Source organism: Myxococcus llanfairpwllgwyngyllgogerychwyrndrobwllllantysiliogogogochensis (assembly GCF_006636215.1).
Taxonomy (GTDB): Bacteria; Myxococcota; Myxococcia; order Myxococcales; family Myxococcaceae; genus Myxococcus; species Myxococcus llanfairpwllgwyngyllgogerychwyrndrobwllllantysiliogogogochensis.
The window spans coordinates 1-57,671 of sequence record NZ_VIFM01000036.1 but is presented as its reverse complement, the minus strand read 5'-3'; the positions used below and the strand labels follow the sequence as shown (position 1 = coordinate 57,671).

Annotated in this window: 25 protein-coding genes and 1 pseudogene (1 of these 26 running past the window's edge); 12 read left to right on the top strand and 14 right to left on the bottom strand. The window is 69.6% G+C overall.

Features of this window, described 5'->3' with window-relative positions; all coding sequences use genetic code 11:
* The 3 genes from FJV41_RS11895 to FJV41_RS11885 form a co-directional block, all read left to right on the top strand.
* A protein-coding gene (locus FJV41_RS11895) for a DUF4136 domain-containing protein (RefSeq protein ID WP_141642572.1) crosses the window boundary here: on the top strand, positions 1 to 412 show its 3' portion. It extends 179 nt beyond the left edge of the window; the window shows 412 of its 591 coding nt (coding positions 180-591); its start codon lies off the left edge, out of view; it ends in the stop codon at positions 410 to 412.
* A gap of 11 nt (positions 413 to 423) precedes the next feature.
* Positions 424 to 1,671, top strand: a complete 1,248-nt coding sequence (locus tag FJV41_RS11890) for a chemotaxis protein (RefSeq protein WP_246137160.1) — start codon at positions 424 to 426, stop codon at positions 1,669 to 1,671.
* A 218-nt stretch (positions 1,672 to 1,889) separates the two neighbouring features.
* Complete coding sequence (locus FJV41_RS11885; protein WP_246137159.1) at positions 1,890 to 2,996, top strand: ADP-ribosylglycohydrolase family protein; 1,107 nt, start codon at positions 1,890 to 1,892, stop codon at positions 2,994 to 2,996.
* A 66-nt stretch (positions 2,997 to 3,062) separates the two neighbouring features.
* Here FJV41_RS11885 and FJV41_RS11880 read toward each other — a convergent pair whose 3' ends face one another.
* The 3 genes from FJV41_RS11880 to uvrA all read right to left on the bottom strand — a co-directional run bounded on the left by FJV41_RS11880 (position 3,063) and on the right by uvrA (position 10,246).
* On the bottom strand, positions 3,063 to 4,073 hold the full coding sequence (locus FJV41_RS11880) for a DUF5996 family protein (protein WP_141642570.1): 1,011 nt from the start codon (positions 4,071 to 4,073) through the stop codon (positions 3,063 to 3,065).
* 199 nt (positions 4,074 to 4,272) lie between these two features.
* Positions 4,273 to 4,869 (bottom strand): glutathione peroxidase, encoded by a 597-nt coding sequence (locus tag FJV41_RS11875; RefSeq protein ID WP_141642569.1) that lies wholly within the window; start codon positions 4,867 to 4,869, stop codon positions 4,273 to 4,275.
* Between the two features lie 70 nt (positions 4,870 to 4,939).
* Positions 4,940 to 10,246 carry an excinuclease ABC subunit UvrA gene (gene uvrA / locus FJV41_RS11870; RefSeq protein WP_141642568.1) on the bottom strand — a complete coding sequence of 1,769 codons (5,307 nt, stop codon included), beginning with the start codon at positions 10,244 to 10,246 and terminating at the stop codon, positions 4,940 to 4,942.
* A gap of 182 nt (positions 10,247 to 10,428) precedes the next feature.
* On the opposite strand from uvrA, the gene FJV41_RS11865 reads away from it, so the two are divergent.
* On the top strand, positions 10,429 to 11,439 hold the full coding sequence (locus FJV41_RS11865; RefSeq protein WP_141642567.1) for a S1 family peptidase: 1,011 nt from the start codon (positions 10,429 to 10,431) through the stop codon (positions 11,437 to 11,439).
* 9 nt (positions 11,440 to 11,448) lie between these two features.
* On the opposite strand, the gene FJV41_RS11860 is transcribed toward FJV41_RS11865, so the two are convergent.
* Positions 11,449 to 12,042: a DUF2378 family protein gene (locus FJV41_RS11860; protein WP_141642566.1), complete on the bottom strand. Its 594-nt coding sequence runs from the start codon at positions 12,040 to 12,042 to the stop codon at positions 11,449 to 11,451.
* Positions 12,043 to 12,202: 160 nt separating this feature from the next.
* Between FJV41_RS11860 and FJV41_RS11855 the strand changes: the two genes are divergently transcribed.
* The 4 genes from FJV41_RS11855 (at position 12,203) to mdoH (ending at position 18,957) form a co-directional block, all read left to right on the top strand.
* Positions 12,203 to 14,494 (top strand): PAS domain S-box protein, encoded by a 2,292-nt coding sequence (locus tag FJV41_RS11855; RefSeq protein WP_141642565.1) that lies wholly within the window; start codon positions 12,203 to 12,205, stop codon positions 14,492 to 14,494.
* Positions 14,495 to 14,824: 330 nt separating this feature from the next.
* Positions 14,825 to 16,417, top strand: coding sequence for an OpgD/OpgG family glucan biosynthesis protein (locus tag FJV41_RS11850; RefSeq protein WP_141642564.1), 1,593 nt, complete (start codon positions 14,825 to 14,827; stop codon positions 16,415 to 16,417).
* Positions 16,414 to 16,908 (top strand): hypothetical protein, encoded by a 495-nt coding sequence (locus tag FJV41_RS11845; RefSeq protein ID WP_246137158.1) that lies wholly within the window; start codon positions 16,414 to 16,416, stop codon positions 16,906 to 16,908. The genes FJV41_RS11850 and FJV41_RS11845 overlap by 4 nt, the downstream gene beginning before the upstream one ends.
* Before the next feature lie 24 nt (positions 16,909 to 16,932).
* The gene (gene mdoH, locus FJV41_RS11840) at positions 16,933 to 18,957 is read left to right on the top strand and encodes a glucans biosynthesis glucosyltransferase MdoH (protein ID WP_141642562.1); all 2,025 of its coding nucleotides are present in this window, start codon (positions 16,933 to 16,935) and stop codon (positions 18,955 to 18,957) included.
* Between the two features lie 13 nt (positions 18,958 to 18,970).
* On the opposite strand, the gene FJV41_RS11835 is transcribed toward mdoH, so the two are convergent.
* The 3 genes from FJV41_RS11835 to FJV41_RS11825 are packed head-to-tail and all read right to left on the bottom strand — an operon-like array spanning position 18,971 to position 22,151.
* Positions 18,971 to 19,945, bottom strand: coding sequence for a spermidine synthase (locus tag FJV41_RS11835; RefSeq protein ID WP_141642561.1), 975 nt, complete (start codon positions 19,943 to 19,945; stop codon positions 18,971 to 18,973).
* A 46-nt stretch (positions 19,946 to 19,991) separates the two neighbouring features.
* A complete protein-coding gene (locus FJV41_RS11830) occupies positions 19,992 to 21,302 on the bottom strand; it encodes a M18 family aminopeptidase (protein ID WP_141642560.1) in 1,311 nt (436 codons plus the stop codon).
* A 45-nt stretch (positions 21,303 to 21,347) separates the two neighbouring features.
* Positions 21,348 to 22,151 carry a hypothetical protein gene (locus FJV41_RS11825; protein ID WP_141642559.1) on the bottom strand — a complete coding sequence of 268 codons (804 nt, stop codon included), beginning with the start codon at positions 22,149 to 22,151 and terminating at the stop codon, positions 21,348 to 21,350.
* Between the two features lie 517 nt (positions 22,152 to 22,668).
* Here FJV41_RS11825 and FJV41_RS11820 point away from each other — a divergent pair.
* Complete coding sequence (locus FJV41_RS11820; RefSeq protein ID WP_141642558.1) at positions 22,669 to 23,394, top strand: hypothetical protein; 726 nt, start codon at positions 22,669 to 22,671, stop codon at positions 23,392 to 23,394.
* A 205-nt stretch (positions 23,395 to 23,599) separates the two neighbouring features.
* Here the strand turns inward: FJV41_RS11820 and FJV41_RS11815 are convergent, their stop codons facing one another.
* Positions 23,600 to 24,541 (bottom strand): acyl-CoA dehydrogenase family protein, encoded by a 942-nt coding sequence (locus tag FJV41_RS11815; protein WP_141642557.1) that lies wholly within the window; start codon positions 24,539 to 24,541, stop codon positions 23,600 to 23,602.
* Positions 24,542 to 25,050: 509 nt separating this feature from the next.
* Positions 25,051 to 25,662, bottom strand: coding sequence for an SET domain-containing protein (locus FJV41_RS11810; RefSeq protein WP_141642556.1), 612 nt, complete (start codon positions 25,660 to 25,662; stop codon positions 25,051 to 25,053).
* Between the two features lie 94 nt (positions 25,663 to 25,756).
* On the opposite strand from FJV41_RS11810, the gene FJV41_RS11805 reads away from it, so the two are divergent.
* The 3 genes from FJV41_RS11805 to FJV41_RS54940 all read left to right on the top strand — a co-directional run bounded on the left by FJV41_RS11805 (position 25,757) and on the right by FJV41_RS54940 (position 27,320).
* Positions 25,757 to 26,131 carry a DUF423 domain-containing protein gene (locus tag FJV41_RS11805; protein ID WP_141642555.1) on the top strand — a complete coding sequence of 125 codons (375 nt, stop codon included), beginning with the start codon at positions 25,757 to 25,759 and terminating at the stop codon, positions 26,129 to 26,131.
* 739 nt (positions 26,132 to 26,870) lie between these two features.
* Positions 26,871 to 27,086, top strand: coding sequence for a helix-turn-helix domain-containing protein (locus FJV41_RS11800; RefSeq protein ID WP_141642554.1), 216 nt, complete (start codon positions 26,871 to 26,873; stop codon positions 27,084 to 27,086).
* A gap of 18 nt (positions 27,087 to 27,104) precedes the next feature.
* Positions 27,105 to 27,320 carry a winged helix-turn-helix domain-containing protein gene (locus FJV41_RS54940; protein WP_141642553.1) on the top strand — a complete coding sequence of 72 codons (216 nt, stop codon included), beginning with the start codon at positions 27,105 to 27,107 and terminating at the stop codon, positions 27,318 to 27,320.
* Here the strand turns inward: FJV41_RS54940 and FJV41_RS11790 are convergent.
* The 5 genes and pseudogenes from FJV41_RS11790 to FJV41_RS11770 form a co-directional block, all read right to left on the bottom strand.
* A pseudogene (locus FJV41_RS11790) lies at positions 27,298 to 27,651 on the bottom strand (ISNCY family transposase); the annotation flags it as partial. The gene FJV41_RS54940 and the pseudogene FJV41_RS11790 sit on opposite strands and share 23 nt — an antisense overlap.
* 136 nt (positions 27,652 to 27,787) lie before the next feature.
* Positions 27,788 to 28,135 carry a hypothetical protein gene (locus FJV41_RS11785; protein WP_141642552.1) on the bottom strand — a complete coding sequence of 116 codons (348 nt, stop codon included), beginning with the start codon at positions 28,133 to 28,135 and terminating at the stop codon, positions 27,788 to 27,790.
* A gap of 8 nt (positions 28,136 to 28,143) precedes the next feature.
* Positions 28,144 to 42,888: a nucleic acid/nucleotide deaminase domain-containing protein gene (locus FJV41_RS11780; protein ID WP_141642551.1), complete on the bottom strand. Its 14,745-nt coding sequence runs from the start codon at positions 42,886 to 42,888 to the stop codon at positions 28,144 to 28,146.
* A 101-nt stretch (positions 42,889 to 42,989) separates the two neighbouring features.
* Positions 42,990 to 43,862 carry a peptidylprolyl isomerase gene (locus tag FJV41_RS11775; protein WP_181790575.1) on the bottom strand — a complete coding sequence of 291 codons (873 nt, stop codon included), beginning with the start codon at positions 43,860 to 43,862 and terminating at the stop codon, positions 42,990 to 42,992.
* A 38-nt stretch (positions 43,863 to 43,900) separates the two neighbouring features.
* Positions 43,901 to 57,655: an IPT/TIG domain-containing protein gene (locus FJV41_RS11770; RefSeq protein ID WP_181790573.1), complete on the bottom strand. Its 13,755-nt coding sequence runs from the start codon at positions 57,653 to 57,655 to the stop codon at positions 43,901 to 43,903.
* Between the last annotated feature and the right edge of the window lie 16 nt (positions 57,656 to 57,671).

The following is a 57,671-nucleotide window of genomic DNA, read 5'->3' as shown; positions in this document are numbered from 1 at the left end:
CGGTGGCCAGGTGCAGCACGCGGCCGACGCGTATCTGCAGTCGCACGGCTACCAGAAGGTGGATGCGGGGGCGAACCCCAACTTCCTCATCGGCTGGCATGGGGCCATCGACAACAAGATTGAAGCGGACACCGTCAACTCCTACTACGGCTATCCGTACAACTCGATGTGGGACCCGTTCTACGGCGGTGGGACCGTCGCCATGTCCGCGCCCGAGACGTATGTGCGCGAGTACGAGCAGGGCACCCTCCTGCTGGACATCGTGGACGCCGAGTCCAAGAAGCTCGTCTGGCGCGGGCAGGCGCAGGCGGAGATTGACGACAACGCCAAGGCGGAGAAGCGGCAGTCGAACATCGACAAGTCCGTGAAGGAAATCCTGGAGCGCTTCCCGCCCAAGCCCGGGAAGAAGTGACGTGCGGGCCCGTGTCCGACGCCGTTGACGTATGGGAGCGTCAGGCGTCGGACACGGGCGTGTCCTCGGGAACACTCGTCGGCGCGGGCGGACATGCCCAGGTTGCCTGCGCTCCAATGTCTCGCGTCCGCCGACTCGCTGGCTGCGTCTTGCTACTCGCCTGCCTTGGCGGTTGCACCGTCTCGGCGCCGCGCTCGGAGTTGGTGCGCCGCGTGGGCCGCTCGGACCTGTCCGTCGGGGCATTGCGTACGCGGGTGCGGGACATGGCGCGCCGCTTCTCCGGGTTGCTGGAGGTCTCTTCGGATGAAATCGCCGCGCGCTCGGGCTCGGCCTCCGTGCGCGAGGCGATGACCACTTTCAAGATCAACTCCGTGCCGGCGATGCAGGCCGCGTTGCTCCAGCCCGACCCCGTGGCGGCCCTGGTGGATGCGTGGGCCCTGCTCGCGCAGCTCGAGCTCGCGCTTCCGCAGTGGGCCGTCTCCGCGGGGGCGTCACCCGAGGTGACAGCCAAGGCCGAGCGCATGTTGCGCGAGCAGGAGGCCGAAGTGGAGGCACTGTGGAAGGACGTGTCCGGCCATGCGGACGTGTCGCCGGCGCACCGCCTCGTCCATGAGTGGGCCGCGAAGAACCCCCTGGTGGGCTCGCTCGTCGCGCGGGTGTCCACCGTGGGATTGCTGGCGGACGTGACGTCTCTGTCCGGGATGGGGGCGAGGGGGACGGCGGGGGCACTCGTCGAAGACGTGCGCGACATCACCGCGCGCGTGGACCTCTACGCCGCGTCCCTCCCCCGACAGGCCCGCTGGCAGGTGGAGTCGATGGCGCAGGAGGTCCTGAGGACGCTGCCCGCGAAGGAGGCGATGCGGGACCTGGACCGCGTGGTGGACACGCTGGACCAGTTGGGCGCGCTGGCGGCGGGGACTCCCGCGATGGTGGCCCGCGAGAGGACCGCGGTGCTGAGCGCGCTCGACGCGGGCAGGGAGGCCCTCCAGGGGTTCATCGAGTCGGAGCGACAGGCGCTCATGGGGGACGTGCGAGGCGAGCGGCAGGCGATTCTCGCGGCGCTTCACACCGAACGCGTGGAGACACTCCAGCAGGGCGAGCAGATCGGCTACGGGTTGGTGGACCACACCTTCCAGCGCGCCGCCATGCTGGTGGACCGCATCTTCCTGTGGCTGCTCGGGCTGACGCTTCTGGGCGTGGTGGGTGTGGTCGCCGTCGCACTCCTGCTCACGCGTGCGTGGCGTCGACGGATGGGCTGAGCACGGCGCGGCATCGACCCCCGTGCGGCCCCGCCCTCCTGACACCACTTCTCGACGCGCCTCGCCACATGGCGACGGCGCATGGACTGAGCGTCGCGCGGCGGCAGCGACTCATGCGCGGCCCCGACATCCTGACGCCACCTCCCGACGAGCTTTGCCAATCTGTCAGGCGCCCTTCAAGCCGAGACTGTGAACACTCTCGGCGCGGGGCGGGCTCCGTGATTGCATTCGTCCCGGACATGGACTCGCGCTCACGTCAGGACCTCATCACCGGTGCACTGCTCGGAACCCTCGTGGGAGACGCCCTCGGTCTGCCCCGGGAAGGGCTCGGCCCTCGACGGGCGCACCGCATGTTCGGAGGCGCGCCGCTGCGACACCGGCTGGTGCTGGGCCGGGGCTTCGCCAGCGATGACACGGAGCACGCGTGCATGACGGGACAGGCCCTGCTCGCGCAACCCGAGGACGCGCCGCGCTTTGCTCGCAACCTCGGGTGGAGACTGCGGGGGTGGTTCCTGGCCCTGCCCGCGGGCATCGGCTGGGCGACCGTGCGCGCCATCATGAAGTTGTGGTGCGGCTTCCCGCCCGAGCACAGCGGCGTCGTCTCCGCGGGCAACGGCCCGGCGATGCGGGCACCCCTGTTGGGAGCCTGTCTCGCCGCGCAGCCAGAGCGGCTCGATGCCTTCGTGCGGGCCTCCACACGGCTGACCCATCGAGATCCCCGGGCCGAGGACGGAGCGCGCCTCGTCGCACGAGCCGCCGCGTACGGCGCCCTCCATGGGCCCGAGGGCGTGAAGGATTCGCAGGCCGCGCTGCGCATGCTGCGCGAAGCCACCACCACCGCTGACTTTCACGCGGTGCTCGACACGCTGAGCGCCCAACTGGCGCGTGGTGCCTCCCTGACGGAGCTCGCCGAGGTCCTCGGGTTGGGACGTGGAATCACGGGCTACGTCATGCACACCGTGCCCGTGGCCCTCTATGCGTGGCTGCGCCACCCGGACGACCTCCCCCGCGCGGTGGAGGAAGTCATCCTGCTCGGCGGAGACACGGACACGGTGGGCGCCATCGTGGGAGGCATGCTCGGAGCCACCGTCGGCGCGGGCGGCATTCCCCAGGCATGGCTGGACGGCGTCGCCGAGTGGCCTCGCTCAACTCAGTGGATGCGGACGCTCGCTGAACGCCTGGCGCGGCAGTTCCCCTCAGGCGAATCCCCTGCCGAGAGAACGGGCCCGCTCGCCCTCTTCTGGCCCGGACTGCTCCCGCGCAACCTGGGAGTCCTCGCCATCGTGCTCGCACACGGCTTCCGTCGCTTGCTGCCACCGTACTGAACGCCACGGCGCATCTCCGCCGTGGCGCTCACGGGTGCATCACGCAACGGCCACGGAGCCACGCCCTCACGAGTGACTGTCGGCGGTGGGCTGCTCGGCCTCCGTGGCACTGACGGAGCCGCGAGCCGCCTTCAAGCTGTCGGGAATGATGAGCGGCCGCTCCAGCCGGTCCCGGTCCCACTTCCCCAGGTTCGCGCAGGCGTCGTAGCTCGTCTGGAAGAAGTCGAGCAGGAACGCCTTGGGGTCCTTCGCGTGGCGCACCGACTCGTAGGGCAGCAGGAACTCCTTGAGGCCCGGGTCGTATCCCGCCTCCGCCGGCTCCACGCGCGCGGCGGCGAAGCCCGTCGGCTCCGGTGCCGCGTAGCAATAGAACGCCGCGCCTCCCAGGGCCTCGCTGCCGGGCCAGAAGCCCGCGCTGCAGACCTCCTCGCAGTAGGCCTCGGCCGTCACCGCGTCAGCGCCTTCACGCACCGGCGCGGGCCGGCCGCCGAAGCGCGTCACCGCCAGGTCGAAGCTCCCCCAGAAGAACTGCACCGGGCTGCACTTGCCGGTGAAGCGGGCCCGGAACTCCTTCAGGATGAGGTCCGCCTGGAGCAGCGCCCGCCACCAGTGCTGCGCGTGCTCGGCCACATAGGTTTCGTGGTGCCGGTCCTGACTGAACGGCGTGGTGTCGTCCGGTATCTCCACCGGCTGCTCCCAGATGCGGGTCTCGATGCCCAGCGAGCGCAGCGTGGCCATGACATCCCGGTAGAACTCCGCCACCGGTCGGGACGTCAGCTCCATGACGCGCACGTCCCCCTGACTCGTCAGGAAGCGCAGCTCGCTGGCGAGGAAGTCGAAGTCCACCTCGAAGCCGCCATTCCCATAGGGGATGAGCCCTGTCGTCAGACCCCGCGCCGTCACGCGGAACGACACATTCCACCAGTGGTTCTCCGGTGGCGTCAGCGTCAGCCGCACCTTGCCGAGCACCTGGGTGTACCGGTGCAGCGTGGCATAGGTGTCCTTCCACTCCGCGAATGGAAGCGCCGGCCACGCCTCCTCCTTCGTTCCCAGTCCGGGTATCGACGCGATGGCCATGCGGCTCCCTCCTCAAGGGCCACGTCCACCACCACGGTGAGCCCCTCATGGCCCACATGCCACGGTGGCCTCACGGGCCGCATGCAGGGAGGACGGAGGACGGAGCGTCAGTCCTCGCGAGCCCTCGGGCTCCCGACGGACGACCCGCCACCGGCCCGGGCGGATGCTCGCTCCGGGCCGGCGAGAGTTCAGGCGTCCGCTACGGCTGGGCGAGCGCGGCGTCGACGGCCTTGCGCAGCTCGTCGCTCTCCGGCGTCACCTTGCTGGGGAAGCCCGCCTTCACCTGGCCGTCCTTGCCCACGACGTACTTGTGGAAGTTCCACTTCGGCGCGTCGTGGTTCTTCGCGAGGAAGGCGTAGACCGGGGACTGGCCGTCGCCCTTCGTCTTCACCTTCTCGAACATGGGGAAGCTGACCTTGAAGCGCAGCTCGCAGAACTTCTTGATGTCCTCCGAGCTGCCCGGCTCCTGCCCGCCGAAGTCATTGGACGGGAAGCCCAGCACGACGACGCCCTTGTCCTTGTAGTCCTGGAAGAGCTTCTCCAGGCCCGCGTACTGCGGCGTGTAGCCACACTCCGACGCGGTGTTCACCACGACCAGGACCTTGCCCTGGAAATCGGAGAGCTTCTCGGCCTTGCCATCGAGACGGTTCGCGGACAGGTCATGCAGGGACATGGGCTTCTTCTCGCTCGGGGGCTGGGACTTCGCGGGAGTGGTGGGCTTCGTCGCCGAATCCCCGGCGAATGCCGGGGTGACGATGAGCGCCGTGGCGACGGTCAGTACATGGAGGGTTCTCATGGGGCCGCCAAGAATGCCGAAGCCCCGCTCCCGTTTCACGACCTTCTGTCCTGTCTTCGACATCCCACCCTCACCGGCTCCCCGTCGCGCCGCGACGCGATGCGTGACGGTCCTCGCCCGAGAAGAGGGACTTGAGCACCCGCCCGGTGGCCGTCTTCACCTTCGCCACCTCGCGAGGCGTGCCCTCCGCGACGATGAGGCCGCCGTCATCGCCGCCCTCCGGCCCCAGCTCCACGACGTGGTCCGCCGCGCCGATGACGGACGGGTGGTGCTCGATGACCACCAGCGTGTCGCCCCGGTCCACCAGTCGCCCCAGGAAGGTGATGAGCTTCTCCACGTCGCCCAGGTGCAGGCCCGTCGTCGGCTCGTCGAGCACGTACAGCGTGGGCTCGTGCCGTGAGGAGGCCGTCAGCTCGGACGCCAGCTTGAGCCGCTGCGCCTCGCCGCCGGACAGGGTGTTGGAGCCTTGTCCGAGCTGGAGGTAGCCCACGCCCAAATCCGACAGGCATTGCAGCGGCGCGGCCACCTTGGGGATGGAGCGGAAGACGTCCTTCGCCTCGTCGGCGGACAGCCGCAGCACGTCGCCGATGGACAGGCCGTGGTAGCGAATCTCCAGCGTGGCCGCGTCGAAGCGCGCGCCGCCGCAGGCCTCGCACGGCGTCACCACGTCCGGGAGGAAGGACATCTCATGGGAGATGGAGCCCTGCCCCTCGCACGCGGTGCACCGTCCACCGGCGGCGGTGTTGAAGGAGAAGCGCGCGGCGGAGAAGCCCCGAATCTTCGCCTCGGGCGTGGCGGCGAAGGCCCGGCGCAGCTCGTCCCAGATGCCCAGGAACGTCGCCGGCACCGAGCGCGGCGTGCGGCCGATGGGCGACTGGTCCACCGACATCACCCGCTTCACCGGGTCCACGCCCTTCAGCGAATCGAAGGGGCCCGGCTTCGAGGAGACCAGCTCCAGCGCCTCGCGCAGCGCCGGGTAGAGCACCTGGCGAATCAGCGTGCTCTTGCCGGAGCCGGACACGCCGCTGACGACGTTGAGCCGGCCCACGGGCAGCCGCAGGTCCACGCGCTTCAGGTTGTTGGCGCGCGCGCCCTTCAGCTCCAGCCAGTGCTTCGGCTCTCCGCGTCCTGAAGGAGGCCGCACCTGCGCCTCGCGCAGCGCGACGGCCGTGGGAGAGTCGCTCTGCAGCACCACGTCCGGCGGGCCTTCCGCGAGGATGCGTCCGCCGCCACGGCCACCGGTGGGTCCCAGGTCGAGCAGATGGTCCGCCGCGCGGATGGTGTCCGAGTCGTGCTCCACCACCAGCACCGTGGAGCCCGTGTTCACCAGCGCGCGCAGGTTGTCGAGCAAGCGGTGGGTGTCACGCGGATGCAGGCCGATGGTGGGCTCATCCAGCACGTACATCGCCCCGGTGAGGCCCGCGCCGAGCTGCGCGGACAAGCGCAGTCGCTGCATCTCTCCGCCCGACAGCGTGGCCGCGTTGCGGTCCAGGGACAGGTAGCCCAGGCCCACTCGCTCCAGGAACTCCATGCGCCGCAGGAGCTCCTGTCGGGACGGCTCGCCCAGGAGCGCGCGGTCCCCCTTGAACTTCCAGCCCTTCACGCGCTCCAGCGCCGAGGCCACGGACTGCTTCACCACCTCGTGGTAGCGCGCCCCTTCCAGCCGCACGCCGCGAGGGATGGGGTCCAACCGGCTGCCACCGCACGCGCGGCACGGCGCCGTCTCGCCCTCGGCCTGCGCCGCAGGTCCGCCCTGCACACCCGTGCCCTCGCACGAGTCGCAGCGCCCCTGCTTCGTGTTGAAGGAGAACCAGCGCGGGTCCAGCTCCGGCACGGCGGTGCCGCACTGGGGACAGGTGCGCTCGGTGGACAGCAGCGTCTCACCCTTCGAGGTGCGCAGCTTCAGCGCGCCCTGTCCCCAGCCCAGCGCCTTGTCGAACACGTCGCGCGGCAGCTTGGAGACCTTGCCCTCGTACATGACGAGGTCGATGTCGTGCTCGCGCGTCTTCGCCAGTCGCGGCGGGTCATCCGTGGAGGCGAGCTGCCCGTCGACGATGGCGGTGGTGATGCCCCCGCGCGCCGCCGCCGTGAAGACATCCAGGTACGTGCCCTTGCGCGAGCGCACCGCGGGCGCCAGCACCGTCGCCTCGCCCTTCATCGCGGAGAGCTGCGCGAACAGGAGCTCCGGAGAGATGGAGGTGATGGCCGTGTCGTCGCGAGGGCAGTGCGGCTCCCCCAGCTTGGCGAACAGCAGGCGCAGGTAGTGGGCCACCTCGGTGACGGTGGCCACGGTGCTCGTGCCACCCGCGCGAGAGGTGCGTTGCTCCAGCGCCACGGTGGGCGGAATGGAGCTGACGCGCTCCACGTCCGGCCGGGGCATGGTGGGCAGGAACTGCCGCGCGTAGGGGCTGAGCGTCTCCAGGAAGCGCCGCTGTCCCTCCGCGAACACCACGTCGAAGGCCAGCGAACTCTTGCCCGAGCCGCTCGGCCCGGTGACGACGGTCATCTTCCCGAGCGGAATCTTGCACGACACGTCCTGCAGGTTGTGCTCGCGCGCGTGCTCCACCTCGATGGCCGGCGCGACGTCCTTGCCCGGCTTGCGCGGCTTCACCGAACGGCCCAACGGCTTGCGCTCACCTCGCAGCGCCTCCGCCGTCGCGCCCTCGCCGCGCGCCACGTCCGCGGGCGTGCCTTCAGCCACCAGCCGGCCGCCGTCCTTGCCGCCCACCGGCCCCAGGTCGATGACCCAGTCCGACGCCTTCATCACCGACACGTCATGGTCCACGACGATGACGCTGGCGCCACGGTCCACCAGCGCATGAAGCGCGTCGATGACGTGGCGCACGTCCTCCGCGTGCAGGCCCGCGCTCGGCTCGTCGATGAGGAACAGCGAGCCCTTCGACTCGGTGGCCAGCGCACGCGCCAGCTTCAGCCGCTGCGCCTCTCCGCCCGACAGCGTGGACAGGGGCTGCCCCAGGGGCAGGTAGCCCAGGCCCAGCCGCGCCACCGGCCCCAGCGTGCGCTGGAGGGCCGCGTCGCTCCCGAAGTGCTGGAGCACCTCGGACACCGTCATCTCCAACACCTGCGCCACGCTGAAGCCCTGGTGGCGGACGGCGAGCACCTCTTCCTTGAAGCGCCGGCCCCGGCACACCGCGCACAGCAGGGCCACGTCCGCGAGGAACTGCATCTCCACCGTCTCGTAGCCCTCGCCCGAGCACGCCTCGCAGCGCCCCTTGTCCACGTTGAAGGAGAAGTGGGCCGGCGTCAGTCCGCGCACCTGCGCGTCGGGCTCCGCCGCGAAGCGCTCGCGCAGCCTGTCCCACGCCTTGGTGTACGTGGCGGCATTGCCGCGCGACGTGCGCCCCAGCGGAGACTGGTCCACGAAGGTGATGGCCTTCACCGCCTCGGCCCCCTCCAGCGCGTCCACCACGCCCGGGGCCTCCACGTCCTTCACGCCCAGCCGCCGGGCCAGGTGCCGGTAGAGCACCTCGTCCACCAGCGTGCTCTTGCCGGAGCCGCTCGGCCCCGTCACCGCGCACAGCACGCCCAGCGGCACGCTCACCGACAGCGCCTTCAGGTTGTGCTCCCGCGCGCCCCGCACCTCGATGGAGCCCGTCTTCACGCGAGGCGTCCTCCGCGCCTCATCGCTCCCCGCGAGGAGCCGACCGGTGGGCAGGTCCTTGCGCTTCGCCAGCGCCTCCGGCGGACCATCGAAGCACAGCCGTCCACCTTCGCGGCCCGCGCCCGGGCCCAGCTCCAGCACGCGATGCGCGGAGCGGATGACCAGCGGGTCATGCTCAATCACGAGCGCGATGTTGCCCCGCTCCGCCAGCTCCGCGATGGCCTCCGTCAACGGTGGCACATCCCCGGGATGCAGGCCCACGGTGGGCTCGTCCAGGACGAACAGCGAGCCGGTGAGTGACGTCCCCAGCGCCGCCGTCAGCGACACGCGCTGCGCCTCGCCTCCGGACAGCGTGCGCGCCTGGCGGTCCAACGTCAGGTAGCCCAACCCCACGCGCCGCAGGTAGCTCAGGCGCCCGGACAGCTCACGCCGCGCCAGCTCACCCTGCCCCGTCGTCGTGCCCAGCGCCTCCAGCCGAGCCAGCGCCTCCGTCAGCTCCAGCCCGTGCCAGCCCGGCAGGTCCAACCCGCCCACGCGGTACGCGCGCGCCTGCTCATTGAGCCGCGCGCCGCCACAGCTCTGGCACAGCGAATACGCGCGGTAGCGCGCCAGCAGCACGCGCACGTGCATCTTGTACGTGCGCCCCTCCATCCACCGGAACCACGCGCGCACGCCCGGATAGGCGCGCCCTTCGTCGTAGTCACCCGCCCCCTCCAGCACCGACTCCCGCTGCGCCGGCGTCAGCGACGCCCAGGGCGCGTCCATGGGAATCCCCTTCGCGCGGCACCAGCGCTGGAGCATGCCCCGCTCCCACTCCGTCGACGCACCGGACCAGGGACGGATGGCCCCCTCCGAGAGACTCAGCGCCGGGTTGGGAATCACCTTGTCCCAGTCGATGCCGATGGTGCGCCCGAAGCCCCGACACGGCGCGCACGCGCCCACCGGCGACTGGTAGCTGAACAGGCCCGGCCTCGCGGCATCGAACTCACGCGCGCACTTCGGACACACCAGCCCCCTGCGCACCCGCTTCGGCTCGGCGCCGACCCCCAGCACCACCGCCTCGCCCTCCGAGCGAGCCCACGCGTCCTCCATCGCCTGCGTCACGCGCGACAGCTGCGAGGCAGACAGCTTCACCCGGTCCACCAGCACCCGCGCCACGCCCGCGGAGTCCGTCGCCTCCGAGGGCTTGAGCGACTCCAGCTCCCGCACCTCGCCCTGCACCACCAGTCGGTGGTAGCCGTCCTTCAGCAACCGGGCGCGTACGTCCAGGAACGAGGCCGTGTCCGCGATGCGCAGCGGGAAGGCGATGAGGGCCTGGGCATCCGGCGACTCGCGCAGCAGGGCCGACGCCGCGACGCGCGCATCCGTGCGCACCGCCTCCACGCCGCAGTCCGGGCACACCGGCATCGCCTCGCGCGTGAAGAGCGCGGACAGGTACGGCTCCACGTCCGCCAGTGTCGCCACCGTCGAGCGCGAGCTCTTCACCGGCGCGCGCCGGTCCACCGCCACACCCGCGGCCACCGGCTCCAGCGCCTCCATGGGCGGCCGCTCCAGCCGCTCCAGGAACTGCCGGGCGTAAGGGCTGAAGCTCTCCACGAAGCGCCGCTGACCCTCGGCATACAGCGTGTCGAGCGCCAGACTCGACTTGCCCGCCCCCGAGACTCCGGTGATGCAGACCAGCTCCCCTTCCGCGAGGTCCACGGAGAGGTCCTTCAGGTTGTGCGTTCGGGCGCCTACGAGGTGGGTCTTGTGCATTTCGGGTCGGAGGTTTAACGACCTGACACTTCAACGCCACAGACAAGTGAACCAACGCGTCAACGAATGCCCCCCCTGGTTGGGTGAAGGGCGAGCGGCTTGCTACAACTGGGGTACAATGAGCGCGCGGGGGCGGCGCCCGGCCCAGGTGCCCAGATGCCCCGCGATGCAGGAGGCTCTCCATGGCCGAGGGAAGCAACAGTTCTCCCCCCCGTGACGCGCTGGTCCAAGCCTCGCCCTCCCTGGTGTTGCTGGAAGTCGATGGCCACACGGCCTCTGCCTTCGTCGCCACCGGCCAGGGACACCTCGTCACCAGCCTGCATGCCGTGGCGGGAGCACGCCTCATCCACGCGGTGATGGCGGATGGGACGCGCGCGGAGGTGGACCAGGTGGCGGCGATGGATGACCGCCGTGATTTGGCCATCCTCCGTCTACCGGTGACGGACCTGGCGCCGCCTCTCGGTCTGGCGCCCGCACCCCTGCCCGCTGAGGGAGACACCGTCTACGTCCTGCGAGCCGGCGCCGGCCCCGCACCGGAGGTTCGCTCCCAGCAAGTGCGGGCGGTCCAGGTGCTCGGCGACTGGCTCACCTTGCTGGAGCTGACGCGCACGCTTCCGGAGGAGTCCTCCGGCGGGCCGGTGCTGGACATGCGCGGCGCGGTGGTCGGCGTGGCCACCGCGGCGCTGGCCAACGGCCGCTCCCTGGGCCTCGTCATCCCCACGCGCTACATCGCGCCGCTCCTGCGGGGCTCGGCCGCCTCGCCCCTGTCCGCGCTGGAGGCGCCTCGCCGCAGGGCCGGACGCGTGAGAAAGGTGCCGCAACATCCGTTGAGCGTGCTGGAAGGCGCGACGACGGATGCGCTGGAGTCCATCGCCACCACGCTGGGCCACGCCATCAACGCGGGCGCCCCCGCGTACAACCGGGGCGACGTAGACGGCTGCTACCGCCTCTATGCCCGCACCGCCGAGCGACTCATCGACTCGTGCAAGGCCTTCCCCGGCGCCCAGCGCGCGCTGCGCGACGGACTCACGCGCTGCGATGATTTGCCGGACTCCGACGACCGGGCCTGGGCCCTCCGCGACACCTTCGACGGACTGCTGGATGTCATCGGCCGCTGGCTCCAGAAAATCCGTCCAGAAGCCGCCCGCATCGCCAGGCACTCGGCGCCGCCGCCCAAGGACTACCTCAACTGACGCGCCGCCTCACGCATCCTCCCAGCGCACGCGCAGCGCGTAGCCGGCCGGCTGCCGGTCCAGCACGTCCACGCGCGGCCGCACCCGGGTGCGCCGCAGCACGCCTTCCACCACGCCCGCCACGAAGTCCGGCAGCGGGTCCCCGTCCACCACCCGCACGCACCACTCCCGCTCCTGCACCGGCTCCAGGACCATCTTCATGTCCTCGCGCCCCGCCTTCAGGTACGTGGGCAGCCGCGTCAGACAACGCTCGGTACCCAACAGTGGCGCCGCGGTGGCGAAGATGCGCCCCACCAACGTCTGCGCGAAGCCCTCCACGTAGTGGTGCCCCAGCGCCCGGTTTGCCTCCTCAGGAGGTTGTCCCGCGCACGCGAAGCGCCGCGCCACGCCCAGCGCCGCGCGCCACACGGTGAGGGGGTAGTACTCCTGTGACGCGTCCGTGTCCGTGTCGTAGCCGATGTCTCGCAGAGACTGGGCGAACGCGCCGGAGGGCTTCAGCGCATGGACGAACAGCCCCTCGAAGTTGCGCCGTGGCACCTGCACTGGCACGTAGGGTGCCTTCCGCGCCCCCACCGCCGCGTCCTTCGAGCCCCGCCGCTCCATGGCGTTCCCCCCTCCGAATCCGCCGGTCCACACCGGCCCGGAACCACTCTAACAGCCCGCTGTCCGCGCGGCTTTCGTTGCCCTGGAAAACTAGCGCCTCAGCACACTTTTACAACACGAGGGCTCGTGCAACGATGGTCGTTTGCATGCAAGGAGTCCCATGCGGGTCCTGATAGTCGCTCAGGGAGGGGCGGACCTGTCGCCACTGGAAACCCTGCTGGAAGCCAGGGGGAACACGGTGGTCCACGTCGCTCGTGACGTGGAAGTACCGGCGGCCTGGCGCGCCGAGCCCTGTCCCCTGGTGGTGCTGGATGCGCGCGAGCCGGGCTCGCGAATGCCCCTCGTGCGGGCCCTGCGCAGCCTGCCGGGTGGCGCCGCGGCGGTGGTGATGTTGGTGGGGCGACGCGGCGCGCTCCACCTGTTGGAGCCCGCGCTGGAGGACGGCGCGGATGAAGTGCTGGCCTGGCCCATGGACGCGGAGGAGTTGCGGCTGCGGCTGGACATGGCCGAGCGCCGCTCCGCCCGCCGCGAGTCGCGCGTCGGGGTGCCGTTCGGCGACGAACTGCGCGACACCATGCTCTCCGTCAGCCCCGTGCCCACCTCCATCACCACGCTGGGCGAAGGCCGCGTCGTGGCGGCCAATGACGCCTACTTCCGGGCCTTCGGCTACTCGCGCGAGGACATGCTGGGCAAGACGACGGTGGAGCTGCGCCTGTGGGAGCGCCCGTTCGACCGCGCCCACGTCATGGAGCGGCTGCGACAGCACGGCTCGGTGCGGGGCGTGGACGCGCAGTACCACACCAGCACCGGCGAAGTGCGCCACACGCTGTTGTTCATGGGGCTGGTGCCCTATGCGGGCGAGCCGCACGTCATCTCCTTCTTCCCGGACATCACCCCGCTGAAGCAGGCGGAGGAGGAGGTGCGCCGCTCGGAGGTGAGCTTCCGCACCCTCATCCAGAGCCTGCCGGACCTGGTGGCCGTGTTCGACCGTGACGCGCGCGTGCGCTACGCCAACCTGAAGGTCGCCCGCGCGCTGGGCTATTCGGACGTGCGCGAGCTCATCGGCAAGCACATCTCCGACATGATTCCCCCCGAGGACCTGGCCTCGGCGGACGCGCGCATGCACGAGGCCCTGCGCACCGGGCGCAACGCCCTTTCAGAAAGGCGCATGGTGCGGCGCGACGGCGGCATCCTCCACGTGGAGTCCACCACCTTCCCGCTGCACTTCGACGGCGAGGACTCCATTGTCTCCGTGGCGCATGACCTGACGGAGCGCCACCAGATGCAGGCGCGGCTGATGCTCGCCGAGCGCATGGCTTCCGTGGGCACGCTCGCCGCGGGCGTGGCGCACGAAATCAACAACCCGCTGGCCTACCTCACCGCCAACCTCGCCTTCGCGCGCGAGGAGCTGTCCAACCTGCCCGGCCCCGGCGCGCCCGGCATGGACGCCACGGTGACCGAGTCCCTGGCGGATGCGCAATCCGCGCTCGCCGAGGCCCAGCAGGGCGCCGAGCGCGTGCGCACCATCGTCCGCGACCTGAAGACCTTCAGTCGGGTGGATTCGCTCGAGGACTCCGTCGTCGACGTGCGCCAGGTGCTCGACTCCACGCTGAACCTGGCGACCACGGAGATCCGCCACCGCGCCCGGCTGGTGAAGCTCTTCGAGGACGTCACGCCCGTGCGCGCCAACGAGTCGCGGCTGGGCCAGGTGTTCCTGAATCTCCTGGTCAACGCCGCGCAGGCCATTCCCGAGGGCTCGCCAGACCGCCACGAGATTCGCGTCGCCGCGCGCATGGGCGACGGAGGTCGCGTGCTGGTGGAGGTGTCGGACACGGGCGTGGGCATCGCCGCGGAGCACCTGCCGCGCCTGTTCGACCCCTTCTTCACCACCAAGGCTCCCGGCGTGGGCACCGGCCTGGGCCTGTCCATCTGCCACAACCTGGTGACGGCGCTGGGCGGCGAGATTCGCGTGCGCAGCTCCCCCAACCGAGGCTCCACCTTCCAGGTGCTGCTGCCTCCGTCCGAGCGCCCGCGCGCGCTGCCACCACCGCCGCCACTGGAGGCGCCCTCCTCCGCGGAGAAGCGCGGACGGCTGCTCGTGGTGGATGACGAACCCCTGGTCTGCACGGCGCTCGGCCGCACGCTGCGCCCCCACCACGACGTCACGCTCGCCACGCGCGCGCAGGACGCGCTGGAGCGAATCGAAGCCGGCGAGCACTACGACGTCGTCTTCTGCGACTTGATGATGCCCGGCATGAGCGGCATGGACTTCTACTCCACGCTGATGAAGCGCTATCCGGACCAGGCCCGCCGCGTCGTCTTCCTCACCGGCGGTGCGGTGACACCCCAGGCCCGCGCCTTCCTTGAAACCGTCACCAGCCCGCATCTCGAGAAGCCCTTCGCGGGCCGCGAGCTGCTGTCCTTGGTGCAGGAACGATTGGCCCGCGCCTGATCCGGGTCACAGTCCACCTGTGGAAGAATCGGACAGACTCACGCGCCGGCTGTCCTTCAATTCCCCAGCGCTTCCACGGCCCTGCCCAGGCTGCGTCACACGACGCCCCCGCAAGCCCGCAGCTTCATTGACCTCAAACTAAATCCTCCGAGTAAGCGTGCGCGATTCCTGAAGATATTCCAGGGATGAACGACCGCGTCATGGGCTGGTACGGGGGTTGCTCTGGGCTGACGCGCCGCACCGTGGAGGCCATGCGGGCGGCGGAGTCGAGCGAGGTCCGGGAGTCACCAGGAGCCGCTCGCCCCCTCGGTTTTCCCGGAGGCATCAGGCGTGACGGCGGACAGGAACAAGCACGGTGGGACGCGCGCGGCGTGCGTGCGGTGGCTGGGCGTGGCGCTGGTGGCCACGGCCGGAACCGCGTGCGCGGCGGCCCCCGCCCCGTCCACGTCGCAGTCTCGGGGCGGCTCGAGCTTCACGTCGGAGACGGTGGTGGAGCGGGCGAGGGCGAAGGCGGCGCAGGCGTACGTGGAGCCCGTGTCGACGCTGCCGGAGTCCTACAAGACGCTGGACTACGACGCGTACCGGGACATCCGCTTCCGTCCGGAGAAGGCGCAGTGGCGTGACGCGGGGCTGCCCTTCCAGGCGCAGTTCTTCCACCCCGGCTTCTTCTTCCAGTTCCCGGTGGCGATGTACGAGGTGACCGGCGGCAAGTCGGCGCCGCTGCGCTTCTCGCCGGAGCTGTTCACCTACGGCCCGCTGGTGAAGCCCGGCCCGCTGAAGAAGGCGGATGGCTACGCGGGCATGCGGCTGTCGCATCCGCTGAACCGCTCGGACATCTTCGACGAGTTGGTGGTGTTCCTGGGCGCCAGCTACTTCCGGGCGTTGGGCCAGGGCAACCTGTATGGCCTGTCCGCGCGCGGGCTCGCGCTCGACACGGCGACGTCGCGCCCCGAGGAGTTCCCCGCCTTCCGTGAGCTGTGGCTGGAGAAGCCCGCTCCCGGCGCGGACCGCGTCGTCGTGCACGCGCTGATGGACAGCCCCAGCGTCACCGGCGCGTATCGCTTCACCGTCATCCCCGGGGCGAACACGGTGATGGAGGTGGAGGCCACGATTTTCGCTCGCAAGCCGGTGGAGCAGCTCGGCGTGGCGCCGCTGACGAGCATGTACCTCTTCGGGGAGAACGACCGGGGCGACTACGACGACTTCCGGCCGGAGGTTCACGACTCCGACGGCCTCTTCGTCTGGACGCGCACGGGCGAGCAGCTCTGGCGGCCCCTGCAGAACCCCGAGCGCATCAACGTCTCCAGCTTCCAGGTGGACAGCCCGCGCGCCTTCGGCGTCCTGCAGCGCGACACGGCGTTCGCCCACTACGAGGACCTGGAGGCGCACTACGAGCGCCGGCCCAGCGCGTGGGTGGAGCCGGTGGGCGAGTGGGGCCCGGGCGTGGTGCGGCTGGTGGAGCTGCCGACGCCGGACGAGACGAACGACAACATCGTCGCCTTCTGGGTGCCCCAGAAGCCGCTGGCCGCCGGCGATTCGCTGCGCGTCGCGTACAAGTTGCACTGGGGCTCGCGCTCGCCGTGGCCCGTGACGGGCGCCACCGTCGTCAGCACGCGCCTGGACGCGGGCGACTCCTGGAAGGGCGCCAGGCTGAAGGACGCGCGCCCCATGCGCCGCTTCGTCATCGACTTCTCCCCCGTGCCGGACCTGAAGGAGAGCACCACGCCCGTGGAGCTCGTCGTCAGCGCCGGCTCGGGCAAGGTCCTGCGCCCCATCGCCAACCGCCACACGCCCTCGGGCGGCTGGCGCGCCACCTTCGAGCTGCACCCCGCCTCCCCTGCCGTCCCCACCGAGCTGCGCGCGTACCTCAAGCGCGGCCCGGAGACTCTCACCGAGACCTGGAGCTACCTGTGGATTCCGTGACGACGCTGACTGCCTGCCCCTCCGTCCCGTCCACCGTGTGGGCCGTCCCGCGTTCTCGCGCGGCGCTCGACACCTTCTTCCGCGGCTTCGGCTTCACCACCGAGGCGGACCTGTCCGCGCTGGCGGCGTGGGTGCTGGACGGCTACGGCGCCCAGGGTGCCCAGCCCCCCGCGGCGGTGGCGCTGGCGCGCGCGCGCATGGAGACGTGGTTCGCGAGCGTCCTGGGGATGGAGCACGCGGGCCCGGGCCTGCTGGCGCGAGGCCGCGCGGCCTTCGTCCTGTGCGACGGCGCGAACCGTGGCGCGCGGCTGCTCACCCGGGCTTCGGCGCCGGAGGACTTCGTGAAGGCGGCGCGCGCGGCGGTGCCGGTGCCGGCGCCCGCGCAGGTCAGCGCGGTGATGCCCGAGCAGCAGCTCGTGCTGTGGCCGTTCGGTGAGCTGCTGCGCCGCTGGTGGCGCGGGGTGTCGCCGGACGTCTCCATCTCCCGCTGAGCGGGGGTGCACTGGAGCCTCGCGATGGAAGCCCACTCGTTTTCGCCCGAGAGCGCCGCTTTCCGGCGCGTCGGAGTCCTGGGCCTGGCGGCCGTCACCACCCTCGTGGGGACGCTGGAGATGCACCGCCTGTTGAGCGCCCACGGCACCTCGGTGCCCGAAGTGGTGCTGGTGGGGCTCTTCGCGCTGTGCTTCGGCTGGATTGCGCTGTCCTTCTGGACCGCCATCGCGGGCTTCCTCCAACTGGCCCTGGGCCCCCGGCTTCCCGGGCTGCGCTACCCGACGCCGGACGAGGAGGGACAGCCCCTGGCGTCGCGCACGTCGGTGGTGATGCCCATCCACAACGAGGACCCGGCCTCCGTCTTCGCCAACGTGCAGGCGACGTACGAGTCCGTGGCCGCCACCGGGCATCTGGACGCCTTCGACTTCTACGTACTGAGCGACTCCACGCGCGCGGAGGCGTGGGTGGCGGAGGAGCTGGCGTGGTCGGAGTTGTGCCGCCGGGTGGGCGGCCAGGGACGCATCTTCTACCGGCGGCGCACGGACAACACGGGCAAGAAGGCGGGCAACCTCGGCGACTTCTGCGAGCGGTGGGGCCGCCGCTACGACTTCACGGTGGTGCTGGACGCCGACAGCCTCATGGACGGCCGCACGCTGGTGAAGATGGCGCGGCTGATGGAGCTCAACCCGCGCGCGGGCATCCTCCAGGCGCCGCCGTTGAACGTGGGCCGCACGACGCTCTTCGCGCGCCTCCAGCAGTTCGCGGGCCGGGTGTACGGGCCCGTCGTGGCCGCGGGCGCGGCGGCATGGCAACTGGGCGAGTCCAACTACTGGGGCCACAACGCCATCATCCGCACGGAGGCGTTCATCAACCACTGCGGGTTGCCGGTGCTCCCGGGCAAGCAGCCCTTCGGCGGACACATCCTCAGCCACGACTTCGTCGAGGCGGCGCTGATGCGGCGCGCGGGCTACACGGTGTGGCTGGTGCCGGAGCTGGGCGGAAGCTACGAGCAGCCGCCGCCGAACCTGCTCGCGTATGCGCAGCGCGACAGGCGCTGGTGCCAGGGCAACCTGCAGCACCTGAGCCTCGTCATGGCGGGAGGCCTGCATCCGTTCAGCCGGGGCCACTTCCTGATGGGCGTCATGTCCTATGTCGCCTCGCCGCTGTGGCTCCTGTTCCTGGTGTCGGGGCTCGTCGCCGCGCTGCATGACCGCTTCTTCCTGGACGCGCACGCGCTGGAGTCGCCCGTGCTCGCGTTCGACGCGCCCGGCGCGCTGCGCCTGTTCGCTGTGTCCATGGGCATGCTGTTCGCGCCCAAGGTCCTGGGGCTGATGCTCGCGCTCTTCAAGCGGGGCGAGGCGGCGAGGATGGGGGGGCGCGTGAAGCTGGTGCTCAGCGTGCTCGTGGAGAGCGTGCTGGCCTCGCTCCTGGCGCCGGTGATGATGCTGTTCCAGTCACACTTCGTCTTCGGCACGCTCCTGGGGTACCGGGTGAACTGGTCCAGCCAGCAGCGCGAGGACGCGGACCTGCCGTGGTCCGAAGCGGCGCGGCGTCACGCCGTGCACATGGCGGTGGGCGTGGGGATGCTGGCCGTGGCCGCGCTGGTGTCCCCGGCGCTGGTGGCGTGGCTGCTGCCGGTGGCGGTGGGGCTGCTGCTCGCCGTCCCCCTCACGGTGCTGACGGCGCGCTCCTCGCTGGGGATGTGGGCCGCGCGACGGGGGCTGTTCCTCCTGCCGGAGGAGACGGAGCCTCCCGAGGTGGTGGAGCGGGCCCAGGCCATCACCGAGGAGCACGCGGTGGAGCCGGTGCCGGACGCCATCGAGCGGGTGCTCGGCGACGCCAAGATGCACGCGCTGCACCTGGCGCTGCTGGAGTCGCAGCCGGGGCTCGCCGAGCACACCTCGCCCGCGGCCCTGGAGTCCGCGCGACGCAAGCTGCTGGGCGGCGGCGCCGAGCCCCTCTCCGCGCAGGAGAAGGTCGCGGCCCTGCTGGACGTGGGCACGCTGAGCGAGGCGCGCGAGCAGCGCCTCACGCGCGCGCTGTCCTGACGCGGCGGAGCGGTCAGTCCTCGTCGTGCAGCACGAGGTCCAGCGAGTCGAGCGCTCGGCCCTCCGAGGAGGCGCGGCGGACCTCGCGGTCCTCGAATCGACGCGACATCAGCGCTCGCAGGTTGAAGCGCGCGGCGCGGGCCAGCCGACCCGCACGGGCCTTCAGCGCGCCACGAGAGACCTTCTGCGTGGACGTCAGCCCCACGAAGACGCGGTTGGCCGTGGTCTGCGAGTCGAAGGCGTGCAACTGCGCGAAGCTCGCCTGCCACGTCTGGAGCATCGCCGGGTACAGCGGATTGGGCGAGCGATGCACGTTGCTCACCACCGCGCCGTCGGGCGTGAGCCGGGCCTTGGCGGCCTGGAGGAACTCCCACGTCGCCAGCGCCTTGGGCATGCCTCGGGGGCCATAGGCATCCAGGAGGATGACGTCGTAGGCGGGCCCCGGCGTCTCGATGAAGCGGCGCCCATCCGCCACGTGCGCGTGCAGCAGCGCATCCTCGCGGAAGCCGAAGTAGCGCCGGGCGACCTCGAGCACCTCCCCGTCACTGTCCACCGCGTCGATGCGCGTCTGGGGCAGCGCGGCGCGCAGGAACATGGGCAGCGAGCCGCCCCCCACGCCCACCATCAAGATGCGCTGGGGATTGGCCACGAAGGCCACGCCGCCAATCATGCCCTGCGTGTATTCGAGCTCCAGCCGCAGCGGGAAGCCCTGCCCCACCACGCTCTGGTAGGCGCTGTCCCAGCCAAACTGGAGGTAGCGCCGGCCCTCGTCGTCCTGGCTGACGATGCAGCGATGCGAGCCGGCGAGCCCCACGTGCAGCACGGTGCGCGGCTGGGAGAGCCAGCGGAACACGCGCGCGAGGTAGCGCCGGGAGCGCTCGACCTTGCCTCCGGGAAGTGCGAGGCCGAGCGGTGCGCCCTGGCGGGGGAGAACCCGCTTCCAGGGCGCCTCGCACCACCAGGGACCTCCCGCGCGCGGCCAAGTCACGCACAAAGGTCTATCACCTCCCCGGCCCGCTTTTGACAGCCCCGCGTCACGCGAAGAGGCGACGGAGCACGGCCACCATCGCCGCCACGTCGGACGCGCACGCCATCTCCCGGATGGAGTGCATGGACAGCATGGGGTTGCCCACGTCGACGGTGCGGATGCCCAGCTGTCCCGCCGTAATCGGGCCAATGGTGCTGCCACACCCCAGGTCCGTGCGCGTGACGAAGTGCTGCGGCGTCACCCCTGCTTCGCGACACAGCGCGGCGAAGTACGCCCAGGACTCGCCATCGGTGGCGTAGGACTGATTCACGTTCGACTTGATGACGGGCCCGGCACCCATCTGCGGCTGGTGCTTGGGCTCGTGCAGCGACGCGTAGTTGGGGTGGACCGCGTGCGCCATGTCCGCGCTGACCAGGAAGGACTGGGCCATGGCGCGGTGGAACGCGTCGGGCTTTCCGTCCGAGAGCACCAGCGTGAGGCGCTCCAGGAGCGTGCGCAGGAAGGGGGACGCGGCGCCCTGCGCGCTGCGGCTGCCCACCTCCTCGTGGTCGAACAGGATGACTCCGCTGGTGGCCTCGCGGGAGGCCGGGCCGGTGAGCAGCGCCGTCAGGCTCGAATGGCAGCTCGCGAGGTTGTCCAGGCGCGGCGCATGGAGGAACTCCTCGTGCGCCCCCGAGCGCGTGGACGGCTGCAAGTCATAGAGGCACAGGTCGTAGCCCAGGATGTCGGCCGCCTCCGCCTTCACGCCACCCTTCGACAGCTCCTTCACCAGCATGGCGCGCAGGTCCACCGCGCCCGCGCTCTCCAGGCCCAGCACGGGCACCATCTGCTCCTGGGGGTTGAGCTTGAGGCCCTCGGTGTTCACCCCTCGGTTGAGGTGGATGGCCAGGTTGGGCACTCGCAACAGCGGCTTGCGGAAGTCCACCAGGTGGCCCCGGGGCTTTCCGCCCTCGAGCAGCACGACGCGGCCGGCGAGCGACAGGTCTCGGTCGGTCCAGGTGTGCAGCAGCACCCCGCCGTAGATTTCGACGCCGAGCTGCTGGTAGCCGTTCTTGGCGACCTGGGCGTTGGGCTTGAGTCGCAGATTGGGCGAGTCGGTGTGGGAGCCGACCAGCCGGAAGCCCGCCCGGTCCACTGGCGCGGTGCCCAGGTGGAAGGCGGCGATGCTGGTGTCGCCCCGGGTGACGTAGACGCGCTCACCGGGCTTCAGCGTCCAGGACTCGCGCTCGTCCAGGGCGCGGTAGCCCGCTTGCTCCAGGCGGCGGGCCGTCTCCCGCACCGCGTGGTACGGCGTGGGCGAGGCATCGATGTACGCGAGCAGGTCATCGGCCAGGGCATCGGTGTCGGTGGGGCTCATGTCGGCCCGAAGCTAACCGCTACCGGGCGTCTCGCCACGTCCGAATCACGTCCCCCGAGCGGGCGGACGGGCCCCTGTCCCCGGCGGCGGTACGGTGGAGGACGGCCGGGCCTGGGGGGCGGCGTCGAGGAAGGTCCCCAGCAGCACCCACCGGCGGGACTGGTCCTCCTTGCCGCGTTTGGCGAGCAGCGGCGTCGTGTAGTGCCAGAAGGGCAGCCGATACACGGTGATGCCGCCCACGGTGCTCACCCGCGTCATCTCGGACAGGTGCCCGTCCTTCTCATAGACGAGGTACTGGTGGTCCACGCCCGGCATGGTGAGGCTCACGTGCATGTCCACGTAGCCGGCGCGGGCCTCGGCCTCCTCGGGGTGGTGGTCATTGTGGGGGCCGGAGTAGTCGCCGGGCCCGTAGCAGAGCACCTGGATGCCCCAGTTGCGCCGCAGCACGCGGCCACTGACGGAGGCGGCGAAGGCGGCGAAGGTGTCCGAGCGAAGCATGGTGGTGAGCCCCACCGCTTCCGCCGCGCGCCAGGAGCGGGAGCGCCGGTTCTCCAGCAGCGCGGTGCGCACGCGGACCGTCTTGGGCAGCAGCTCCATGTAGTTCATCGTCATCCCGGAGATGGAGTCCACGGGGATGGGGTCCTCCATGCGCACCAGGGTGTCGTTGAGCGCCGCGTCGAGCGCGTTGCGACAGGCGGCGGCGCGAGTCGCGTCCACCACGCCCTGGAGGGAGACAAAGCGGCGCGCGGGGTCCAGCAACGCGCCCGAAACTGACGTGTCCCGGCCCTCCAGGATGCGGCGGCCCTTGGGAGTGAGGAGGTCGGCGAACTCGGAGGGGAAACGCTTCATGCCGCCCCGAATACGGCTTCACCGGCCGGTTGTCGTGCGGAATGCGCGCCGCATCCGTGTTCGCTCGGTGCCACGGGCCGTGCTTCATGTCCCGGAAAGCACGGCCCGCGAGGGGCCTGTCACGTCCGATGTGTGGGCCGCTGATGCCGAGGAGGCTCGAAGCGGTCCCTGTCCCGGTTGGGGTCGGGCTTCTTGCTCGGAGGCCGTGACTCGGTCTTCGAGGGCGCCTTGGGGGGCGGCCTTGGTGTGGGCCTGGGACGATGGGGGTTGATATGAATGGGCATGTTCGTCTCCTGTGAGTTGTCGCACCTCGTGCGCACATGAGGGACAGGTCGGAGAGGAAATACCGGCTACAGGCTTCAGCACGATCTGGGTGTCCAGGGACCTCATGACGTCATGCGTCAGACATTGGGCGCCGTTCTTGGCTCCCTGATGGGTGTGTTTCCGCTCGGCGGCAACCTTTACCGGCCGCCTGCGATAACCTGCTGATTCGTCGAATTCTGGAGAGTCCCCAAGCATGGATCCCATCCGCAACCGTGCCCGCGTCGTCACGTCAAACCCGTCCACGTCGCTCCAGCCGCAGCGGGAGGCGCAGCAGACGGCGGCCCCGGCGAGGGCCAACGCGGTGGGTCATGCGCAGTTGAGCACCTTCGAGGCGAAGCTGGCGGCGCCTGTGCAGGCGGTGGCGACGCAGCCGACGCCGGGCGCGTGGCGCGGCGGGCCGGACACCGAGGTGGGCAAGGCGGTGCAGGCCATCTGGGACCGGATGCAGAACATGCCGGGGGCGGATGTCATCATCAAGGGAGACACGCCGGCGTCGCTGCTCGGCCGCGCCATCCTGGACGGCAAGAAGGTGTCGAACGAGCAGATCATCGCGATGTCGAAGGTGACGTTGGATCAGCTCGCGACGGATCCGAAGGACCGGGAGAAGGTCCTGAAGAAGGTGCCGAACGCGCGCGAGCTGCCGGTGCACAAGTTCACGGTGGCGATGCTGTCGGCGGCGACGGGAATTGATCCGCAGAAGCTGTCCGAGGCCTGTCCCGACCTGGGTCTGACGGGCGCGCCGGGCACGCCGCTGCTGTATGCGGCGGAGGGGCAGAGCACGCAGCGCTCCACCGCGCTGCACGACTTCACGGACTACCTGCGCGGAGCGGGCATCAAGGGCCTGAACAAGGCCGTGTGGGGCGTGGAGAACCGCATCCTGTCCGCCCTCGTCTCCATCGTGGGCGGCGGACGGTACTGAGCAGACCAGGGTTCACGCCGTGAGGCGTGTCAGGGCCGTGTCCCGTACAGGGGCGCGGCCCTTCGTCTTTCACGGGCTGAGCTTCGAGTGAGCCGCGTTCCCAGTCCTGGCACGTGCGCGTTCGTGGCAAGCAACTTGTTCCGGCGGAACGCCGACAGCTCGCGCAAGCGGTTTCTACCGTCTTGCCTGTACGCGCGTCATGAGGTCAGTCGCCTTGTTCCGGCACCGCACCCGCGAGCTTCGCGCGAGCAGCCTCCAGTCGCTTGACGCGTACCTTCCCAGCAACGTCGAGCAGTCGGCGGTCGCGCGCCCAGCGCTCACGAGTCACAGCGTCGACCTGGGCCCACAGCGGCTCACTCTCGACGAGCGTGCGCTTCACCTGAGCCAGCGCGCCAGCGAGCGCCACATGTGTCGCCACGGATGACGGGTCCGCCTGGGCAAGGCCGCGCATCATCACCGCGAGCGCGAGCAACTCCTCGCGGATGGGGTCAGGCCAGCCGCTGCGTCGGCCGAGCTGGAGAAGCCAACCGAGGAGTGCGAGATGGACATGACAGTCCTCCACCGTGCGGAAGGGCTTGAGGTATCGCGTGTAGCCATCGCCCGGGAGTACTTCGTCCGGTGATACCGCCACGTCTTCGAGCCGCAGCTCCGCGTGAGGGACCTCGGGCACAAAGGGGAGTTCGGGCAATTCAGTAGCGATAATGCCCGCGCGCCTGGCGTCCACGGACACCAACCTGAGCCGGTTGCGGCCCTGATCGTCCTGTCCCTCGGAGGCGACGATGAGTAGCAGCTTCGCGCTGGAGCCCAGCGTGACGAAGGCTTTCTCCCCTGTGAGTGTCCAGCCCGTGGCCGTTGGCGCAAGACGCGTCTGGATGGCGGCGGGGTGCCCACCCATCGACTCCGTGGCGCAGAGCGCGACGGGCTGGTCAGCGGGGAGCATGGGGAACAGGAAGCGGTGGGCGGCGTGGTACCCGGAGGCGAATGCAAATCCGAGCCGGTCCGCGCGAAAGCCTCCCGCGAGCGCGAGGTCCGCGGGCGACTGGAACCGCGGCACCAGTTCCACATGTCGGCGCCACCACGTCTCGACGGAGTCAAGTGTGACGGGCTCGGGGGACTCGGTGAGAAGGAAGGAGAGGACGTCGTTCACGGGGCCACTATACGACAGCCAGACGCACGCGGCATGCCCAGACCAATCCAACCAGAGGCGGCCCTTCGGCCCGGCTGAAATCAGCCAGCAGCGCCAGACCCAACATGCCTTACCCTCTCAAAGACAACGCTCAAGACAGGACTGTGTACGGGATGCGCTGCACAAGCCCTCATGATGAGCAGACAGAGTCCAGCGCACGGCATTACATCCCACGCACCTCCATCTACAACCGCATCAATCGCAGCCCGAGCATCCGGCTCGCGGGAGTCGTGGACGTGGCAGGAGTCACTCGCTGCTTCCACGAATGCGCTGGCGACCTGAATCCGCAGGGGCGCGGCTGAGGTGTCTCGGAATGCACTCAGTCGGCGGGCCAGGGAACTGGGATTGGCCCGCACCAGCACGTGACCTTCGCGGGCCCCAGGGCGACAGCTCCCAGCCGGCGTCGCTGGCCCTCGCACTCACTTCGCCACAAGGCCCGACGACAGCGCGTCAGGCCCGGGCAACCCACCTCACCCCGCCAGGCGCTTGCGACCACCCGCGGACTTCTTGCCCTTCGTCGTCTTCTTCCCCTTCACGGGCTTCTTCGCGGAGCGGGACTTGGACGCGGACTTCTTCTTCTTCGAGGCCTTCTTCCGGGCGGGGGCCTTCTTCTCCGGCGCCAGGATGGTGCCCCGGCACTGGGGAGCGCCACAGCGGCACACATAGAGGGCCTCGGAGTCCGGGCCCATGTCCTCGGTGCGCTCGTACGCGTAGTCGTAGACCAGCTCCTCACCCACCTCGAGCGAGCGCAAGGCGAAGATATAGATGCGCCCCTTGTCGATGAGCGCCTCGCAGTTGGGGGCACACGAGTGGTTGATGTAGCGCGCCTCGTTGTGCAGGGTGCCCGCGTCGAGCACCGTCTTGCTGTCCAGGTTGAACAGGAAGGTGTGGTGCCGCCCCATGGCCTCGTCGTTGTAGCGACGGTCCGCCTCCGCCTGGGCGATGCGCTCACCGACGTACTCGATGATGCGCTCGCCCTTGCGGATGCGGCGGGTGGCGAAGGCGCCGGTGCCCTGGATGGACGACGGGCGCAGTTCGAAGGGGATGGGCTTGGAAGAAGGAGTGAAGGTGGGGGATGTCATGCGGGTATGAGTGGCCTGGAGTTCACGTCGGCCAGGACGCTCCATCAACGGCGGTGTAGCGTGCACCAGACGGACTCTCGATGAAAGGCGTTCGATGATGCGGTGGTGGCTCGTGCTCGGTGCGGTGAACGCTTTCCTGTCCGTGGCCGCGGGAGCCTTCGGCGCGCACGCGCTCAAGGCCCGGCTCCCTCCCGACCTCCTCGTCATCTTCGAGACGGGCGCGCGCTATCACATGTACCACGCGCTCGGGCTGCTCGCGGTGGGACTGCTGGCCCTGCTGCGCCCCTCCTCGCTCCTGAATGGCGCGGGCTGGGCCATGCTCGTGGGCATCGTCCTGTTCTCCGGCAGCCTCTACGCACTCGCACTCTCCGGCGTCCGAGTCCTCGGAGCGGTGACGCCCCTGGGCGGCCTGGGCTTCCTCGCAGGCTGGGCCCTCTTCGCCATCGCCGCCTGGCGCGCGACGCCCTAGTCCTCCTCCCGGATGACCTGTCGCGTGTTGCCCAGAGATGAGGGCGCACGCGCAGGGGCGGGGACGGAAGCTGAGGCAGGCGGACAGTGTGGTCGACCGGGGCCATGGATCGCAGGCGGGTCACCCAAGCTGTTCGTAGCGGGGGGCGGCCAAGCGGCTCGCGCGTCGGAGCAGTCGGGACGGGGAGCCCTTCACTCCAAAGACAGCTGGAAGAAGCGCGGCTGGTAGGTGGGGTGGGCGACTACCCGGACAGTTAACCCGTGCATCTACGCGAATCCACGAGCACCTCCACCGCGGGGTGCGCCCAGGGACGTGCGCGGATGAGCCACCGGAGCGTCAACATGGACAGGAAGAGAGAGTGGGTGCGGCGGCACCGCATGGCGACGGGGTTCGCACTCGAAGTCCTCGCGGAGGTGCTCGGGGGGCGTAGCGGGCGCGCAGGGGCTGCGAGCAGGCAGTAGGCAAACTTCCAGTCCTTGGCGTCGGAGGCATCGAGGAAGCGGCGGAGGGGTGCCTTGGGGACATCCCCAGGGCGTGCGCCTCGACGATGTGCCTGACTCTTCCTGAAGCCACGCAACCCTCGGCGACCAGTCTCTTCTCGGCGCGGCTACCACTCTGATTCACGGCTCGGATGAATCCGTCGCTGGTCGTGTGTTGAACCTACATGAGTCGGCTGAAGCTGAGTGAAGGGCAGAGGAGCGAGTTGGAAGCATGATTCCGGACGACGGGAAACCGGCGTCTGCGCGAGCGGTGTCAGGCGGTGCTGATAACCGCCCGGAGCCGTCCTCAGCAGCAGATTGTCGAGGACCTGGGGACGACGCCGCGCAACATCCAGCGCTTCCTCGCTCGTTACCGCGCTGAGGGCCTGGAAGGGCTGAAGATTCAGTGGGCGCCGGGCAAGACACCCCTGATTTCCGAGGACCTGGCGCCTACCATTCTGGATTGGAAACGCTAGGGCCCCCGGGCCTGTGGGTTGAAGCGTGCCAACTGGACGCACGCCACCCTGGCCGCCTTCTTTTACCGGCAGACAGGGATTCGCGTGGGCGAGACGGCCATGGGCGATTTCTGCCGCCGCCATGGCGTTCGCCCGTATCGGCCCACCTATCGATTCCTTCGCGCCGACCCGGCTCGCCAGCAGCGGGCCCGTCAGGAGTTGAATGAAAAAACTACGCCGGTAAATATGGCCTGAGCCCATCTTCGATGTCTCGGAGGTAGCCATCCGGGTTGGCACGGAAGCGCCGGCCCAGGATGCGAGGGACGCGCCGCTGCTCAAGCTGAAAACGCAGTCTCTGCCAGTCATTGATGTTCCCAGGTTCCAGGTAGGGGCCGTCAAGCGCAGGCAGAAGGAGTGCCGAGGCAATGGCTGGCAGCCGCACGGCTCCGCGCACGACGAGTCCCGCGCTTGCGCGCACCCGGCCCCAGGCGCGCCGCTCGTGGTAGCGGCAGGTGCCGAAGAGGTGCTCCAGGTCATTGTCGGTGCGGGGCAGGTCCGGCACGTCGTAGCAGTGGAAGAGCGCAGGGCAGGTCACAATATGACCACCACTCCGCAACGTACCATCCTCCAGCCATCGTCCTTCTTCACCAGACCTATGCGCCTGCCCGCCTGCTGCTAGAACGCAGCAGGCGGGCCGATTTCTTCCCTACCGAAATAGGCTCTTAGGACCTGCGCCCCGACTCGGACGGCAGGTGAACATCGGCCCGCAGCAGGAACTCCTCGGGCGTCAGGCCGATATTCGAGACCCACTCGTGCCACGTCACGTCTCCCACCGCGAACGAGTCCTCGAGGCTCGCGGCGAACCGCTTGCACAGCGCGTCCAGCGTCTCCTCAGGGAAGTTCCGCTGAGCCGCCCATCCGTTCTTCAAGATGGCGACCTCGCGGCCCACTGCGGCGATCTCCGGATCGCCGTAGTTGCCTTGATAGACAACCTCCGACCCTAGCTTTACTTCCGCGATCCAGATGTCGACGTCTTCTTCATAGTTGACACCCACGAAATCGAAAAACATGCCTGCTCCTACTTGATGCCCATGTCACTCAACGACTTGTCCATCGCCTCGTTGCCCGCGTGACGAGACTGGACCGTGGCCCCGTAATCGAAGCTGTAGGTTACCTTCGCGTTCGGGAACTCACGTGCCAGCATCGTGCTACAGGTCTTGCCAGGAAGCATACAAGGTTGCCGCTCGGAGTACACACGCCGAACCTTCGCCGGATCGATTCCAGCGTCGGCCAGCACCCTTCGCCCGACCTCCTCCGAGTGAACGCCGAACCAGAAGTCTTTCTCCCTGAATTTTCCCATCGGGAGGTTGGGGACCGCCGTCAACTGGAGGACTCCGTTGGCATCCTCATACTCAAAGACAGCCACATTGGCCTTGCGGCTGTTCAGCCCCATCGTCTTTCGCATCCTGATGGCTTCCTGCGCCAGATCCGTGGAGCCATAGCCCACCTGGCCCGTCACCGTGGAGGGAGCCATCTTGACGGGCGCCCCACGCCCGCCATTGGGCCCACGCCGGAAGGGCCCGGTGCTCATCTGCATCGGTTGGGAGTTGGTGACGAGGTCCGCCGCGTCGTCGTCGAACCTGATCGGCACGCCCTCCGGCGTCACCGCCACGGGGCTCGCCTGCCTGGAGATATTCCGCCAGTCGTCGGCGAGATCGCTGCCGAGCTGGCGGGTGAAGCGACGCACATCGGGCGCCTTCGCCATCCCCAGCGTCACCAACTCCGTGCCCGTACGAATGCAGGCACCCACCCGGTCAGGACCACTCCCCTCTCGGGTCGCGCACTCCGCCGCATCGACCGCCGGCCCGTAGACGATGGGCGCGGTCACCTGCCCCGACGTCTGGCTCAGCGCGAGCGTCGTGACGCCGACCCACCCCATCATCTTGGCGACAATAGGGATGCTTCCCACTGTGGTAATGACCGGCGCCATCGCGACGCCACTCCCTCCCATCATGATGGGCAGGCCAACATTCGTGTGTAAGTCCCGGCTCTCCTCATCCTTCCGGAGCCACTTCTGGCCCTCGGTGTACCGCTCCATCGCGGCTTTGTGCTCCGGAGTCCCGGGCTTGGCCCACTTGAGCCACTCCTGCGCTTGACGCTCCAGCGACTCTCCCAGCATCCGCTGCCACGCCGTCTCGCCCGTGGGGTCCACGTACCGCAGCGGGTTCGTCCGGGCGTAGCCCCACGGGTTCAGCTCTGTCGGCGTGGCCAGATAGGTCGCCGCTGCCAGCGGATCCTCGGACAGGAACTGCCCGGTCGCCGAGTCGTACCAGCGCTGCTGGGCATAGTTGAGGCCCACCTCGGCGTCCCACGCGTGCCCCGTGTACCCGAGGCTCGCCTGCGTCGACGGTGGCGGCGTGCCGCTTCGGTAGCCACCCCACGCATCGAATGACGACGTGGTGAGGACGCCGGCCTCCAGCCGCCCCACGGCGCTTCCGAGCCCATCCTGGAGAATCCGCGTGCTCCCTGTTGCGAGCTCGAGGCCCGCCGCGCGCTGGTACAGCACCGCGCCGCCCGCGCCGGGGAGCTGCTCCTCGATCAGCGAGCCTCCACTCCACAGGTAACGCGTCGTCGTGCTCCCCACCGTCCGAGAACGTCGGAGCCCCGAGTAGTCATACTGGTACTTCACCTGCTGGAGTTGGACACCGTCGTCCAGCTCCGCCTCGACGAGCCGCCCCGCCGCGTCGAAGTGGAACATCCGCGTGAGGCTGCCGCGTGTCTCACGCGCGCGCCGGCCCGCCGCATCCACCGCGTACTGGGTCACCACCGCGTTGCCATTCAGCGGGTCCCGGCTCTCCTTCAGGGAGCCCAGATTCGCGTCGTAGTGGTACGACAGGTGCTGCTGCGGCGCTGAGAGCACATCGAACCCGCCAGCCCCGAGCGACCCCGTGTACGATGTGCTGCGCTTCTCACCGGACCGGGCGCCGTCCGCGTGCATCCGATAGAGCACGGACTGGCCGGAGGGGTAGCGCACACCGGTCAGTCGGTCGGCCGGGTCATAGCCATACTCCGTCGTCTCGATCATCCCAGGGCCACCCGACTCGAAGCGCTCCAGCAGCTCGGTGAGCCGGTTGCCGCGCTCGTCGTAGGCGTAGCTGTAGCGCAGCCGGGGCGACGCAATGGGCGAGGCGCAGCCCTCCGCCCGTGCGTCATGCGTGACGGACGTCAGCCGACCTCGGCCGTCATGGCAATAGGAGTGCTTCAGCGCGCTGTTGCCCACCCGGATCAGCCGGGCGCCGCCCTGCTCCCACGCAACGTCGAGGACCGTGCCGTTGGCCAGCGTGACGCCCTGGAGCCGCTGGAGTCCGTCCACTGTGTAGTTCACCGTCCCGGACGGGGCTTGAATCGAGAGCAGCGCATTGCTGTCGTAATAGCCGTACTCGACTGTCTCGGAGCCGCTGGTGACGGCCTCCAGGCGATCCCGCCCGTCGTAGCGCATGCTCCGGACCAGGTCGATGCCAGCGCGGTGCTCCGTCGCCGAGCAGAGCTGGTCCAAGCCATTGAACACGTAGCTCACGGACTCAAGGTCCTTGAAGGTCCGCGACACACCCGAGGCGTCCTGCGTGGGCGTGCCCGGCTTGAAGACAGACCGAATCACCCTGCCACGCCCATCCAGGACCTGCTCGACGCGCTCACCCAGCTCGTTGCTCTCCTCCGGGCTTCCGTTCGTCCAGGTGGTGGTCCACTCAGCCGTGCCACGCTTGCGCAACAGCTCTCGCCCTAAGAAGTCGTAGGTGAACTGCTGCGGCTTTGTCACGGAGCCCGCTGGCGGCGTCACCGTCTCCAGCCGCGCCAGCCCGTCGTAGGTGTAGGTAAAGAGCTCGTTGCCCGGCTGGGTCACCTGGACCAGCTCGCCCCGGGGGCCGTACTGCCTGGACCAGACCGTCTCCGCCGAGGTGCCCGCCGCATACCTCACGTCCGTCGCATTGCCCGCCCCGTCATACGCGGCATACCGCGTGCGCTCCAGGTCCGTCCCCTGCCCATAGGTCTCGTTCTCCAGGAGCCCACGCGCGTTGTAGCTGAGCGTCCGGATGCGATTGTCTGGAGTCTGGACGGAGCGCAGCAAGCCATCCGCGTAATAGGCATAGCTCGTCTCCTCCGGACCAAAGTGCTGTGACTTCAGCCTGCCGCTCGTGTCGTAGGTCCACGTCGTCGCGGCGGCACTGGCGTCAAATCCAAAGGGCACCATCCGCATCGACTTGCCGTCGGCGTAGTAGTCCCATTGATCCGCCGCCCCACTCTGGGTCTTCCGGATGACATTGCCGAGTCCATCCACCACCACCGTCACGGTCCGGCCGCCCAGGCTCTGTCCACCCATGCTCCACGACTCGGTGGAGACAGCCTGCCGCCCACTCCAGTTCGTCGTGGTCGTGTACTGGTAACCATGGTCAGGCGCTGACCAGGTCTCCACCTCGTTGCGAATCCGGCCGCGATCATCGATGGCCGCTTCCGCGCCGCGGTCCACAATCCGTGACGACGCGCCTTCGAGCACCGCCTGCCGCTTCACCCAGGTCCCGTCGTACCGGGTCCGGACGGAGCGCTCGCCCCCCGTCCCAGTCTGGACCTCCAACTCCACCAGCCCTCGCGCATTGTAGGTGCGAGCAATGGAGGCGCCGTCCGGGAGGCCCTCCACCTCGACGCCTTCTCCTGGATGGCTGTAGCTCCACTGCGCCATCCCCGTGAGCGTGGTCGAGGCCAGGGTGCGCGTCTGGAGCCGACCCAGCCCGTCATACGTCATCGCCCACGACTCCAGTTCCTGGGGCCCGACCTGTGACAGGACATTGCCCTGCGCATCCTGCGTGAAGCGAGTCGTGATACCGCCGGGCTCGACGACCTCGAGCAGATTGCCCGCGGTGTCGTACTCGCGCGTCGTTATTCGCCCCGAAGGGGACTGATACGAGACCTCGCGCCCGAGGGCGTCGTAATCCCAGGCATGCTGCGCGAGCTGGCCGTCGACGGTCTCCGTCAGACCAAGCACCCGTCCCTGCGTATCAACCGTATACGTCCGGACCTCTTCGCGCGTCCCCGTGGTCCCCGGACCCCGTCCGTTGAGGACGCGCGTCACCTGCACGGTCCCCGTGCCCGCCAACGTATCGGAATAGGCACGCGTCTCGGTCAGCGTCCGCGCACCATTCGCGGACTGCACGGTGCGCACCGACCGGGTCATCCGTCCCAGGACGTCGTCGTATTCGTACGTGTCCTCCAGACCCAGCTCGTCGTCCACGCGCCGTGTCACCCGGCCCGCGCCGTCATGGAAGGCCTTCGAGTCGACCCCACCGTGGCTCGTGGTGCTGCTCTTGACGGAGAGCTCTCGTCCCATCGCGTCCGTCGTGGACTCGAGCACATGCTTCTTCGCCAGTGTGCCGAACGTCCGCTGAACCACCGCCCCCGCAGCATCCAGCACCACGGTCTCCACATCGGAGAACCGACATCCGTCCGGACACGGCTCGCCCGCCCCCTTCGACTCGTACTCCCACCGGACCGCGCGTCCGAGCGCGTCGTGCAGCACTCGGGTCACCAACCCCCGGCTGTCCGTCGCCTGGGTGATGTTCCCTTCTCCATCCAGGACATACGAATAGAGCGCGACCCCGCCCACCGACTCGCCCGTCTGTCGTCCAGCGGAATCGTAGGTCAGGGTGTGCCGCTGCCCTCGCGCATCCAGGAACGACTGGAGCCGCGACCCCTGGTAGGTGTCGTACTGGATGGTGGCCGGGAGGCCCTGGGCCCCATACGTGTAGCGCTCGTTCCGGACCAATCCCTCACGAAGTTCCGTCGTCCGCGACTGGCTGCGGGACCACCGCCCCAGCGCCACGCTCTCCGTGACGACCAGCGTGTCGTCCCCCAGCAGGTAGCTGTACGTCCACACCTGGGGTGGGCGCCCGGAGACTGTCCGGGAGAGGAGCCGGCCCACGGCGTCATATGTCAACTGCACACGCGCCCCCGTGGCTCGGTTGAGCTCGGAGATGCGATTGCCGAGGACGTCGTACTCGTACTCCACGGTGTACTTGTCGAGCCCACCAGCGCCCGTCAGGACACGCGAGACCTCCGCGGAGCCCGGGAGGCCCAGCGCCTGCTCTTCGTGCCCGAGGAAGGTCAACGTGTTGCCAGTGGGGTCCACGCCTTGCTGGACCACTCCGTCCACATCCGGGAGCTGCTGGGCCGAGAACACGACGCCATGCAGCGGGTCTTGAACCGACAACCCCGTCGAGTCACCCGCCGCGTTGCGCGGCTGGCTCACGTTCGCCTCGCCGTGCCCCGTGGCCAGCTTCATCTCCACGGCGCGCCCCGTCGTCGGCTGTCGCGCGGACACCGACCAGAGCCGTCCGCTCCCGGCTCCAGGCACCGGCAGGCTCTCCGGAGGCGCGGCGCTGAGTGACACGCCATCCACCTGCATCCGGTCATTGACCGCATGACTCAAGGCGCGTCCCGTCGAAGACACCGTGCGATCCACCTGCACGGGTCCTCCCCGGACATCGCTCCCCCAGGCCGCGGTGCTCGGTCCCAGGCCAGGAAGCGTGGTGGCGCTGGCGTTTCCGTACTCGTTGAGGTCGAGCGAGACAGTGACGCCATCGGGACGCGTGAGGGTCCGCTTGACGGTGTCGGTCGCCTGGATGCGCCACCCCGGCGCTGGCATGCCGGTGCCAACCACGGAGGTGACAGCCTCCGCCGCGCTCACGTGCGCATACATTCCTGGCTGCGCCTCCCGCCCATAGGTGGCCACCCACTGAATGACAGGCGTTCCACCTTCGGGAGGACTGAGCTTCAGCTTCGCCTTCGCGACCTCGTTGGAGGCGGACCACAGCTTGCTCCCGCTCAGGTCCTCGGGCGGCGCCGCGTAGTCGTACTCCCACACCTGGGTCGCGGGCAGCGCCGACGTCCGCGCCACGCTCAGCAGATTGCCTTGCTTGTCATGCGTGAGCCGCAGCGCGTGGATGACGGAGCCATCCGACTTGAGGCGCAGCTCCACCGTGGCGAGCAGGGCGAAGCCCTGGTTTCGTGCCTGATTGCGCAGCCGGTTCGCGATGGACTCGTCGTCCAGATTGATGGGCTCGTAGTCGAGGACGAGCTGGAGCCGTCCTGGCGCGCGCTCCACCCGCTCCACCAGGTTGGTGCCAGCCCGGTACGTCAGCACCGTCCAGCCCGACCCATCACCGCGCCCGTGCCCGTCATGGTAGCGGTCGAGCAGCCATCGGCGCCGCTCCTCCAGCGCGTGGCCCCGAGCGCGCATCCCAAACTCATAGACGGCGCCCTCGGCCGTCTGTACGACCGCGAGGGCACTCCCGGCCCGCTTCTCGATGCGCAGCGTCAGTCCATGCGAGCGGTCCGTGGTGCAGTCCGTGGCGGTGCGCTCTGCGTCGCTGACGCTGCCGCAGGTCGGGAAGTCGTAGGACTGGCCCGCGACGACCACCGCGTAGCGTCCGAGATTCTCCTCCTGCACGAAGCCGTCGAGGTTGTTCGTCCAGCCCACGCCCGTGGTGCTCACCAGACTGCTCTGGTTGTTGTAGGTCCGGGAGAAGCGAACGGCCTCGGCGAGCTGCGGCACCGAGAAGTCCTCGTGCTCGAAGGACAGGTGTCCATCCGCCACGTTGATTCCCTGGACGGTGAGCTGGCCGGGCGCGCGGGCATTGAGCCCCTCGAAGACGCCGCGCGGGCGCCCCAGCGTTTGAACGAGACGACGGACCTCGGGCTCGAGAATCTCCTGGACCAGGAAGAAGCGCCGGGCTTCCCCGCCCGAGCCCGGCATCGGCACAAGCTGCGCGGGAATAGGCAGCGCGAAGTGCCGGGCGCCGTTGAGCCCTGTCTGTGAGAGCTGCTCGAGGGCGTCCTCTCCCAACCCTCCCCCCGACTCCTGGACGCGATACGCGCCATTCGGAAGGAGCTCCACGTCCGCCTGTTTCACGAGGCTGCCGGCCGCACAGGTGTCGGAGGTGCAGACCTTCACCCTTCCCCTGCGGATGACGTCTGGGTCCAGCGCGAAGCGGGCCGCGGCCGGAATGGAGACCGGCCGGTCCTTGACGGCCCCTCCGTTGGCGGCCACCTCGACCGAGCGTCGCGCGGTGAAGGCACTGCCCGCCTTGAGCAGGTCCGTGCGCGGAGACAAGCCCATCAGGTTGAAGCGATAGAGCACGTTCTCGGCGTTGCCGCTGAGGTACAGCTCCACATAGAGCAGGTCATTGGCGCTCAGGACGTCGTCGATGAACTCGCCGTCGCAGCTGCCTGTGATGGCCTGACTCTTGATACTGACATCACACTCGATTCCGAAGGCATCCCCACCAAAGCGTACGACGTAGTCACCCACCGGCGTCGGCGCGCGTCCCTCCCGCTCTGGCTCCAGCAGTCCGCTCAGGAAGGAGTAGGCCAGGTCGTCGGAGTCCGCCTCCGCGGTCGAGCCCTCCAGCGGCCTCGTCCCCGTGGAGGTCGTCGCCGTGACATGCGGGTTCGTGAGCCCCAGGACCCGGAACTCGTGCTCGCGGTCCCGGTCGTACCGGAGCACCCGGAACCCGTCCGGGTCCATGCTGGCGTAGACGTTCTTCAGTCCCACCGCGCGCTGGGGCAGGCCCGCCGGATGCGTGCCCAGCGGTTCACTGAAGTCCGGTGGCCTCGCGTTCCGCTCCGCGGGCGTCAGGGCCCCGTCGCCATCGAGGTCGCGCGGAAACACCTCATGTCCCACGACATGCAGGTAGTAGTTGGCGCTGGGCAGGCTGCCGAGCGTCAGGCGCTGGCCGCTTGGAGTCACCACGCGCATCGCGGCCTGCAGGGCCGCCGAGCCACGACCTGGAACCACGGCGAACTGAGCCACCGCGGGCTCCTCCGCCGCGGAGCTCGTCACCCGCACCACCCGCCCCGCGAGCGGGGGAACGCCCTTGGGCACATCCTCCAGGTCCTGGTTGCGTCGGCACGCCAGGAGCTTCTTGGCCGAGCTGTTCGCGCCCTCTCCGTACTCGGAGCAGGTCTCCAGGATCCGCCCGGAGACGCCCTCATCCCTCAGCATGTCGGGAAGGCACGGCGCGCCTCCATCGGGCGTGCCGCCATCGGCACGGGACGCCTCCCGGCACGGGGACACGCCCCCGTCGAACCACTCCGGCGGGAAGCCCGCATCCAGCGGCGTCTGTCGCACCCCTCCGTCTTCCGCACGCCACTCCTCGGGAGCCGAGGTCCGGACGCGCCAGTGCGTGTCCACATGAACGTAGGTGTCCCGCGTCGTGGCCGCGCCGCCGTGGCGCACCAGCGTGGGGGCCTGGTCCTGCCGCACCCCTCCCGCCTCGGCGCTGCGCCATACCCGGACGTCGATCTCCGGAGGATAGAGCGCCACGGGCACGTCGATGCCCAGCGCCTGCACCGAGCAGCGGGAGAGGGAGACCTCCTGCCCCGAGTCCACCACCTTCAACGGGCCTTGCTGCTCATCCAGCAGGCAACGACCGTCGGGGCCCGGACTCCACTTCGAGATGGGGGGTACGCTGGCGCGTGTCATCCCCGTATGGCCCGTAGCGTGATTGACGGCCACGACGACCAGGGGCTCCCCGGCGCTCAGCCTGAGGAAGTTGTTCCGATTGTCGCGACACTCCGTCTCATAGAACGCCCGGTCCGCGTCACCCAGGTTGATGGGCGGCGGGGCGCTGGAATCGTCCAGGATGGCGGGATTGAGCTCCCGGCAGCGCTCTCGAATGGCTCGCTTGAAGGGCGCCGTCGGTCCCACGCGCACGCGCGCATAGTGTCCCTGGGCGAGCCGCTGGCCGGGTTGAGGCTGCTCACACTGCTCCTTGGCGACGCCCACCGTGAACTGGGCAATGGGGTGCTCCAGGTCATCCGCCCTGAAGAAGTGGACCTCCGTCTTGGTGATGTCTTCGTCGGCGATGGAGGCGAACGAGCCACCATCCGTGTCGAACTGGCTGTGACCGCCGGCCGCGCAGTCGCGACGCAGCGAGCGTCCCTCGCGGTCCACGAAGTGGAGGGCGCCGTGGAGGAGCCGGGCGTCGACGAGGATGTCCGCACGGGTCTGCCGTCCGGAGGTCACCTGGAACGGAGTCGAGCACGTGGGATAGCTCGCCATGACCATCGACTGGACGACGGCGGCGCCTGTCAGGGGATCCCTGCCCAGGATGGGCCGAGGGCCCAGGGGGACGTCCGCGCAGGCGATTCCCTCGGCCTCCCCTCCCGCGACCATCACCGGAATGCCGTACTCACCCGTCGGCCCCGTGGCGCCACTCATCGTGGGCCCAGGCCCGGTGACGGTGACGCGCATGTCGGGGAATCGCACCACGGACTGGACCGCCACACCGCTCGCAAGGGACTGCTCGTCCCGCGTGAAGGTGAGCCGATAGCCATTCGTGCCCGCGTCCCCCACGGGCGAGGCCTGAACCGTCAGGGTGTACGTCCTCAGCTCGGTGCCCAACCGCCCACCGAGGGTGATGACCGTCGTTCCACGGGAGAGCTCGACGTTGCCCGCGAGACGCAACTCGCCAGCCGAGGCGCTCTGCGTGGTCGCGCTCCACGTCTCACCCTGGGGAGGCAGCAGCACTCCCCCCGTGCCGGACTTCGCGGAGATGAAGGCCTCGATGGGCTCTCCGGCGGCGCTCGTGGCGACTCGTGACGCCAGCAGCGAGACCGGGAGGGAATAGGGGAACGACACCTGCCGAGGCACGGAGATCAGCTCGGAGAGTTCCTGCGTGGGCCCGACAGCGAGCTGGCGGTCCTGCTGGGCTCGCAGCGCGCCGCTCACGACGGCGGGCACCATCGCCTGGATGTGCTGGTCCAGGAACGGGAAGAGGCCCACGAAGGCCTGGGCGTGCGCCTCGCCGAGCAGCAGCGCATCCAGCGCCCGCTTCCAGAGCGGCACCGGCGGCCCCAGCGGAAGCGGGACGCGAGGCAGGGAGCCTTCGACTCCACCATCGGTCGACGTGCCACCCTGCCCATCCAGGGTGGACAGCGCCTGCCGGACGATGGCGTCCTGCTCGTCGGTGAGCGCCATGTAGCCCACGAGTTCCACGGACCGGAGGTCCAGGAGCGACTCCGCCACCACCGAGTCTCCTCCGTCCGCCACCCGGGCGAGCCCCATCCTCGCGAGCATGTGGCTGCGGGGATCATGCGCCAGCACCACGGCATAGCGACCGGCCTCGAGGTGGGTGACGTTGGGGAACGTCAGCAGCACGGGCTTCTGGACACGCACGCCCACGGGCCCCACCTGCCAGACGGCCGTGGGAGACGCGTTGCTCTCCAGCTTGAGGGGCAGCGCGATGGGCGCGATCCGGGTGGCCGTCAACATGCCCTGGGACTGCCCGTCCTCGAACAGCAGCGCTCCAGGCGGGCCGTCAATCGCCAGGGCTCCGTGGCGGTTCGCGAAGTCCATGTGGAGCGCGGCGGAGGTGTCCACCCGGGTCGCGCTGCCCGTGTCCACCTCGGTCAACACGAGGGGCGCATCCAGCGTCTCGGCCTCCGGCGTCACCGTCAGCAGGCGACGAACGGTGGGCAAGGGCTTGCCGTCAGCGCTGGCTCCGCCCTCGAAGCGCAGCACCCGGGGCCCGGACACGGAGGAGAGGAGGGACCAGTTTCCATCGGCGCTCGTGCGAGCCGAGTCCTCCGTCCCTTCCAGCACCACTCGCACCCCAGGCAGTGGCTGGAACGTGCTGTCCATCACATACCCGCGCACCCGCGTGAGCGGACGGCGGACGGTGAGCTCGCTCACGAACTCGCTGGCCTGACCGGGACCGACCTCGGCCGCGACACTCCGCACGCGCACCCGGAGGACCGCTCCCTCGGGCAAGGGCGAACGGGCGATGAAGCTCGCTGTCTGCCCTCCTGGCGCGAGCGAGTGTCCTCCCTCGAGCGCGGTCCCCTGGTACAGCACATCGAAGCCCGCGCGCACCGATTCGAGCGTCGCCGCCTTGTTGAAGGAGACGCTGATCAACGCGTCGGGCTTGACCTCCGCCGCCCCGGCGGCCGGCTGAACACCGGTGACCACCAAGGGCTCCGTGGCCGGGTCCCGGTAGCGCACCGTGACGGCTCCGCGCCCGATGAGTCCCTGCACATCCCGCGCTGTCACCTGGATCGTGCTCTCCCCCAGGGGGACGGCGAGCTGCGCTTCGTAGACGCCCGGCGACACCTCGGACGCGGGGCCGGTGCCGATGAGCACCTCGGCCAGCTCCGCGAACGCCTCCACACGGGCCCTCACGAGCACCAGCGGTGAATCAGAAGCGCTGCCATCAACGGGCAGGAGCATCGTCACCCGAGGTGGCGCACCATCCACCGTCAGGCGAAGCGACTCGGTCCGCGTGTTCCCGGCCTCGTCGATCGCCGTCACATCCACCCGGGATTCGCCCGACTGGAGCGCGATGGAGGCACTGAAGGTCCCGCCCAGGATGGTCGCGGGTTGTCCACCGACGGAGACTCCCGCCAGATGGAGATCGCCCACCTCTCCCTGGATGAGGTACGGCGACTCATTCACCGTCACGGGACTCGTCGAGGGACGGGTCACCGTCAGGTACGGCGGGGTCCGGTCCACCGCGAGGTCTCGGGTGGTGCTTGCGGTGCGCCCCTCCGCGTCCGTCACGACGATGGAGAGCGAGTGGTCTCCTTCCGTGAGCGCGAGCGCCATGCTGAAGCTGCGCACCGAGACGGAGGCATTGACTCCGTTGATGGTGACGGTCAGCGGGAGGGTTCCTCCTCGGACCTGACCGGACACCGCCACGCTGGGGCCGCCGAGCACGGCGCCAGGGGATGGCTGGTCGAGCGACAGGGAAGGCGAGGGCTCCACGTGGCCCGCGTCCTGGGTCGGGACGCCTGCGTCCCCACCAGGCGGCCCACCCGCATCCACGCCACCTCCAGCGTCCGGAGCCGGGCCTCCATCGGTCGAGGCACCGCCGCGAGTGACGCTGACCGAGGCCTCGGAGCGAAGGCCGTAGCCGTCCATCGCGACGACCAGGAGGGTCTGTCCACCGGGGGAGAGCGGCGCCTTCCGGGAGAAGCCTCCCTCGGACGTCGTCGTGGCCAGCACGCCGGCCACCACCACCGTGACGGTGTCGGTGCCATCCGCGGGCACGGCCGTGCCGCGCACCGTAATGGAGGCTTCCTCTGTCACGAGGCCGTCGAGGGGCTCGCTGATGGAGAGGGTCGGAGGCGTTGCGTTGGCCCGCACATGCAAGGTCTTGCGGACTTCATTGCTGGCCGCATCGGTCGCTCGGAGTTCCAGCGTATTCGCGCCCTGGACGAGGGACCGATTCACTTCGAAGGTGCCGTCCGCGGACAGCGCCGCCGGGCCTCCGTTGATGGTGAGGATGACGGGCGTCGCGTCCGAGACGGACCCATGCACCGTCACCGTGAGCGCCCCAATGCGCGCGCCCTCCGACGGCCCCGTGAGGGTGAGCGTCGGGGGGGTGGAGTCACGGACGACCGACACGCTTCGAGTGGTGGTGTTGCCCGCCGTGTCCAACACCTGGACCACGAGCTGGTTCACACCCTCGAGCAGCGAAATCGTGCGCCGCCAACGACCATCCGCGCCCTGGCTCAGCAGCTCCCCGCCAACCTCCACGTGGTCGACTGGACTGCCATCCACCACCTCCACCTCGAGTTCCACCTGGGCCTCGCGCGTGACCAGGCCGTTCGAGGGCGCATGGATGGTGACACTTGGAGGCCCCACGTCGATGGAGAAGCTTCGTTGCTCCACCCGGGTATTTCCGACGCTGTCCGTTGCCGTGATGACGAGGAGGTGCGTTCCCCCCGACGCGACGGTGCTCCCGCTCGTGAACGGCGCGTCATCCAGCGTCGCGCTGTCCGTGCCGGGATGCGCGTCCTCCACGGTCCAGGAGATCGTCGCCGGAGTCCTGCGCTGCTCGCCATCCCGGACGCCGGAGACGGTGATGATGGGCGCCGTGCGGTCGATGACGAAATGTTTGAGGGAGGTCGTCGCGTTTCCCGCGAGGTCTTCCGCTCGAACCTCCAGGAAGTAGGCACCGTCCTCGACCACCTCGGTGCCCGAGCTGAAAGGCGCGCCATTCAGCGTCGCGCCCACGACCCCGAGGTTCGTGTCGGTCGCGCTGAACGTCGGTGTCACCGTCACGGCCACGGGGCCTGCCGCGGGAACACCTCCCACCGAGAGCACCGGAGGCGTGTAGTCGAGGGTGAAGGACACCCGGGAGGTGGTCCGGTTGTTGGCCTTGTCGCGAGCGCGGACCTCCACCGTGTGAGGCCCTTCGGCGGCGATGGTGTCGCCACCGAGATAGGGCTGGCCATCCAGCAGGGCCTCGACTCCCTCCGGCGCCATGTGGATGTCGGTGGCGGTGTAGCTCACCACCACGGGCTCCTTGACGTGGGCCCCATCGACGACGCCCGACAACGCCACCACCGGATAGGTCCAGTCGATGGTGAAGTTCACCGTGGCGAAGCCGTAGTTGGCGGCCCGGTCCTTGGCCACGACGAAGAGCGTGTGTGTCCTCTCCTGGGTGACTGGTGTGTTGTTCTCGTGCCCCATGCCATTCAAGGTGATGTTGAGCACCTCGAGATAGGGGCTGGTGACCTTGATGGACGGCGTCACCCAGCCCGGCGCGAACTCCCCTTCGGAGACGCCCGTCACCTCGATGAGTGGCGCTCTCAGCAAGAGGGTGAAGCGCACCCGCTTCATGGCCACGCGACCCTCCAGATCCTCGGCGGTGACCAGCAGGTCGTACTCCCCCTCCGCGGATACCGTCGTGTTGTTCTGGAAGGGAGCTCCGTTGAGCGTAGCGGAGGTGGTGACCACGTACGGGCTCGCGGCCTGCCATGCCACCGTGACCGGGCCCTGCGTCACGTCACCATCGGACACGCCCTGGATCGTGAGGGTTGGAGCATGGGTGTCCAGCACGACGGCTCGACAGACGCGGGAGACGTTGCCACAGGAGTCCGCCATGACGGCGGTGATGGAGTTCACTCCGTCCACGAGCGGCACGTCCGACCTGAAGCCATCGAAGCCAACGAGCCAGGCCGGAACGCCATTGATTGTCAGCGACTTGCCGTCACGGCCGTAGCGACCGGCGACAACGACGGGAGATCCGATGAAGTAGGCGCCGTGCTCCGGCTCGGTGATGGAGAGCTCCGTAGGGAGGGTGTCCGCATCGAAGACAGCGACGCGAACGTTGGAGTCCACGCCCCCCTGCACCGAGACCTCCAGGTGGTTGGTCGCATTCAGGGGAATGGCGGTCGCGAACGCACGACGTTGCGCTGGGGCGATGCCCGCCAGCACGTTGACCCCATTCAGGAGGACCTGGGCATCGGCGGTCGCGCCCACCATGTCCACCAGCAGGACGCCGAGCGTCCCCTCCCCCTTCGGCTCGAAGTCGAACACAGCCAGAGCCGGCTGGTGCCCTGGGGCGAGGTAGCCTGTATCCGCCATCACGCACGGAAGAGAGCCCAGGGTCGCGACCGAGACACGCACCTGTCCCCCATCTTGCGCCTCGACCGTGAGCTGGTTGGCCACCTGGAGCGCGACGCGCGAGACGTTCAACCGCTGTCCCGCGGCGATGGCTCCTACCGGGACGCCATTGAGCGATACCGTCGCGGCCTGCGCCTCGCCAGTCCCTCGCCCATTGCCGTTCTGGATGACGACCAGGGCCTCCACGCCGTCGGACGCCGCGAAGCTCTCCGTGCGCGAGGAGCCTCCGGCCACGGTGAGCCCTCCGAGCCGCCAGGTCGTGTTGACCGTCTCGGGAACCACGCCATTGCAGGCGGGCTCGAGTTCCTCGGCGGAGAGCTTCGCGCGCGCCGTGCCCGAGGTGGCCCCGGGTGACTGGGGCACAGGCTCCTGGGGCTCCGACTTCGTGCGACAGCCAGCGACCGCCACGGCGACGACAAGCGCGAGGACAACATGCCCCGACCCGATGCTTCTGACTCCCCGACTCATCCCTCATCCCCTCGCTTGACAGCCGCATCCGGCGCGGGCTTCCCCTGGGAGCCCATCGCTTCAGGGAAGCGCGTCACTTTGATGCGTTCTTCCAATTCCTTGCTCAGACGGGCCTCGGCCTCACGCCGGGCCTGCGCGGCAAGCACTCCACGAATCTCATCGAACGACGGCACCACGGACTCCACCGGAGCAAGCGCTTGCGCCACATGGACACCGAAGGGTGTTTCGAAGGGCTTGCTGAGCTCGTCCTTGCCAAGCGCGGCGACAGCCTCGAAGAAGGATGGGTGGACCTGTCCTTCCCGGACAATCCCGAGGCTCCCTCCGTGCTGGCTGGAGGCCTCGTCCTGGCTCGCATCACGAGCGACGGCCTCGAAGCTCTCGCCGCCCGTGATGCGGGCATGGAGCAGACTGGCCCTGTCCCGTGCCCTCCTGCGCTCCGCGTCATCCGCGCCGGGTGACAGGCGCACCAGGATATGGCGAACCTGGACCTGCCGTCGCGCAAGCGTGTCGCGGGTGACCGCATAACGTTCACGCAGGGCCGTCTCGTCTGTCGCCCCTCGCAGCGCCTCCTCCAGCGCGGCCTGAGCCAGGACTTCACGCTGGGCCGCGGCGAGCCTCGCCCGGATGTCGGGACGGGCCGGAAGGCCGAGTCCGGTCGCATGCTCGGCGAGCCGGACCCGTGCGATCAGCGCGTCGAGCTGGGCGCTCATTTCGCCAGCACCGGACGCCCGGCGTGATGTGAAGTCCTGGAGGTCCTCGTTCCGGAGGTCGGTGTGCCCCACCCGCGCCACGACCTCGGGGTCGCGACACGCTGTCGCCTGCACGGCGAGAACCAGCACACCCACGGCGAGCGCTCTGTGAATAGACATGGAGGAGATCGAGGCTGTCCGGTCGCGCGATGGGGAGGTCATGGCAGGTTGTAGTTCTGGGATTGCAAGCGTGCCCCTGGCGACACGGTCAGCGTGCCCGTAATGACGAGGGTGTCCGTGGTGAACACCTGGGCGTTTCTGGTGACCGTGAAGTTCCGGAACACCTGCTGTCCTCCTGGCGAGGAGAGCAGCGTCGTAGGCTTCACGTAGTTGATGTCGAAGCCGTACTGGACCTGGTCGAAGACGAGGTCCCCGTACTCCTGCAGACTGCCCTTCAGGTACACCGAGCCCACGCCTCCGTTGGGTCCACCTCGGGCAAGCACCTTGCTCCAGTCGAAGCTGCTGGTGGCCGTGTCGTAGTACACCGCCACGCGTCCACCACCGCCGCCGCCGCCGATGTAGCTATTGCCTCCATTCGCGTTGATGGAGCCCGTGCCCGTGAAGGCTCCCACCTCCACCCGGATTCCTCCGCCCGCGCCTCCATGCCAGCCGAGCTGGCCATCGGCGAGCAGCTGCCCATCCAACTTCAGGCTGCCGGCTTTCACCTTCAGCAAGCCTCCTCCCGTCCCTCCCATGGAGGAGCTGTTCGTCGCAGCGCCTCCTGAGCCGGGCGCCGCCGGCTCCCGGTAGTCGCCATACACCGGCATGTTCTCGACACCATACTGGCCGTGCCCACCGTGGCCTCCGTGACTGCCGGCCGCGTTCTCCAGCCCGCTCGACACATTCCCCAGCGTCCGCCCTGCCCGCTGCGCATTCCCCTCCCGGTACCCTCCCAGGTACCCCCTCTCACTCACGTCGATTCGAGCCGCGGAGCCCACCTCGACCGCGCCGCTGACTTCCAATTCCAACGCAGGTGCCTGCGGCAAAGTCACATCCGACAGCTTCACCAGCGCAGAGCTGCCCAGCTTCAGGCTGCTCAGCTTCAACGGAGCGCCTCCCGCGACAGTCAACTGGGAGGAGCTCCCAAGCTCCACGGGGATTCCTTCCGGGAAGGCCCACGGGCGACTGAGTGACAGGTGGCCCCCATTGAGCACGGCCAACGCCGGTATCGCGCCACTGACTTGTCCACGCGCCAGCAGCGTCCCTCCATCCACCTGGAGCCACGGCGTGACGAGGTCCTGCTGTACCTCGATGTTGGCGGTTCTGCGCACCGCGAAGCGGTCATACGCCCCGCCCTCCACTGGAGTGGACTTCACGTAGTTGATGTCGAAGCCGTACTGGACCTGGTCGAAGACGAGGTCCCCGTACTCCTGCAGACTGCCCTTCAGGTACACCGAGCCCACGCCTCCGTTGGGTCCACCTCGGGCAAGCACCTTGCTCCAGTCGAAGCTGCTGGTGGCCGTGTCGTAGTACACCGCCACGCGTCCACCACCGCCGCCGCCGCCGATGTAGCTATTGCCTCCATTCGCGTTGATGGAGCCCGTGCCCGTGAAGGCTCCCACCTCCACCCGGATTCCTCCGCCCGCGCCTCCATGCCAGCCGAGCTGGCCATCGGCGAGCAGCTGCCCATCCAACTTCAGACTGCCGGCTTTCACCTTCAGCAAGCCTCCTCCCGTCCCTCCCATGGAGGAGCTGTTCGTCGCAGCGCCTCCTGAGCCGGGCGCCGCCGGCTCCCGGTAGTCGCCATACACCGGCATGTTCTCGACACCATACTGGCCGTGCCCACCGTGGCCTCCGTGACTGCCGGCCGCGTTCTCCAGCCCGCTCGACACATTCCCCAGCGTCCGCCCTGCCCGCTGCGCATTCCCCTCCCGGTACCCTCCCAGGTACCCCCTCTCACTCACGTCGATTCGGGCACCAGTGGCGACGCGCACTTCGTGAGTGACGGTGAGATCCATCCCGTTCTGGCCCGAGACGCCATGCGCGCTGTGGGTCACTGTCGCGGTGTCCAGCACGTAGAGGCTTCGGAACGTATGGGCCCCGTCAATGCGCAAGACCTTGTTGCCCTTGACGACGATGTCCTGGTTCTCGAAGCGGAAGTCGTTCGCGGCAATGACCTCCGTGATCTCCGTCGGCTGCTGCGGCTCGACCACGGCCACGGATTGGCACGACTGGCCCACGAGCCCCATCCGATCTTCCGCGAAGAGGCACACCTGGGCGGTGCCAGTCACCGCTGGCGTATAGCGCTGTCGCAGGGTTGCCCCGACATTCGGGGACGCGACGCGACTGCCCAGCACCGCTCCGTTGACCCGGAACTCGGCCCACGCCAGCGGCCCACGTTCATCCGAGATCCACCCAGACAGGTCCGCATCAACCCCGACGCTCAAGAAGCTGATGGCGCCGAGGCTGATGACGGGCGGCTGATTCGCATTCACCTGGAACGTCCGCTCGCCAGCCACCACGGAGCCCATGGTGTCCTCGGCGCTCGCCGCGACATGGACCGCCGTCGCGGTGCTCGCCACCGTCGCGTCGGTGCACAGCTCGCGGCAGCCCGCGCCGCACGACGTCGGCACCAGCATGGGCACGCCATCCACCGTGGCGGTGAGGTCCGAGACCCCGACGGTGTCAGTAGCTCGCGCGCAGATTCGCACCAGCTCTCCCTGAATCGCCGGGTCGGGCGTCATGGAGAACGTCAGGACTGGCGGAACATTCGAGTTCACCGTCGTCGTGCGCTCAGCCGTTGCCGTCCGGCCGCGAGCATCTGTCGCGACAGCGCGGAACTGAACCGACGCCTTCGTCGACTGCATGGGCAACACGTGGCTCGCCGACACCTGTCCACCCGTGCCTGCCCCAATCTCCACGCCGTCCGCGTAGAGCCGCACTCCCACGAGATCGCCGTCCGCATCCCACGCGGTGGCCTGAACGACGAGGGTCGCTCCCTCGTGGCCCGTCTCCGGCGGCGTGCCTGTTCCCAGGACCACCGTCGGCGCCGAACCATCCGGCTTCACGACATAGCGCTGCTCCGCCACGCTCCTCCTGCCCGCGGCATCCTCGGCCGTCACCGTCAGGCGGACTTCCTGGCCGATCAGCTCCTCGGAAAGCACCAGGGCATGGTCGAGGCTCGCGCTCCCACTCGCCTCGGCGCCTGATGCCACCACGACGCCATCCCTCTCCAGGGACAGCGACACCTGTCCATCATCCGTGGTCACCAGATGCAGCAGGTTGACGAACGGGCTGACACGCAGCTCCGAGGGCAGTCCCGTGGCAACCCCGGGCGCCTGGGTATCGGCCAACACCCGAACCGTGACAGCGGCCTCAGCGCTTCGGCCCGCGCCGTCGGTGAGCTGAACCGTGAGGGGAAGGTCCACGGACGTGCTCACGACCGGTGCACGGACCCAGGCCTTGAACAAGGTCGGGTCCGACGACTCGGAGGTCAGGCTTCCGAGGTATAGCGAGCCCAGTCGCGCGACGACCGACACGGGAGACAGCCCACCCGTGCGTCTCGCGGACACGGTCACCACAGCCCCCGAGCGGAGCTGCTGGTTGGCTCCGGGCGACACCACGGCCACCACCGGAGCACCCGTGGAGGGCGCCTTCACGTCGACGAAGAGCGCCGGAGACAGGGCCTCGACGCCGCCGGCGCCACGCACCCGGAACCGCAATGAATGCCGCTGGCCCACCACCGAGTCCGCGGGCACGGACCACCGCGCTCGCGGTGCCTGATCATCCACCGCGACCACCGGCACGCCATCAACCACGAGCTCCGCGTCGTCCACCGCCACGCCACGTGCCTCGGCGGCCAACACGACGTCCGTCCCCGCCTCCGCGGTGACCGTCCCGCCAGGCACATAGACACGCGCCGACGGAATGACCGCAACGGGAGGGCTGAAGTCCCTCACCCCCATGGCGCCGTCCGCGACCAGGATCCGGCCGGCGGCCAACACCGCGTCACTCGCGCTGGTGGCGGAAAGCTTGCCCAGCCGAACGGCCGCCGCTCCCTCCGGAAGGTGCCAGAGTTCGACGCCCTCGGTCCCTTCGCTCACGAGCGCCAGCCGCCCCTCCAGCCGGATGCGTTGGACTGCTCCCGCCGTGGGAACAGTGCCGATCAGCACCGGCGAGGCACCGTCCTCCCACCTGTAGATCGCGAGCGACGTCGTGCCACCCACCACAGCGAGCGTCCCATCCAGCGCCACGTTCGTCGCCGCCACGGGCAGCGTCGCGACCCGACGAAGCTGGCCGGAGGGGGCCACTTCCACCACGCCCACCCCCTGGTTCCCCAAGGCCACGAGCGCGCGTTTCTCATCACCCGCCACGTCGAGCGCGGCGCTGCCCAGGACGAGGGCGTCACGCGCCTCCGCCGCCGGCCAGCGCACTGACTTCACCGTGCCGGACGACACCGTCCACAGCCGTCCCTGGGTAGCGGCGAAGCGCTCCACGGCCCCCAGTGCGACGAGCGCATCCGCGCGGAGGTCGTTGGCCGACAAGGCCCCCTCGGCCGTCTCCCTCGCCACCTTCAGCGTGCTGCCATCCAGGAACAGCACATCGCGCCCCGCGCGCTCCACCTGTCGCACGTCCTGCCCCGCGAACAGCGGCCCCACCACTTGAGGCTTCGCCCCGCCAGCCACATCAATCGCCTGGACACCCGAAAGACGCGTCGCCGCGAGGACGCCGCCTCGGAACGGAGCCAGCCCCACCACCATGTCGGGGAGCGCCACCGGCTCGGCGACAACCGTCGGCACGGAGTCCGGCAACTTCAACACCCGGACGCCCGTGGGGCCGGCTGTCAGCAACAGTCCTTCGGTGACCAGCACGTCACTCACATCGAGCGCGGAGCGGGCCACGACCCACGGACGAGAGGGCTCGCGCAGGTCCACCACGCGAAGCCAGCCATCCCCCCCCGCCACATAGGCAACGCCCCGCACCACGTCGAGTGCGCGGACACCCGAGGGCATTCCCACCTCGGACACATGGGAGAGCGTCGTTCCGTTCGCACGCACCCAGGCATGCACTGCGGAATCCGTCGCCGACACCACGAGATCACCATCCACCTGCGTCGCCCGAACCTGCGCGGGGGCCACGGACAGCTCGCCCACGCCACCCTGCCCCTCGGGCGTCACGAGTGGCACCCTCACCGTCGAGGTCCCCACCGCGATGATCGGCCCGTCCGCCTGTGCGCCCAGCAGCAGCTCGGCGCTGCCCTGTGACAGCACCGAGCGAATGGGCATGGTCGGGTCTCCGAGATCCAGCGCCTCCACCACGCGCTGGCCGTCGGTGCGCGTGCGCGCGGCGTAGAAGCGGCCTGAGGCCGCGACACCGGTGTACTGGCCTTCGAGCCGCCCCACCACTCGAGGTGACGCCGGGACACCGATGTCCACGAGCCACAATCCGGCCTCTCCAAGCGCCAGGGCCACATGGTCTCCAAGCACCGCCAGCGAGACGGGGGCCACGGGGGTACTCACCGTCGCCACCGGGGCCAGCCCAGGCGAAGACGCCGCTCCCATCAGCCGCCCAATCCACAGACCACTCGAAGTCGCGACATGGACGTGCTCTCCAAGCCGGACAAGTCGAGTGGCGCCATCCAGCGTCACACTCGCCACCTCGGTCGGCAGCCGCGCCCCCACCACGGTTCGGGACACCACCGCCGTCGTCGTGTTGTTGGCACGGTCCTTCGCCGTCGCGCGAAGCTCCAGCAACGCTCCCGTCGGCGTCGCGTCCGGGACATGGAAGCGCAGCTCCGGTCCTCCCGTTGCATGGAGGACTCCCGACAGCCGCACCTCCAGGCTCACCCGCTCCAACGTCCCATCGTCGGAGGCCTCGGCACGCGCGAGCAACTCGCTCCCCGCGGCCACGATGTCGCCCGAGGGGTCCACCATCACGGCCACGAGCGGTGGCGCCAGGTCATCCACCACATTCAGCGTCAGCACCGTAGGCGCGGACTCGCGCCCAGCGGAGTCTCTTGCCACGGCGGTCACCACTACCGCGCGTGTCCCCACACCCAGCGGCATTCGCAGCGCGGCCTCCACCACCGAGCCAACGCCAGCTCCCGCGTCCTGACCATCCACCAGGAAGCGCACGCTGTCGCCCGTTCCTCCGGGCATGAGCGACGCACGCACCGTGACGCGGCTCCCTTCGTACACGAGCCCCGTCCCCACGCGCTCCAGGACAACCGCGGGTCCCTGACCGTTCAACCCATCGACCACCTGCACCGTGTGTTCGCGGGCCGGCCCTCGACGTCCCTCGGCATCGATGGCCACCAGCGTCACGGTCAACGGCGTCGTCGACCCCACCAGCGGAGCACGCAGCTCACCCGCCAACACGGGCGCCACCAGGAGCATCGGCTGCGCTCCCTCGAGCGTCACTTCGACTTGCGCGACACGCGCGGGCTCCTCGGGTATCGCCACCACGGAGAAGTAGGCCCCCTCGGCGACCGTGAGCGGCAGTTGGATGCTGGCGAGCGCCGGGCCCGTGGCCGCACCCGACAACGAGATCTGCCGTGTCACCCGAGCCTGCTTTCCAGCCAGATCCCGCACCCACCACTCCACCGTGGCCGTATCGCCAGTCAGGGGGAGGTCGACATAGGAGGGCGGCCGGGAGTCCCTGACGTCCACCACGACCTGGTTGACGGAGACCTCGGACACATAGCCATTGAGGCCCAGCAGGTCGTCGGACACCTGGGCATCCATCAACTGCAGCCGCCCTCCCCGGAGGGCCGTTGCGGGAAGGGCCGCCAGCGTGAGCCGTGGCGTCGCGGCTCCGCGAACCACCGCCTGACGGGACACGCCCCGAACAAGTCCACCCACCAGCGCACCTGGGACCAGACCGGCCACCCCCGTGACGGCGGGGTATAGGCCCGCCGCCACTGGCGCGCCACGGGCATCGAGCAGGCGTGCGCCCGTCTGCGTCCCGACGACGAGCAGCTCTCCAAAGGCCGCCGCGCTCAGGGCGCTCGCCCCCAGGACCGCCTCGCCCCTCGAGGTCAGTGTCCCCGCCACGACGTCGGCCGCGAAGCAACGCACCCGGACGCCGGCCACGCACACCCCGCCGTCGGCCAGCGCCGCGACCTTCGCGGAGACCGTCGCACCATGTCCCGCGCGAGCCGCGATGCGCGGAGCCTGAGGCCAGGAGACATCGAGCAGCACCAGCTCCGTACCGGCAACGGCGAACAACCGTGTTCCTTCCATGGAAACGGCCGACACCGGCCCCAGCGGGACAAAGCCGAGGCGGCCGCCCGTCCACGTCCGCAACTCCACGCCCTCGTCCGTGGCCACCGCCAGCCAGGCTGCCGAGCCATCCATCGCAGTGGGGCTCCGGACCAGCTCCGTCGAGGTCTGGAACACCAGCCCTGGCAGCGTGAACCGCTCCAGCGCACCGGCTCCGCCGCGTCGCAGCGCCACCACGGCGGAGTCTCCGCCGAAGCTCACTCCCACGGGGATGCCGACCAGCGAGCGTGATGCACGCCGCTGACCGGTGAGCCGCGAGCGCAGCTCCAGTTCGCCCCCGCCGCCGCCGTCCGCCCTCAGCACGAGCACGTCGTCTCCCTGCGAGACGAGCGCCACGGGCTCCATGGCCGCCAGCGAGTCCTCCACCTGAGTGGCCTGCCCGTGCGCGAAGACAGACAGGGCGCCGCCGTGCTCGGCCACACCCCGTGCTCCACCCAGCGCCGTCCCGGCCGCCCGCGCCACCACGGAGGCACCCTCCGGACCTTCCGGAAGGATTGTCTCCCCTGAAGACTGGTTCGCCGCCAGTCGCACGGGCAGCTCCGCGTCCGCCACGTGGACGGAAAGGGCTGGCGTCGCGCCAGCCTCCACGGTGCCCACGAGGGCGAGCGTCGACCCACCCAGCAGCGCGGGGCCGGCGGGCTCCTGGGCCAGGGAAACCGAGACAGAGGACGCCCCGTCGTCCATGACCGTCACGTGGAGCTGGATGATCGGGCTCATCGCCCCAGCCCTGTCCGTCGCCTGGGCCTCCAGCCGCAGCGGCGCGCTCGCGCCATCCAGGACCGGAGCCTTGAACGTCGCGCGCCAGGGAGACTGGGTGAGAACGCGCTCATCGGCGCCCGAGCGAATCCGAACCGACGCCACGCCAGCCTGGGCCGTGGCATCCACCAACACGTCAAAGGACCGCCCCTCCGAGAGCACTGCTCCCACGGACGGCGCGGCGAACGACACGTAGGGGCGTCCCGAGGACGGCTCCACCGTGAACGAAGCCACGGCCTCCGTCGAGTTCGCACGTGCGTCACGAGCCACCGCCACCACCTGATGAGCCTCGGCCGACGTCACGACGGGGGCCGCCCAGGTCACCGTCCAGGGGGCTCTGCGAGCAACGCCCACGGGCGCGCCATCCACCAGGAACTCCACCTCCACGACACCGTTGGCATCCGTGGCGGTCGCTTCCAGCACCAGCGCCGCTCCACCGACCACCCGGCCACCCGCCACGGGAGTCCGCAGGGCGACCACAGGCGCAGTGACGTCTCTCGTCACGGTGATGGTGCGAGGCGTCGCCGCCGTCACCTGGCCCTCGTCGTCCGTGGCAAAGGCCGTGAGCACCCGCGTCGCGCTGGTCGCCGCGCCCGTCAGCCTCGCCAGTCCGACAGGGTACGAGACGGATGCGGTCGTCCCGGAGTCCTGCTCGTGGCGCACCACGGGAACGCCGTCCACGTGAAGCTCAAGAACCCGCAGGTCATGGTTGTCGAGAGCGGAGACGACCACGTTCCGGGTTTCCCCCTCCTCCGCCGTCAAGTCCTCCGCCGGTGAGTCGATGCTCACGGTGGGTGGCGAGTCCGCCACGATGCTGACCACCACCGTCAGCGGCTGGCTGGTGTTTCCACTCGAATCCGTTGCCGTGGCCACCAGCGTCGACGGGCCATTCACCGCGTCCATCGGCCACGAGTAGCGGTAGTCGCCTCCCGACAAGGCGGTCAGTGGCTGACCGTCCACGCGCAATGACGTCGTCACCGAGCCGTCACTGTCATCGCTCCCGTCCACTCTGAACGTCCAGGCCACGCCAGCGGCGAAGACCGCATGGTCAACGACCAGTCCACCATCCGAACGACGCAGTCGCAGGGTGGGCTTCACCGTATCCACCGTGCGGAAGACTCGCTCGTACGGGGCCGCGATGTTGCCCGCGACGTCCGTGACGCCTTCCGCGCTCAAGACATAGAAGGTCGTGGAGACAAGTGGTGCTGTCGGCGTGAACCGCAGCGTGCGCCCATCCGGAAGGAGCGTCGACACGCCTGCTTCCGCGACGCGCGTCGGGGAGCGCATCAGGCGCAGGCGACTCGCGCTCGCCAACGACAGGCCTTCGTCGAAACGCACGTCGAAGGTGGCGGTCAGCGGCACCGACGAGGCCCCCACCGTATCCAAGGGCTCCACGCGAGCCACGAGGGGAGCCCTCACGTCTCCGCGATAGACGGCGTCCGCCACGACCACTGGCGACACGCCGGGCTGCCGCAGGTTGAGCGTCAGGTGCCCTTCCGGCCCCGAGGGAACCAGGGCCTCCACGCTGTCGGGTGTCCAGCTCCGTGTCGACGCCACCGTCGAGCCGAACAACACCTCGAGGCCCCGGTGGAACCCCGCCCCCGAGATGCGGACCCAACCACCCGCCATGTCCACCGCGCCCGGAGTCACGCTCGCGAACGTCAGCGGCGCGACGTACAGGAAGGGTGTCACCGCCCTCGCCTCCGCGCCGTCGGACTCGCGCTTCACGCGCACGACGGCAGGCCCCGCCAGCGACGAAGCGGGCAGGGTCACCGTCAACTGCTCGGGCAACACGGACTCGATGACCTGCGCCTCGGCACCGCCCACCTGGACATGCGTGGACGCATCGAAGCCCAGGCCATGCACCGTCACCGGCACGCCTCCGGCCACGGGGCCGCTGACAGGGTCCACGGCGTCCACACGCAGGGACACCGGCGCTCCACCGCCACGCAGGGGGTACGTCCAGGTGCCCTGAACGGCACCGCCCTCGATGTCGGCCATCGGCGCGAGGGTTACCTGCGCCGAGTAGATCCGCGTGGGGTCCAAGGCCGCCGACGGAACGAAGGTCAGCGTGCCAGGCAGTCGCGAGCCCGGAACCAGCGCGGCCCCGTCACGCAGCTCCACCATGGAGCTGGTGGTCATCGCCTGCGGGAGTTCCACCGGCAGCGTCACGGCGACACTCGCGCCCGACGGCACCCGTCCTCCCGGAGAGGGAGAGAGTGTGTCCACCGTGGGATACGGCACGCGGAGGATTCGCAATGAATCCCCCGCCGCGACCACGGCCACGCCGTTGACGATGGCCGAGCCCGGTCCCGCTCCCACGCCCTCGGCGAACGTGGCCTCATCCAAGCCGAGACTGATGTCGATCCACGCGGCCCGGGTTCCACCCACCGCCAACAGCCAGGGGCCCGAGAGCGACAGCGAACTCGACGTCGTCCCGCTCGGGTCCGCTGCCGCGGCCACGACGATGGGCGCGGACAGGTCCGTCATATCGACCAGGCTCAGGCGACGGCCGGCGGCCACCGCCACGCGAGTCCCCTCGCGGGCCATGACGCTCACGGGAGCGGTGAGCCCACGCACCTCGCCAATCAACGGCAGGTCGCTTCCCTCCGTGCCTCGGACCTCCAGACGGGAGCTCGCGCCATCCTCCACGAGCACCAGCAAGCTGTCGTCCACCACGTCGAGGTCTCGCACCACGCCCGAGCCGAGCACGGTACGCCCCACCACCACGTAGGTCCCACCCACCGGCGCCATCAGCGCGAGTTCATGGCCACCCGCCACGGCGATATAGGCGCGGCTGCCACCCGCCGCCACGGCGCTCAAGAGCACCCCTCCCGAGGGCGCCAGGGCCACGCGCTCGATGAAGGCCGGCTCGCAGGGAGACCGGGGCGCCTCGGTACACGCCGACAGGTCATAGCGAACCACTTCGCCCTCGCCCGCCAGATAGAGCGTGTCTCCGTCAACAGCCAGATCCACCGGAGCCGCCACGCCCTCCACGGTCCCCGTGATGAGCGGACTGCGCGCATCCGACAGGTCGACCGTCGACAGCCAGCCCTCCCGGGCGGTGAACAGTCGAGGCCCTGCGCGCACCAGCACTCCACCCACGTCATCGAGGCGGGCGCGCTCGGCCAGCGTGAAGGTGAAACCCTCCGGCAACGAGAACTGCCTGGGCGGGACTCCCGGCGTCAGCACGGTCAGTGCCACGCTCCCTGTCACGTCGTCCGGCACCTCCACCCGAAGCGCGCCGGTGTCATCCATCGTCACGCCGCGCGCGGGGGTCTGCCCGAAGGCGACTTCGCTGCCCGGGAAGAGGCCCTCACCTGTGAGCGTCACCACCGCCCGGCTTCCGAACGGTGCGTGGGCTGGCTGGACCTTGGCGATGACCGGAGGCACCAGATACCGATAGGCCCCCAGGCGCAGCCCCGTCAGCCCACCCGGGTTGATGACCTCCACCGCGGCGGCTCCCGCCTTGCCCGGAGGCACCTCGATGCGCACCCACCGACCGTCTGGCGCGACCGCCTGGACGACGGCGGGCTGCCCACCGACACGCACGACACAGCCTTGCAGGAAGCCTGTCCCCAAGACCTCGACGATGGTGCCACCCGCCTCAAGACCCTGGGCAGGCGCCACGGACGACACCTCCGGCCGCTCCAGGGAGGCATCACGGCTCGTCCGGAAGCGAATCCGGGCAGCGGTGCCCAGGCGCGCGCCTCGCAAGTCCGCGAGGTTCGCGCCCACACGCAGTTCGTACCCCGTGTCCAGCGCGAGGGGGGCATAGGGCGTCAGCACCACCTGCCCACCCTGCTCGTCGGCGCGGACCTGCCGCGAGACCGCCACCGGCTCACCGTCCGAGCCCCGAACCAACACCACCTCGCTCGCCGTGGCCACGTCGGGCAGCGCGGTCACCAGCACTCGCGCGACCTCACCCGGCGCCACGGTGTCGCCCTCTCCGGGCTGCGTCCCGCGAATCTCCAGGGTGTCCAGCTCCACGGAGGCCAGCGCTCCCGCCAGAGGCAGGTCGGCGTCATCCGGGTCGCTCACCGGCAGCTCCACGGGCGTCCCGTCTCCATCCAGGACGAGCGTCCCTACGAGCAGATGCCGCCCCATGAACGCCAGCGTGCGTGCATCCCCCACCACCGAGGCACGTCCAAGCCGGGTCGGCACCGCTCCCACGGGAACGGCGAAGCGCTGCACCTTGCCGCCTCCCGCCGCGACGTAGGCGATGCCCGCGGCGACCCGCGTCTGCTCCGCCGAAACCCAATTTCCCCCCAGAGGGTCATCCACCACGAGAGTTCCCGCGGGCGCCGGACTTGCCGGCGCCGTGAGGTCATAGATCGCCACCTGCCTGGCGCGCCCCAGGGACAGGAACGCACGGCTCCCCTCCGCGGTGATGTGCAACGCGGGAGCAACGAGGTCCGTCGCACCTCGCTCGGCCAGGTCTCCCGTCCGGGCGTCCAGCACATACAGCCGCGCCGGACTCCTGGACGCACTCGACACCAGGAGGTTCGTCCCCTGGAGCGCGAGCGCACTGACGCCGCCAGGAATCGACCGCGAACCCACGCGCAGCGGCCGTCGCGCCTCGTCCGAGACGTCGTACACGTGGACGCCCTCGGGGCCGCCGACGAACAGGAGGGACCCATCGAGCGCGATGTCCGAGGCATTCCCTGAGAGTTCCGGACGCTCCAGGGGTTCGTCCGGACGGGTGACATCCACCCGACGAACTCCCCCGCTCCCGGCCGCCACGAAGACGGTGTTGCCGCGCTTCAGCACGCGCCGGCTTCCGCCGAGTCCCGGGAAGGAGATCGACCTGATGAGCGTCACGTGTGTCGGCTCACTCAGGTTGGCCAACAACAACCCGCCTACGGCGGTCTGGCGGTTCGCCATGAGCAGCTGGCCATCCGCGCCGTAGACGTCCACGGTCGCGCCCAGCGCCACATAGGCAATGGCGCCGTCGACCACCACATCGCGCACGGGCGGTGTGCTCAGTCGAGCCACTGCGCCAGAGCCGTACAGGAAGGACGCCGGGAGCGTGCCGCTGTCGGCTCCCACGGACACCGAGACGTCGACGAGCCCGGGCGTATGCGTCGGTGCCACCGCCTCGGCGCTCTGGGAGCTCGTCACGCGCACATCGAACGAGTCCGTACCGCCGAAGTTGACGCGGAGCCCGGGCGCGAAACCGCGCCCCTGCAGCGCCACAAGCACCCCGCCCTGCCCGGGCGCACGCTCCGGCGACAGGCTGACCAGCTTCGGGGCATCCCGATAGACGAAGCCACCCATGAGACGCGCGGCCAGGGTGCTGGGGTCACGCACCTCCACCATCGCGGCGCCCACGAGGCGGACTCCATTCTCCAGGCGCGCCTTCGGAATGCGGAGGATGATGGACTGCGGGTCCTGGGACACCACCGTCGTCAGCGCCTCCTGCCCACCCACGAACACGCGCGTTCCCTCGCGGAAGCCGCTGCCCGTGAGCACCGCCATCGTTTCCTCGTCCGCGAGCCCGGAGGCAGGTGTCAGCGACGCGATGCGCGGCTGAACAGCGCCCTCCTCCGCCAGCTCGAACGTGCCCACGAAGGACTCCGCCTGCCGCTGGCTGCCGAAGGACTGGAGCCCGTCGACGTACACCGTGACGAGATCCCCAGCGACAAAGGGGCTGGCGGGCGTGAACACGACCGATGAGCCTCGGACCGCGAACTCGACCGTTCGTGTCCCTGGAACCGAAGGCGTGCTCACGCCATTCGCGTGGACGACGGAGACCTGCAGCGTCTCCTCGGTCAGCGACGATTCCTGCACCGGGAGCGTGAAGTCGATCCGGATCTGTCCTGCCTCGGCCACGAGCGAGTCGGGCGCGGGCGTCATGGCCACCGGCAACAGCTCCACGGGAGGAACGGACTGGAGGGTCTGCTCGCCCGACCCGGCCACGAAGAGGGTCCCCCCCACCCAGCCGATCCCCGAC

What these genes read in the sequence shown, in the direction of transcription:
- FJV41_RS11880 (WP_141642570.1), bottom strand. Translation starts at nt 4,073, where the DNA reads ATGGCCATCGCGTCGATACCCGGACTGGGAACGAAGGAGGAGGCGTGG.
- FJV41_RS11875 (WP_141642569.1), bottom strand. Translation starts at nt 4,869, where the DNA reads ATGAGAACCCTCCATGTACTGACCGTCGCCACGGCGCTCATCGTCACC.
- uvrA (WP_141642568.1), bottom strand. Translation starts at nt 10,246, where the DNA reads ATGCACAAGACCCACCTCGTAGGCGCCCGAACGCACAACCTGAAGGAC.
- FJV41_RS11865 (WP_141642567.1), top strand. Translation starts at nt 10,429, where the DNA reads ATGGCCGAGGGAAGCAACAGTTCTCCCCCCCGTGACGCGCTGGTCCAA.
- FJV41_RS11860 (WP_141642566.1), bottom strand. Translation starts at nt 12,042, where the DNA reads ATGGAGCGGCGGGGCTCGAAGGACGCGGCGGTGGGGGCGCGGAAGGCA.
- FJV41_RS11855 (WP_141642565.1), top strand. Translation starts at nt 12,203, where the DNA reads ATGCGGGTCCTGATAGTCGCTCAGGGAGGGGCGGACCTGTCGCCACTG.
- mdoH (WP_141642562.1), top strand. Translation starts at nt 16,933, where the DNA reads ATGGAAGCCCACTCGTTTTCGCCCGAGAGCGCCGCTTTCCGGCGCGTC.
- FJV41_RS11830 (WP_141642560.1), bottom strand. Translation starts at nt 21,302, where the DNA reads ATGAGCCCCACCGACACCGATGCCCTGGCCGATGACCTGCTCGCGTAC.
- FJV41_RS11825 (WP_141642559.1), bottom strand. Translation starts at nt 22,151, where the DNA reads ATGAAGCGTTTCCCCTCCGAGTTCGCCGACCTCCTCACTCCCAAGGGC.
- FJV41_RS11820 (WP_141642558.1), top strand. Translation starts at nt 22,669, where the DNA reads ATGGATCCCATCCGCAACCGTGCCCGCGTCGTCACGTCAAACCCGTCC.
- FJV41_RS11810 (WP_141642556.1), bottom strand. Translation starts at nt 25,662, where the DNA reads ATGACATCCCCCACCTTCACTCCTTCTTCCAAGCCCATCCCCTTCGAA.
- FJV41_RS11805 (WP_141642555.1), top strand. Translation starts at nt 25,757, where the DNA reads ATGATGCGGTGGTGGCTCGTGCTCGGTGCGGTGAACGCTTTCCTGTCC.
- FJV41_RS11785 (WP_141642552.1), bottom strand. Translation starts at nt 28,135, where the DNA reads ATGTTTTTCGATTTCGTGGGTGTCAACTATGAAGAAGACGTCGACATC.
- FJV41_RS11775 (WP_181790575.1), bottom strand. Translation starts at nt 43,862, where the DNA reads ATGTCTATTCACAGAGCGCTCGCCGTGGGTGTGCTGGTTCTCGCCGTG.